Source organism: Nocardia sp. TBRC8007 (assembly GCF_056629435.1).
The window spans coordinates 1-51,828 of sequence record NZ_JBWSOR010000032.1; the positions used below are offsets into that span (position 1 = coordinate 1).

General features: G+C 63.3%; 47 protein-coding genes and 3 pseudogenes. 27 read left to right on the top strand and 23 right to left on the bottom strand.

All coding sequences use genetic code 11. The annotated features are described in order from the left end of the window. The 4 genes from ACX4ZE_RS18695 to ACX4ZE_RS18710 all read right to left on the bottom strand — a co-directional run. Positions 1-523: IPT/TIG domain-containing protein (locus ACX4ZE_RS18695; protein ID WP_480274748.1), on the bottom strand; the 523-nt coding region annotated here is incomplete at its 3' end. A gap of 848 nt (positions 524-1,371) precedes the next feature. Continuing rightward, positions 1,372-2,640, bottom strand: coding sequence for an IPT/TIG domain-containing protein (locus ACX4ZE_RS18700; protein WP_480274749.1), 1,269 nt, complete (start codon positions 2,638-2,640; stop codon positions 1,372-1,374). Positions 2,641-2,971: 331 nt separating this feature from the next. Beyond that, entirely contained in the window at positions 2,972-11,449 is an 8,478-nt protein-coding gene (locus ACX4ZE_RS18705) for an amino acid adenylation domain-containing protein (protein WP_480274750.1), read from the bottom strand. Positions 11,450-12,589: 1,140 nt separating this feature from the next. Beyond that, positions 12,590-12,955, bottom strand: coding sequence for a YybH family protein (locus ACX4ZE_RS18710; protein ID WP_480274751.1), 366 nt, complete (start codon positions 12,953-12,955; stop codon positions 12,590-12,592). 97 nt (positions 12,956-13,052) lie between these two features. Here ACX4ZE_RS18710 and ACX4ZE_RS18715 point away from each other — a divergent pair, with 97 nt between their 5' ends. Next, entirely contained in the window at positions 13,053-13,970 is a 918-nt protein-coding gene (locus tag ACX4ZE_RS18715) for a LysR family transcriptional regulator (protein WP_480274752.1), read from the top strand. A 30-nt stretch (positions 13,971-14,000) separates the two neighbouring features. On the opposite strand, the gene ACX4ZE_RS18720 is transcribed toward ACX4ZE_RS18715, so the two are convergent. Further along, positions 14,001-14,645, bottom strand: a complete 645-nt coding sequence (locus ACX4ZE_RS18720; protein WP_480274753.1) for a GNAT family N-acetyltransferase — start codon at positions 14,643-14,645, stop codon at positions 14,001-14,003. A 167-nt stretch (positions 14,646-14,812) separates the two neighbouring features. Between ACX4ZE_RS18720 and ACX4ZE_RS18725 the strand changes: the two genes are divergently transcribed. Then, complete coding sequence (locus ACX4ZE_RS18725; RefSeq protein WP_480274754.1) at positions 14,813-15,457, top strand: pentapeptide repeat-containing protein; 645 nt, start codon at positions 14,813-14,815, stop codon at positions 15,455-15,457. Positions 15,458-15,511: 54 nt separating this feature from the next. Here ACX4ZE_RS18725 and ACX4ZE_RS18730 read toward each other — a convergent pair whose 3' ends face one another. The 9 genes from ACX4ZE_RS18730 to ACX4ZE_RS18770 are packed head-to-tail and all read right to left on the bottom strand — an operon-like array spanning position 15,512 to position 24,665. Then, positions 15,512-16,708, bottom strand: a complete 1,197-nt coding sequence (locus ACX4ZE_RS18730; protein WP_480274755.1) for a vWA domain-containing protein — start codon at positions 16,706-16,708, stop codon at positions 15,512-15,514. Then, a complete protein-coding gene (locus ACX4ZE_RS18735; protein ID WP_480274756.1) occupies positions 16,708-17,355 on the bottom strand; it encodes an SRPBCC family protein in 648 nt (215 codons plus the stop codon). Before ACX4ZE_RS18735 ends, ACX4ZE_RS18730 begins: the two co-directional genes overlap by 1 nt. A gap of 13 nt (positions 17,356-17,368) precedes the next feature. Then, positions 17,369-18,256: an AAA family ATPase gene (locus ACX4ZE_RS18740; protein ID WP_480274757.1), complete on the bottom strand. Its 888-nt coding sequence runs from the start codon at positions 18,254-18,256 to the stop codon at positions 17,369-17,371. After that, complete coding sequence (locus ACX4ZE_RS18745; protein ID WP_480274758.1) at positions 18,253-18,846, bottom strand: nucleotidyltransferase family protein; 594 nt, start codon at positions 18,844-18,846, stop codon at positions 18,253-18,255. The genes ACX4ZE_RS18740 and ACX4ZE_RS18745 overlap by 4 nt, the downstream gene beginning before the upstream one ends. Further along, positions 18,843-19,592 (bottom strand): XdhC family protein, encoded by a 750-nt coding sequence (locus ACX4ZE_RS18750; protein WP_480274759.1) that lies wholly within the window; start codon positions 19,590-19,592, stop codon positions 18,843-18,845. The genes ACX4ZE_RS18745 and ACX4ZE_RS18750 overlap by 4 nt, the downstream gene beginning before the upstream one ends. A 25-nt stretch (positions 19,593-19,617) precedes the next feature. Next, entirely contained in the window at positions 19,618-22,008 is a 2,391-nt protein-coding gene (locus tag ACX4ZE_RS18755; protein ID WP_480274760.1) for an aerobic carbon-monoxide dehydrogenase large subunit, read from the bottom strand. Next, positions 22,005-22,520, bottom strand: coding sequence for a (2Fe-2S)-binding protein (locus ACX4ZE_RS18760; protein ID WP_480274761.1), 516 nt, complete (start codon positions 22,518-22,520; stop codon positions 22,005-22,007). Before ACX4ZE_RS18760 ends, ACX4ZE_RS18755 begins: the two co-directional genes overlap by 4 nt. 24 nt (positions 22,521-22,544) lie before the next feature. Then, the gene (locus ACX4ZE_RS18765; RefSeq protein WP_480274762.1) at positions 22,545-23,447 is read right to left on the bottom strand and encodes an FAD binding domain-containing protein; all 903 of its coding nucleotides are present in this window, start codon (positions 23,445-23,447) and stop codon (positions 22,545-22,547) included. Positions 23,448-23,504: 57 nt separating this feature from the next. Next, positions 23,505-24,665 carry an XdhC family protein gene (locus ACX4ZE_RS18770; RefSeq protein WP_480274763.1) on the bottom strand — a complete coding sequence of 387 codons (1,161 nt, stop codon included), beginning with the start codon at positions 24,663-24,665 and terminating at the stop codon, positions 23,505-23,507. A 64-nt stretch (positions 24,666-24,729) separates the two neighbouring features. Between ACX4ZE_RS18770 and ACX4ZE_RS18775 the strand changes: the two genes are divergently transcribed. Next, the gene (locus ACX4ZE_RS18775; protein WP_480274764.1) at positions 24,730-25,686 is read left to right on the top strand and encodes a LysR family transcriptional regulator; all 957 of its coding nucleotides are present in this window, start codon (positions 24,730-24,732) and stop codon (positions 25,684-25,686) included. Positions 25,687-25,770: 84 nt separating this feature from the next. Here the strand turns inward: ACX4ZE_RS18775 and ACX4ZE_RS18780 are convergent, their stop codons facing one another. Beyond that, positions 25,771-26,031 carry a metal-sensitive transcriptional regulator gene (locus tag ACX4ZE_RS18780; RefSeq protein ID WP_480274765.1) on the bottom strand — a complete coding sequence of 87 codons (261 nt, stop codon included), beginning with the start codon at positions 26,029-26,031 and terminating at the stop codon, positions 25,771-25,773. A 278-nt stretch (positions 26,032-26,309) separates the two neighbouring features. On the opposite strand from ACX4ZE_RS18780, the gene ACX4ZE_RS18785 reads away from it, so the two are divergent. Both ACX4ZE_RS18785 and ACX4ZE_RS18790 read left to right on the top strand, forming a co-directional pair. Beyond that, complete coding sequence (locus tag ACX4ZE_RS18785; RefSeq protein ID WP_480274790.1) at positions 26,310-26,636, top strand: carboxymuconolactone decarboxylase family protein; 327 nt, start codon at positions 26,310-26,312, stop codon at positions 26,634-26,636. A 249-nt stretch (positions 26,637-26,885) separates the two neighbouring features. Beyond that, entirely contained in the window at positions 26,886-27,524 is a 639-nt protein-coding gene (locus ACX4ZE_RS18790) for a class I SAM-dependent methyltransferase (protein ID WP_480274766.1), read from the top strand. A 148-nt stretch (positions 27,525-27,672) separates the two neighbouring features. Here the strand turns inward: ACX4ZE_RS18790 and ACX4ZE_RS18795 are convergent. Further along, a pseudogene (locus tag ACX4ZE_RS18795) lies at positions 27,673-27,775 on the bottom strand (IS6 family transposase); the annotation flags it as partial. A gap of 326 nt (positions 27,776-28,101) precedes the next feature. Here ACX4ZE_RS18795 and ACX4ZE_RS18800 point away from each other — a divergent pair. Further along, positions 28,102-29,376 (top strand): MFS transporter, encoded by a 1,275-nt coding sequence (locus tag ACX4ZE_RS18800; RefSeq protein WP_480274791.1) that lies wholly within the window; start codon positions 28,102-28,104, stop codon positions 29,374-29,376. 73 nt (positions 29,377-29,449) lie between these two features. Here ACX4ZE_RS18800 and ACX4ZE_RS18805 read toward each other — a convergent pair whose 3' ends face one another. Then, positions 29,450-30,253 (bottom strand): SDR family oxidoreductase, encoded by an 804-nt coding sequence (locus ACX4ZE_RS18805; RefSeq protein WP_480274767.1) that lies wholly within the window; start codon positions 30,251-30,253, stop codon positions 29,450-29,452. A 166-nt stretch (positions 30,254-30,419) separates the two neighbouring features. Next, positions 30,420-30,689 carry a hypothetical protein gene (locus ACX4ZE_RS18810; protein WP_480274768.1) on the bottom strand — a complete coding sequence of 90 codons (270 nt, stop codon included), beginning with the start codon at positions 30,687-30,689 and terminating at the stop codon, positions 30,420-30,422. A 94-nt stretch (positions 30,690-30,783) separates the two neighbouring features. On the opposite strand from ACX4ZE_RS18810, the gene ACX4ZE_RS18815 reads away from it, so the two are divergent. Together ACX4ZE_RS18815 and ACX4ZE_RS18820 are read left to right on the top strand one after the other, a co-directional pair. Further along, complete coding sequence (locus tag ACX4ZE_RS18815) at positions 30,784-30,951, top strand: hypothetical protein (protein ID WP_480274769.1); 168 nt, start codon at positions 30,784-30,786, stop codon at positions 30,949-30,951. 234 nt (positions 30,952-31,185) lie between these two features. Then, positions 31,186-32,551 (top strand): annotated as a pseudogene (locus ACX4ZE_RS18820) (ISL3 family transposase). 559 nt (positions 32,552-33,110) lie between these two features. Here the strand turns inward: ACX4ZE_RS18820 and ACX4ZE_RS18825 are convergent. Next, entirely contained in the window at positions 33,111-33,698 is a 588-nt protein-coding gene (locus ACX4ZE_RS18825; protein ID WP_480274770.1) for a hypothetical protein, read from the bottom strand. A gap of 120 nt (positions 33,699-33,818) precedes the next feature. Between ACX4ZE_RS18825 and ACX4ZE_RS18830 the strand changes: the two genes are divergently transcribed. Both ACX4ZE_RS18830 and ACX4ZE_RS18835 read left to right on the top strand, forming a co-directional pair. Further along, positions 33,819-34,553 carry a Crp/Fnr family transcriptional regulator gene (locus ACX4ZE_RS18830; protein ID WP_480274771.1) on the top strand — a complete coding sequence of 245 codons (735 nt, stop codon included), beginning with the start codon at positions 33,819-33,821 and terminating at the stop codon, positions 34,551-34,553. Between the two features lie 59 nt (positions 34,554-34,612). After that, the gene (locus ACX4ZE_RS18835; RefSeq protein WP_480274792.1) at positions 34,613-35,209 is read left to right on the top strand and encodes a peroxiredoxin-like family protein; all 597 of its coding nucleotides are present in this window, start codon (positions 34,613-34,615) and stop codon (positions 35,207-35,209) included. Between the two features lie 118 nt (positions 35,210-35,327). On the opposite strand, the gene ACX4ZE_RS18840 is transcribed toward ACX4ZE_RS18835, so the two are convergent. Together ACX4ZE_RS18840 and ACX4ZE_RS18845 are read right to left on the bottom strand one after the other, a co-directional pair. Then, positions 35,328-35,702 (bottom strand): DUF427 domain-containing protein, encoded by a 375-nt coding sequence (locus ACX4ZE_RS18840; RefSeq protein WP_480274772.1) that lies wholly within the window; start codon positions 35,700-35,702, stop codon positions 35,328-35,330. A gap of 157 nt (positions 35,703-35,859) precedes the next feature. Next, entirely contained in the window at positions 35,860-36,423 is a 564-nt protein-coding gene (locus tag ACX4ZE_RS18845) for a PadR family transcriptional regulator (RefSeq protein ID WP_480274773.1), read from the bottom strand. A gap of 122 nt (positions 36,424-36,545) precedes the next feature. Between ACX4ZE_RS18845 and ACX4ZE_RS18850 the strand changes: the two genes are divergently transcribed. The 8 genes and pseudogenes from ACX4ZE_RS18850 (at position 36,546) to ACX4ZE_RS18885 (ending at position 42,638) form a co-directional block, all read left to right on the top strand. Then, positions 36,546-36,962: a nuclear transport factor 2 family protein gene (locus ACX4ZE_RS18850; RefSeq protein ID WP_480274774.1), complete on the top strand. Its 417-nt coding sequence runs from the start codon at positions 36,546-36,548 to the stop codon at positions 36,960-36,962. A 49-nt stretch (positions 36,963-37,011) separates the two neighbouring features. Then, on the top strand, positions 37,012-38,499 hold the full coding sequence (locus ACX4ZE_RS18855) for a phytoene desaturase family protein (protein ID WP_480274775.1): 1,488 nt from the start codon (positions 37,012-37,014) through the stop codon (positions 38,497-38,499). Between the two features lie 12 nt (positions 38,500-38,511). Further along, entirely contained in the window at positions 38,512-39,648 is a 1,137-nt protein-coding gene (locus ACX4ZE_RS18860) for a 2Fe-2S iron-sulfur cluster-binding protein (protein WP_480274776.1), read from the top strand. Positions 39,649-39,942: 294 nt separating this feature from the next. Next, complete coding sequence (ligD, locus tag ACX4ZE_RS18865; protein ID WP_480274777.1) at positions 39,943-40,842, top strand: non-homologous end-joining DNA ligase; 900 nt, start codon at positions 39,943-39,945, stop codon at positions 40,840-40,842. Positions 40,843-41,201: 359 nt separating this feature from the next. Further along, positions 41,202-41,956 (top strand): transposase gene (locus tag ACX4ZE_RS18870; protein WP_480274793.1). Its coding sequence is split into 2 segments (ribosomal slippage): positions 41,202-41,412 and positions 41,412-41,956, totalling 756 coding nucleotides; the frame shifts between segments, so codons are not numbered across the junction. Between the two features lie 51 nt (positions 41,957-42,007). Continuing rightward, a pseudogene (locus ACX4ZE_RS18875) lies at positions 42,008-42,178 on the top strand (ISAzo13 family transposase); the annotation flags it as partial. Between the two features lie 2 nt (positions 42,179-42,180). Then, a complete protein-coding gene (locus ACX4ZE_RS18880; protein ID WP_480274794.1) occupies positions 42,181-42,438 on the top strand; it encodes a hypothetical protein in 258 nt (85 codons plus the stop codon). A gap of 11 nt (positions 42,439-42,449) precedes the next feature. Continuing rightward, positions 42,450-42,638 carry a hypothetical protein gene (locus tag ACX4ZE_RS18885; protein WP_480274778.1) on the top strand — a complete coding sequence of 63 codons (189 nt, stop codon included), beginning with the start codon at positions 42,450-42,452 and terminating at the stop codon, positions 42,636-42,638. 261 nt (positions 42,639-42,899) lie between these two features. Here the strand turns inward: ACX4ZE_RS18885 and ACX4ZE_RS18890 are convergent, their stop codons facing one another. Then, positions 42,900-44,501, bottom strand: coding sequence for an ISL3 family transposase (locus ACX4ZE_RS18890; protein WP_480274779.1), 1,602 nt, complete (start codon positions 44,499-44,501; stop codon positions 42,900-42,902). 104 nt (positions 44,502-44,605) lie between these two features. Between ACX4ZE_RS18890 and ACX4ZE_RS18895 the strand changes: the two genes are divergently transcribed. Next, on the top strand, positions 44,606-44,818 hold the full coding sequence (locus ACX4ZE_RS18895) for a hypothetical protein (RefSeq protein ID WP_480274780.1): 213 nt from the start codon (positions 44,606-44,608) through the stop codon (positions 44,816-44,818). Positions 44,819-44,850: 32 nt separating this feature from the next. Here ACX4ZE_RS18895 and ACX4ZE_RS18900 read toward each other — a convergent pair whose 3' ends face one another. After that, a complete protein-coding gene (locus tag ACX4ZE_RS18900) occupies positions 44,851-45,075 on the bottom strand; it encodes a hypothetical protein (protein ID WP_480274781.1) in 225 nt (74 codons plus the stop codon). Positions 45,076-45,656: 581 nt separating this feature from the next. Between ACX4ZE_RS18900 and ACX4ZE_RS18905 the strand changes: the two genes are divergently transcribed. From ACX4ZE_RS18905 to ACX4ZE_RS18940, 8 genes are all read left to right on the top strand, one after another. Next, positions 45,657-46,757: a SagB/ThcOx family dehydrogenase gene (locus ACX4ZE_RS18905; RefSeq protein ID WP_480274782.1), complete on the top strand. Its 1,101-nt coding sequence runs from the start codon at positions 45,657-45,659 to the stop codon at positions 46,755-46,757. Further along, a complete protein-coding gene (locus tag ACX4ZE_RS18910; RefSeq protein ID WP_480274783.1) occupies positions 46,738-47,949 on the top strand; it encodes an MFS transporter in 1,212 nt (403 codons plus the stop codon). The genes ACX4ZE_RS18905 and ACX4ZE_RS18910 overlap by 20 nt, the downstream gene beginning before the upstream one ends. Continuing rightward, positions 47,942-48,712 carry a class I SAM-dependent DNA methyltransferase gene (locus ACX4ZE_RS18915; RefSeq protein WP_480274784.1) on the top strand — a complete coding sequence of 257 codons (771 nt, stop codon included), beginning with the start codon at positions 47,942-47,944 and terminating at the stop codon, positions 48,710-48,712. The genes ACX4ZE_RS18910 and ACX4ZE_RS18915 overlap by 8 nt, the downstream gene beginning before the upstream one ends. Before the next feature lie 78 nt (positions 48,713-48,790). Beyond that, positions 48,791-49,396, top strand: coding sequence for a hypothetical protein (locus ACX4ZE_RS18920; RefSeq protein WP_480274785.1), 606 nt, complete (start codon positions 48,791-48,793; stop codon positions 49,394-49,396). 155 nt (positions 49,397-49,551) lie between these two features. Then, positions 49,552-49,833, top strand: coding sequence for a hypothetical protein (locus ACX4ZE_RS18925; RefSeq protein WP_480274786.1), 282 nt, complete (start codon positions 49,552-49,554; stop codon positions 49,831-49,833). Then, on the top strand, positions 49,830-50,681 hold the full coding sequence (locus ACX4ZE_RS18930) for an arylamine N-acetyltransferase (protein ID WP_480274787.1): 852 nt from the start codon (positions 49,830-49,832) through the stop codon (positions 50,679-50,681). The genes ACX4ZE_RS18925 and ACX4ZE_RS18930 overlap by 4 nt, the downstream gene beginning before the upstream one ends. 238 nt (positions 50,682-50,919) lie before the next feature. Beyond that, a complete protein-coding gene (locus tag ACX4ZE_RS18935) occupies positions 50,920-51,231 on the top strand; it encodes a transposase (protein ID WP_480274788.1) in 312 nt (103 codons plus the stop codon). Positions 51,232-51,233: 2 nt separating this feature from the next. Further along, positions 51,234-51,828, top strand: a 595-nt coding sequence (locus ACX4ZE_RS18940; protein ID WP_480274789.1) for an IS3 family transposase, incomplete at its 3' end; no start/stop codon positions are given.

The window sequence follows — 51,828 nt, forward strand, 5'->3', positions numbered from 1 at the left end:
TCCCTATGTCGGCGATGAACAGGGTGCTGCCGGAAACGGTGATATCCGTAGGGGCCCCCAGTCCGGTCACCAGAGTGGTCGGCGTGCCACCGGTTGTCGGCACCGTCGACACTCGGGGGCCCGTGAGCTCGCAGATGTAGAGGAGGTTGCCGACCCGGACGAGACCTTCGGGACTGTTCAGTCCGGTTGCCAGTAAGGTCGGGATGCCACCGGTCTGCGGCACCGAATACACATTGCTGAGGTTGTCGGTGAAGAACAGCAGGCCGCCGCCGTTGTAGGTGTAGGGCAGGGGATTACTCGTGCCGTTGAGCAGGGCGGCGACGGTGACCTCGACGGTGCCGGTGCCGGGTGGGGCGATGGCGTTGATCTGGGTGTCGGAGATGATGGTGAAGGTGGTCGCCGTCGCCCCGAACCGTACGGTCAGTGGGCCGACGCCGGCGAACCCGCTACCGAAGATCTGTACCGTGTTGCCGCCGGATTCGGGACCGGAACTGGGGTTGAGTGAGGTGAGCACAGGAGCCATCGTGGGCCTCCGAAAGAGGAAAGTTGTTGTTATACAATGGATGTCGAGGAAATCGTGTCACCGATGTATCCAGTAACCCATGGGCGGTGGAGGTTTCGCAACATATCCCTGGTGGCTGTTTCGCAACAATCCCCAACCCGTCCTCGTCTCATTCTTGGACCTTGGACTGGCCGGTCGCAGGAGACGATAGTGGTGGTCCGGCGGTGGGTAGTGCGGGACCACCGCCACTTTTCGCCGCGAGTCGCACGATGCTTATCGGCCCTTGAATGGTGTACACGAAGCGGCGACCCAGGGCGTGTGATGTGAGAGTCATCGAGGCGGCAGTCGACGATCAAGAGCCTCTCAGATGTTCTTCGAGTATTTGAGCGATGAGCGGAAGTACCTGCGGCTCGGTCGGTTCGCCATGGACGACCGCGATATCGTGGTTGATGATGCTCCCGGTCACATAGGGTTGCCAACCGGCCGGGCCGCAGCAGGCCGGGGTCGAGTGAGGTGAGCACAGGCGCCATTGGTGGCAGTTCCGCAACAGTCCCCGATCCGTTAGTGGCGTGGGAACATCACCACCCTCCACCGCGAGTCATACGATGCCTATCGGCCCTGATATTCGGATCGGAATCGATGTCTGGTTGGAGTGCACCCCAACCAGACATCAGGCGTGGGCGAACCGGTATGTCTGGCGGAATGCGACTCACGGCGATGGATGGCGGTGATTTCACGCGGGCGAATAGCGTTGCTGCCCAGGCCGGCCCGACTCCGATTTTCGCTACAGCAGCCAGTCCTTGGACTGTGTGGTGACGGTCCGAGGGGATGTCAACTGTGCCACACAGTCCAGTGGTCGGGGCCAGCGCTCAAATCGTGATCCCGAAAGCGGTGGTGGGGCTGGTGGCGATCACGGTGGGGGTCGCGGTGCCGGTGATCGGTGCCGACACCACCTGACTGGTGCTTGAGTCGGTGATGAACAGAGTGCTGCCGGATGCGGTGATGTCGTTAGGAGACGCCAGTCCGGTCACCAGGGTGGTCGGCGTGCCGCCGGTGACCGGCACTGTCACCACCCGAGAGGCCGATTGCTCGCAGACATAGAGGAGGTTGCCGACCCGGACGAGACCTAGGGGACTGTCCAGGCCGGACGCCAGCAGAGTCGGGGTGCCCCCGGCCTGCGGTACCGAATACACATTGCCGTTGACCGAGATGCCGTCGGTGAAGAACAGCAGGCCACCGTAGGTATAGGGCAGCGCGTTGCTGGTGCCGTCCACGGAAGTGACGGTGACCCCGACGGTACCGGTGCCGGGTGGGGCGATGGCGTTGATCTGGGTGTCGGAAACAATGGTGAACGTGGTCGCCGTCGCCCCGAACCGCACCGTCAATGGACCGGTGAACCCGCTACCGAAGATCTGCACCGTATTGCCCCCGGATTCGGGACCGGAAATCGGGTCGAGCGCGGTGAGTACCGGTGGAGCCAGCAAGGCCGCCGCGATCGGCGCGAACCCCGACTGGGTCGGCACCCCGTCGGTGATCCCGGAGACACCGGTGGGGCTGGTGGCGATCACGGTGGGGGTCGCGGTGCCCGTGATCGGCGCCGACACCACCTGACCAGTACCCGCGGTGGCGATGAACAGGGTGCTGCCGGAAACGGTGATGCCTCTGGGGAACGACAGTCCGGTCACCAGAGGGGTCGGCGTGCCACCGGTGGTCGGCACCGTCGACACCCGGCCGGCCAAGAGCTCGCTGATGTAGAGGAGGCTGCCGACCCGGACGAGCCCGAAGGGAACAACCAGCCCGGACGTCAGCAGGGTCGGTGTACCTCCGGTCTGCGGCACCGAATACGAATTGGTGCCGACATCGTTGAAGAACAGCAGACCTGCGCCGTCGTAGGTGTAGGGCAGGGGATTACTCGTGCCGTTGAGCAGGGCGGCGACGGTGACTTCGACGGTGCCGGTGCCGGGTGGGGCGATGGCGTTGATCTGGGTGTCGGAGATGATGGTGAAGGTGGTCGCCGTCGCCCCGAACCGTACGGTCAGTGGGCCGACGCCGGCGAACCCGCTACCGAAGATCTGTACCGTGTTGCCGCCGGATTCGGGACCGGAACTGGGGTTGAGTGAGGTGAGCACAGGAGCCATCGTGGGCCTCCGAAAGAGGAAAGTTGTTGTTATACAATGGATGTCGAGGTGATCGTGTCACCGATGTATCCAGTAACCCATGGGCGGTGGAGGTTTCGCAACATATCCCTGGTGGCTGTTTCGCAACAATCCCCAACCCGTCCTCGTCTCATTCTTGGACCTTGGACTGGCCGGTCGCAGGAGACGATAGTGGTGGTCCGGCGGTGGGTAGTGCGGGACCACCGCCACTTTTCGCCGCGAGTCGCACGATGCTTATCGGCCCTTGAATGGTGTACACGAAGCGGCGACGCAGGGCGTGTGATACGGGAGTCATCGAGGCGGCAGTCGACGATCAAGAGCCTCTCAGATGTTCTTCGAGTATTCGGGCGATGAGCGGAAGTACTTGCGGCTCGGTCAGTTCGCCATGGGCGACCGCGATATCGTGGTTGATGATGCGCCCGGTCACATAGGGCTGCCAGCCGGCCGTGCCGCAGCTGCCGGAGGCGTCGATGGTTGCGCTGAAATACACCATGTCGCCGTCGAATACCGGACGTCGGTAGTCCGATCTGCTCTGCGCCATCGTGTTGTACGACCGGGTCATCCGCTCGATAGTGCTCGCGCTGATCTGCGATGTATCGCCCAGCTGTGCCCGGACCAGCTCGGCGGCCTCCTGCGCGGATGCCTCGGTGGGCACCTTGCGGATATCGAGGATCGAGCTGAAGACATTGACTAAGCCGCCTGCGGTGAGCTGCTCGATGCCGTCCTCGTCGATGTCGGCGGAATCTGTGTCGAGCAGCGCCAGAACACCGACGGCGGCGCCTGCTTCGATCAGCTTCGCCGCGATCGCGTGTGCGATGAGACCGCCGAACGACCACCCGAGCAGATGGTACGGCCCGGCAGGCTGCACCGCGCGGATCTCACGGAGATATCGATCGGTGAGTTTCTCGATCGAGTGCGCCTGCGCTTCGTGGCCGCTCAGCCCCGGTGCTTGCAGTCCGTAGATCGGCCTACCCGGAGCCAGGGCCTCCGCGAGTCCCGCGTATTTCCAAGCTATTCCGGACGATGGGTGGATGCAGAACAGCGCGGGCTCAGAGCCGCCGAGCCGGATCGGCAACAGGACATCGAACTCGAATCCGCCGTGGGTCGTGTCTGTGGCCGCGGCCAATTCGGCCACGGTGCGGTGCCGGAATACCTGCTGCGGGGTGCAACCGATGCCATGCCGCGCTGCCCTTGTCACGAGCCGCAGTGCGGCGATGCTGTCGCCACCGAGAGCGAAGAAGCAATCATCGGCACCGATTTTGTCGCGACCGAGCAGCTCCGAGTAGATGGCGGCGAGAGTTTTCTCGACCGGTGTCGAGGGCGCTCGATACGCCGGGCGCTCTGCGGTGAATTCCGGTGCGGGCAGGGCTGTCCGGTCGAGTTTGCCGACCGCGTTGAGTGGGATCGCATTCAACACTACGAAGTCAGACGGGACCATATATGTGGGCAATACGGCAGTGACGATGGCGCGCAGGCGCGCGACGTCGAGCTCGACGCCCTCGGCGGGCAGTACATACGACACCAGCGCAGTCGCCCCCATCGGGCCGGTGCGACCGATCGTCACCGCGTAGGAGACTTGTTCGTCGCGGCTGAGCACGGCGTCTATCTCACCGAGTTCGATCCGCATACCGCGGATTTTGACCTGGAAGTCGCTGCGGTTCAGGTATTCCAGTTCGTAGGCGCCGTCACGCACGGTAACCCAACGCACCAGGTCGCCGGTGCGATACATTCGCTCCCCCGGCTCGCTGTAGGGGTTGGCGACAAATCGTCCCGCAGTCATCCCGAATCGGTCGCGATAGCCACGGGCGAGTCCGGGACCGGCCAGATACAGTTCGCCGGCGACGCCGATCGGCACCGGGCGCAGCCAAGTGTCGAGCACCATGCATACGGCCCCGCGGATCGGCCTGCCTATGGTGATCGGCTCGCCAATGGCGAAATCGGTGCGGCTGGTCGCCCAAGTACTGAACTCTGTCGGACCGTACAGGTTCGTTATTCGTCGCCCGGCCGCCCACCGCTGGATCAGGTCCGCTGTCGTGGCTTCGCCTCCTACGGCGAGCACTCGCAGGTAGTCGAGGCCGGCGGGGTCCATCGTGGCCAGCACCGACGGTGTGACCGCCGCATGAGTGACCCGCTCGGTACGCAGCAGCCTGTTCAAGACGGCTCCTCCATAGACATCCGGCGGTGCGATCACCGAGCTGCCGCCCGCACCATGCGCGGCCAGCAGCTCGAAGACCGAGGCGTCGAAGCTCGGCGTGGCCACATGCAGCATTACCGCCGTCGAATCCAGTGCTAACGACTCCTTTTGATTCGCAACCAGATTCGCCAGCCCGCGATGACTGAGCAACACCGCCTTCGGCGTTCCGGTGGAACCCGAGGTGTACATCAGGTAGGCCGCTTGGTCGATATGCAGAGGTCCACCCCGCTCCGCATCGGTGATCGGTGTATCGGCGACCGCCATGACCTCGTGGACCGTATCGGCGTCATCGAGCAACAGCCAGTCGACAGTGCCAGGCAGCTTCGCGCGGATAGCGGTCACCGTCACACCGATCCGCGCTTTCGAATCGGTGAGAATGTACTCGATCCGGCCGATCGGGAAGTGGATATCCAGCGGCATAAAAGCCGCGCCCGTCTTGGCCAGTGCCCACACCGCCGCCACCGATTCCAGTGAGCGTGCCAGGGCGAGTCCGACGCATATTTCCCGCCCAGCGCCACGGCGCAACAAGATCCGGGCAAGACGGTTGGACCATGCGTCGAGTTCGGCGTAGGACATCCTCGTCTCGCCCACGCTCACCGCGATCGCATCGGGGTCGATGCGCGCTCCGGCGTCGAGGATCTCGGGCAGCGTGCGCGGCAGCACGGACTCCGGTCCGCGAACCGGCAGCAGGGCGGCACGCTCCGCGGCGTCGCAATACTGCAGCTGGGACACCCGAACATGCGGGTCGCCTGCGAGTTGTGTCAGTAGCCAGTGGACGCGATCCAGCAGTGGACGCGCCGTTTCGGGCGCGAACTGGTCGGTCCGGAATTTCAGAGTGAGCCGCACCGTGTTGTGTCCGGCACTGCCCCGGAGCGGGACAGCCATCAGGTTCAGCGGATACGGCGTCGCGTCGATGCCCGCGATGTCGAGTACTCGCATACCCGCGACCTCCAACGCCTGTGCCAAAGCTTCCCGATCGACCGGGTACGACTCGAAAACGGTGAGTGTGTCGAATAATTCGGCGAGGCCTACCGTCTTGTGGATGGCGGTGAGCCCGATGTACTGGTGGTCTATCAGTCGCGCTTGCTCACTGTGCAGGCGGGACAACAGGTCGGCCACCCGTTCAGCGGGATCGAACCGCACGCGTACCGGTAGCGTATTGATGAACAGTCCGATCATGTCTTCGACATCGGCGAGCTCCGGAGGCCTGCCGGATACCGTCGTGCCGAAAACCACATCTGTTCGGCCGGTGAGCAGCGTCAGCACCATCGCCCAGCCCGCCTGCACCATTGTGTTGACGGTGATGCCGAGATCACGTGCGGCTGCTTCCATCTGCTCGGCAGTATTCCGCGACAGATCGATGGACACCATCCCGGTATTGCTCGAACCGGTTTCGGTTGCGGACGGGAGCACCAGAGTCGGGGCTTCGATACCGGCCAGGTACCGGGCCCATACAGCAGTCGAGGCAGTGTGGTCCTGCTTGCGCAACCAGGAAAGAAACTCACGGTAGGAGTGCGCGGGAGGGAGCGCGGCGGCGTCCCCGTAGCTGACATACAGCGTCAGCAACTCGCGCACGAGCAGTGGAGTAGACCAACCGTCCAGCACGAGGTGATGATTGGTCAGCACGAACCGATACCGTTCGGCGGCAGTGCGCACCAGCGTGCAACGCACTAGCGGCGGCTGGTCCAGCTCGAATCGGATGTTCGCCTCCGAAGCGGTCACTCGGTCGAGTTCTCGCTGCCGATGTTCGGCTTCGGTGATCCCGGTCAGGTCGATCTCCTGCCAAGAGAGGTCGACGTCGGTCAAGACGATTTGGCGAGGCCCGTCGCCGGTCTCCACGAAGGCGGTCCGCAGGTTGTCGTGTCGCGCCAGCACAGCCTGCACAGCGGTGCGCAACCGTGCTGCGTCGACTATGCCTGCCAGAGTGAACAGCGACTGCTCCGTATAGCCGTCAGCGCTGTCAGGGTCGTAGCGCGCGTGGAAGAACAGGCCGTACTGCAGTGGTGCGAGTGGCCAGACATCAAGGAGATTCGGATAGCTGTGTTCCCACGTATCGATCTGTGCCTGGGTCACCGAGACGAGCTCGAAGTCGCACGGTGTGTGCCCGCCTGCGTTCATGGTCCTGGCGTGGTCGGCCAAAGCGCGCAGCGCGGCTGCCCAGAGGGCGGCGAGCTCTTCGACCTCGGCCGCGTCGAGCAGCCGGGAGGCGTAGGTCCAGGTCGCTTCCAGGCTGGTGGCGGTGCGCACGACATCGATGTCGACTACTGCGGGCAACGGAGCGCTAGCGTCGCGTGTTGCCGCGAAGCGGCGCGGCAGCCAGGGTTCGGTGGTGTCGCCGCTCGGCGCCCGGCCCAGATAGTTGAAGCCGAGTTGTGGGGTCCGCGCGTCCGCGAGCTCATCGCCGGTGTCCGAGTTCAGGTAGCGCAGCATGCCGAAGCCGATACCTTTGTCCGGCACCGTTCGCAGCTGTTGTTTGGTGGTCTTGAGCGCGGCGCCCGCCGCTGGACCGCCGGCGAAGGCATTGTCGAGGTCGATACCTGTCAGATCGACGGCCACCGGATACACACTGGTGAACCAGCCTACCGTGCGTGCGATATCGGCGCCGGGCAGGACGACCTCCGAACGGCCGTGGCCCTCCAATGTGAACAGGCACGACCTGCGGTCGCGCCAGCGGCACACCGCCATGGCGAGCCCGGTCAACAACACATCGTCGGCACCACAATGAAAACGGTCCGGCACTGTGGTGAGTACTGTTTCCGCGATGTCCGGTGCGATATTGGTCCGCCTGTCCGCTCTGGTGGCGACGGTGTCGACGGTCGGATCGAGCGGACCCGCGCCGATCGGCGGATCGGGCATGGACAGAATGTTTTGCCAGACCGGCAGTTCGCTGCCGCGTCCGGCCGCGTGCTCCAGTTGCCCATACGCCCACCGCCGGAAAGAGGTGCCGACCGGAGCGAGGGCGCCACCCATAGCGCTGGTAGCCAAGTCCGGCAACAGGATCCGCCACGAGACGCCGTCGGTCACCAGGTGATGTAGTACGAGCCAGCACAAGGGAGCGGCCTCGGCGCGTTCGATCAGCACGACGCGCACGACGATCCCGGCCTCGGGGTCGAGTAGGTCTGCGGCACGGTGCAATTCGCGTTCGCAGATTCGGTCCGTGTCCGGACCCGCGGATACGAGGTCCACCAGAGTATCCGCTTCGACCGCTCCTGGCTCGGCGACAATCCATGCCCAGCCGTGCTCGGTGTTCCGTAACCGACTACGCAGTAGGTCGTGGTGATCGAGGAGGGTTTGCACAGCCGCGACCAACCGGGTGCGGTCGACGCCGAGCGGAAGCCCGATCAAGGCGGCCTGACCGAATCGGTGCCAGGTATCCGGCTGGTCCAGCATGGCATGCACGATCGGTGTGAGCGCCACAGTGCCGATTCCTCCGCCAGGCAATTCGGATACCGGAGTACGGACCTCGGTGACTATCGCGGCGAGCGCGGCAACGGTCTTCCGTTCGAACACATCTCGTGCGCGGAAGCCGATCCCGGTGGCCCTTGCCCGCGAGACCAGTTGGATGGACAGGATACTGTCACCGCCGAGGGCGAAGAAGCTCTCGTCGACGCCTACCGAGTCCAGTCCGAGTACCTCGGCGAACAACGCGGCCAGCACCTTCTCGCGGGAAGTCGAGGGCGGTCGGCTCATGCGCGTTTTGGTACTGAAGTCGGGTTCGGGCAGTGCCTTACGGTCTACCTTGCCCAGCGGCGTCAGCGGAATGCTATCCAACACGACAATCGCGGCAGGCACCATGTAGGCCGGAAGCGCTGCGCCGGCAGCTGCTTCGAGCGCTTCTGGACGTACTGTGGCGTCGGGTACGGGCAGCACATAAGACACCAACACGGTGGCACCGGAAGCTGTCCGGACACCGAGAGTGACCGCGAAATCGATGTCCGGATGGCGTTGCAGGACAGCATCGACCTCGCCGAGCTCGATACGGAACCCGCGCACCTTTACCTGGAAATCGCTGCGGCCGAGGAAGTCCAGTGCCCACCTGCCGGAGCTCGTGGTCCAGCGCACCAGATCGCCGGTACGGTACATCCGCTCGCCGTAGGCGTACGGATTCGCGACGAATCGGCTCGCGGTGAGGCCGGTGCGCCGATGGTAACCACGCGCCAGGCAGACACCGGCAAGGTAGAGCTCACCGATGGCGCCAGGAGCGACTGGTCTCAGCCAAGGGTCGAGTACAACCGCGCGGACACCGCGAATGGGGCGACCGATGGTGACCGGAGCGGCTGGTGACAGTGCGTCGCTCAATGTCGCTGTGACGGTGGTTTCGGTAGGCCCGTACGCGTTCAGGAGAGTACGGCCGGACCACAGGGTCGCCAGTTCGGCTGGACAGACATCGCCCCCGACGATGACTGTGCGCACGTCGGGCAGTACTGCCGGATCGAGAGAACCAACCACCACCGGCGTGGCATTGAGATGGGTGGCGTGGTGCGCGCGCAGGGCTTCGGCCATCTCCTCTCCCGCGTACGCCGATGGTGGCACAACAGCGAGCGTCGCACCGGCGGCGAACGTGGCCAAGATATCCCCGACCGCGACGTCGAAGCTCGGTGAAACGGCTTGCGCCATGACCGAATCGGGATCGAGGCCGAAGGAACAGACGGAACTCGCGACCATATTCGTCAATCCCCGATGCGTGACCAGCACACCTTTGGGCAATCCGGTTGACCCCGATGTGTAGATGATGTACGCCACATGATCCAGATGCACTGTGGCCCGCCGCGCGGTGTCGTCGATCGGTGCGGCGCTCTGCGCGGCGATGCTTCGCTCAGTCGTTTCCTCGCCGAGGAACAACCAGTGCACATGTTTCGGCAGAGCTTTTCGCTCGGCCGACACGGTGACGCCGAGTTCGGCCCCGCTGTCGCCGATCATGTACGCGATCCGGTCGGCTGGATATGCCGGGTCTATCGGTACGAAAGCGGCTCCCGACTTGGCCACGGCGAGCATCGCGAGCTCCCACTCGGCCGACCGCGGAATAGATATCGCCACACTACGTTCCGGCCCGGCGCCGGCAGCGATCAGCAGCCGCGCCAACTGATTGGTGTACCTGTCGGAGCGGCGGTAGGTCAGGCTGGTCGTGCCGCTGCGGACCGCGATCGCCTCAGGGGCGATCCGGGCACCGGCCGCGAAGATATCGGATAGCGTGCGCGGTGTGACGCTCACCGCTCCACGCGCAGGCGCCAGCTCGGTGCGTTCCGCGTCGGATACGACAGTTATCCGGGACAGCGTCGTATCCGGACCGGCAGCGAGGAACCGGTGTAGGAACCGCAGGAATCGACTGTGGTACGCGGCCAGCTCGGTGTTGCCGTACAGGTTCGCGTTGCCTTGGAAATCGATGTGGGTACTTCGCACGACATCCGGTTCGGAATACAGATTGACGTAGAGGTCTTTGATCGGCCCAGCGGTCAGTGCGCGCACCCGCCCTGTGGCCGCGCCGAACCGCACCCTGGTGTCCGCCAAGATCAGGTTCACTGACGGACCGAACGACGTGAACTCGTCCATTGTCCTGCCGAGGTCGCGCAGGATGTCCTCCTGGCGATAACGTTGGCGACGCAGCGCGCCGGTCAGCTCACCCCGCGCGGCGCTGATCAACGCGCCGACGGTGCCGGCCGGATCCAGAGTGAGCCGTAGTGGGACGACATTGGCGACCATGCCACCGGAGCGCCGCATAGCCGCCGTCGTGCGCGCGGAAACAGGTAAACTCAACACCACTTCCGGTGCCCCGGTCATCGCGGCGAGATAGGCACCGAACGCGGCGACCATAGTGGGCGCCACCCCGAATGTGGTCGCCTTCGCCACGACTGCCAGTAACTCCGCCGTGTCCTGCGCCAAGACACCCTCGACCCGGCTGGGATGTGCGTCGACTTCGGCGCAACGACCCGCGAGACTCACCGGGGCGGCCATCCCTTCGAGGTGTCGCAGCCAGTATTCTCGGTCGGCCATGAAACGAGCGGAACCGCGGTACGCCAGATCGGCCTCGACGATTTTCTCGAGGTCTTCGGCTTGACTGGTGGGTGGCCTTCTCCCCTCGACCGCTGCGGTATAGAGCTCGCCGACGCGCCGCGCCATGGTCAGTCCGCCCATGCCATCCAGTGCGATGTGATGAATCCGCCAGTACCAGAACCAGCGATCGTCGGCGATCCGCAACATAACCGCGCAGGCCAGCCGATCATGCAGCACATCGAGCGGTGTGCTGTACTCGGTGCGCATCCAGGTGTGTGCGGCGGCCTCAGGGTCGAGTTCATCGCGCAGGTCGATGATGTGCACCCTGCCGTCCAGAGTGGTGTCGACACACTGGAGGGGGTGGCCATCGGTTTCGATCAGGCGCAGATAGCCGGTGCCGAATTCACGCCCGGCCCGGCGCGCTGCCGATGCCAGCCGGTCGAGGTCGATCGGGCCGGTCAGGTCGATGTACTGCGCGATGGAGATGGGGATATCGCCCACGACGTGCTGGGCGAACCAGATTCCGCGCTGCGCTGCCGATAGTGGGAACGCTCCCTTCGGCAGGCCGATGCCGATATCGGTAGATAGAGCAGAGGACTGTTGCATGACGAGACCTTCATCCTGCCCGCGCCGTAGCTCTCCGGGCCTGTTACCACCGGTCGGCTAGGACAGTTGTGGTAGGGCGGAAGTTTCGTGCCGAGCCGGCATGGTGCGCGTTGCCGGTGAATTACCGATACCGCGTGTCGTGGCCATCTTCGGGTCGTGCGGCAGTATCGAGCAGAGCGCAGATCGGGCAGTCTACGGGCAGACCCGGTCATCGGTACGTCCGAACTCGCGAAGCAGGGGTGCGACAGCGAACGGCCTTTGCGCGCAGGGTGCTCGACCGTGTCGACAGCCCGTTCGCCGACGGCCGATTTTGTTTGCGGAATGATAGCGATAGCGACCTGATGCTTCGAGTACATATCAATCGGGCACAGCGGTCGCACCAGGTGATCTACCCGACACCCCGACTCGACGTCGATAAGCTGGGAGTCCGCCACTGCCGCGCCGGGGTCGACCGCCGCGACGGATTGTGCGAGCGGCGGCATGCGGAAGTTATCGACTAGCGACTCGGTCGGTCCATGCATGTCGTGGTCCCGAAGCCTTGGCCGAGAGGTGTCCTGTGGAACTCTCGATCTCGTCTTCCACCGGGAACTTCAACCATAACTCCCAGTCGCGCATCGACGCACGTAATGGACGGACAAAACTCGGCCGAGGGTAGGGCGGGCGACTACGGCCGGGATGCTTCCGGTGATACGGCGCCATGTCCTCGAGGAGGCCAGGCCGGGTGCCCGACACGCAAACATGCTCGCCTCGTGCGTTCCGGGCATGCGCCCAGCCGCGCGACGGCGTCGCCCCGCTCGATACGGCGGTCGAGCGGGGCGGATGTGGCGGCTAGCGCACAGCAATAGATATTTCGGTAGCTAATCTGTTGCTATCGTGGCAGGCAGTGTCATCGCCTGTTCATCGGGATGGAAATCCACTCACTACGCGGGTGTAGCTCGATACAGTTTTGTCGATCGAGTTGCTTGCTTCCGTCCCTACCCGAACGGATTTCGCGACTTTCGCCTACGCACCGGTGAATCCGACACTCCTTCCCGACAAAGCGGTCGCGGTAGGACCCAGGAAATCCGCTAGCGCTGACCGTTTGTGCTGCCCGACGCTACGCTCGGCAGTCTTCGGTTTCGCGAACTCGCTGACACGGAGTCAGCTAGTGGGCGGGACGAACTCGGGTTGGTCGAGCAGACGTAGCCAGCTTCCGTCCGGTTGGCGCCGGACGACCTGCGCTCTGGCACCGGCTCCGTCCTTCGGCGGGGTCGAGGTGAGGGCGATACCGTCGCTGATCAGCGTTGGCAGCGATTGTTCCGGCTCGAAGTGGGGACGGTCGGCGAGCACCTTCTCCCATAACGTACGGATCGCTGCCCGGCCCACCGTCTGTTCGCCTGGTGGGTAGGCCATCACCGCTTCTTCCTCGTACAGTGCGGCGACCCCGGCCGCATCACCTGCATTGGATCGTTCGACGAACAAGCGGGTGATGTCTTCGGGGCGCATAGCCTTCTCGTACTCCTGCATGGGTTCCTCCTGTCGTCGGTTTCAGCACGGCTCAGTCTTGCCGTCCATCATTGAGAAGTAAAACAGATAGTTCGTATAGTTACTAAAATCTGTAGTTATGGATCTGAGGCAGTTGGAATACTTCGTCGCCGTCGCCGAAGAGAGGAACTTCACCCGGGCAGCCGGTCGGGTGCACATCAGCCAATCCGGCGTCAGCGCTCAAATCCGCCAGTTGGAAAGGGAACTCGGTGCCGAGTTGTTCGATCGGTCGGCGCGTGCGGTCACTCTTACAGTCGCGGGGAACGCCGCGCTCGAACACGCCCGTGCCGCGCTCGCCGCCGTTGAGGCGGTCGGCCAGGCAGTAGGCGAAGTGATCGATCTGATCCGAGGCCGGATCACCCTCGGGATGGTTATCGGCTGTACCCTCACACCGCTGTTCGATGCCCTGACCGCCTTCCACCAGGCGCATCCTGGTGTGCAGATCTCGCTGGTAGAGGACAACTCCGAACGGCTCATCGAGAAGGTACGTGCCGGCATCATCGACCTGGCACTCATCGGGGCTGCTACTGCCACCCCTGAAGGGCTGGACGCGCTGACAATCATCAGTGAGCGACTCGTCGTGGCAGTCCCAGCCGGGCACCCTATGGCGAAACGGCGGCGAGTCACCTTGCGTGACGTGGTCGCTCACCCGATCGTGTGCATGCCGCCCGGCACCGGTCTGCGCACGGTATTCGACCAGGCCTGCGCCGCGCAGAACCTCCATCCCACGATCGCGTTCCAAGCCAGCGCCGCGGACGCCATCGCAGACCTCGCCTCCCGCGGGCTTGCCGTCGCCATCCTCAGCGACTCCATGGCTACGCACTACCGCGACCAGCTCACCGCCCGCACCATCGAGGATATCGAGACGCCCGCATTACTCGCCCTGATCTGGAAGAGCACGCACAGTCCTGGAATGCGAGAGTTTCTCACATACAGTCGGCGAGCATTCGCTGAGTTCGAACCTACTCAGCAGGAACACCTTTCGCCGACACCGTGATACCGCACGGCGGCGTCATTGTTGTTCTGTTCAGACCCCGAAGAGCGACAGGCACTCCGCCAGCCCGCTCACTTCCACCGGCACGCTCCGATGAGCTTCCCATCCGGCGCGAGTCAGCCGCAGCCGCCGTAGCACCGCCGGTTTTCCCCGTACCGCGTGCACCTCGAACCCGTCGTGCTCGTACCCGAGTTTGCGGGAGACCTTGTACGAGCTCGGGTTGTCCTCGAACGCGCTCGATACCGCCGAATCGGCCCCGAGCCGGGCGAAAGCCAACTCCAAAACCGCGGCCCGCATCTCCGTTCCGATACCTTGGCCGTGATAGGTCCGGCCGAGCCAGGATCCGGAGTTCACCTCGGAGCAGACTGCGAAGTCTTGCGCACCGACCGACTGGGTACCGACCACCTCCCCGTCTCGGAGCACGACGAGGTTGAGTGTCCATGCGTCGGCCTGCCAATCAGCCCAGCATCGCCAGTGCCATCGCAGCACCCGCTGCGCACGTTCGTCCGGCCCGGCATCCGTCCACTCCGCCGTGAACGGCTGCACCGCTGGATCATGCACTCCAGCGGCGGCCAGCCCGGCAAGCGCGCCCAGATCCTCCATGCCGGGCAACCGCAGTTCCAGTCGCGGTGTCCGGATCCGCAGTCCGGCCAGAGGCCAGTGCGATGTCAGGCTCATGCCTGTCATCATGGCCGATGGACGGTTTTCATGGCCACAAGGTTTCGACGTAAGGGCAATCGCAGACCTCGGTTGCGGTGGTTCAGGCGCGATCGGTCTCACCGCCCTGTGTAAGGTTTGATTGCGGAGGATTCTCGATATCCGACTACGATCGTGTGAGGACTGTAATGCCACGGGAGCTTGCCGATCTTCCGTTTGCGTCCTATCTGGAGCCCGCCGAGACTATCGGCGCGGAAGGCGAGTACGACTGCGCCCAGTTCGACGAGATCGCATTCACCGACCCCGATGCTCGTAACGCTCGCTTCACGGAGTGTGTGTTCCGGTCGGTGCGTATCGATAAAGGGATGATGCAGAGTGCCCGGTTCGCTGCCGTCTGGATGCACGGAGTCCGGCTGACCAGCACCGACCTGTCCGATACGGTGTGGTTGGACACCGAGGTGCTGGAGGGCGCCTTCTCAGGTGTCGAGGCCGTCGGCGCGGAGCTGCGTCGAGTCGTCTTTTACGGGTGCAAGCTGGACTCGGTCAATCTTCGTGGCGCCGAGCTGGTGAATGTTTCGTTTGTCGACTGTGTGGTGCGGTATATGGATGTCGGTGACGCGCACTTGAGTGAGGTGAGCTTCCCCGGATCGGAGATCGCGAGGCTGTCGCTGCGGCATGCGCGGTTGACGAAGGTGGATTTTCGGGGGGCGCGCAGCATCACCATCGCTGACGGGGTAGAAGCATTGAGGGGCTCGATCGTCACCTCAGGACAGGTGATGGAGCTGGCGCCCGCGTTCGCGGCCGCGTTCGGCCTCACCGTCAAGGATGTGTGAAGAAGCGAGATGCTCCCGATCCAGGTGGCTGTATGAGGACCCCGGCCTTGGCTTTTACTCCGTGAACTCCTGGACCACTTGGACGAAAGCGTGCACGCTCGCCAGCGTGTGTGCGGGCACCATGATGTCGCAGAACGGCAGTGCGGCCGCCATCGCACCGGTGACAGGTCGAAATCCGGGCTCGCCCGCACGGGGATTGAGCCAGATGATGTACCACGCCCGACGGCGGATCCGGGCCATCGCCCGGGCCAGGACATCGGGAGTGTCGCTGTCCCAACCGTCCGATGCGATGACCACAACGGCGCCGCGCACTGCGTTGCCGGAGGGGGTAGCCAGTAGCGTGCCGAGACATCGGCCGATGTGGGTGCCGCCGTAACGGTCGACCACCTTGTCGTTGGCCCTGGCCAGAGCTATATCCGGGTTTTGGTGCGCCAGCAACGAGGTCAACCTGGTCAGCGAGGTGGAGAAGGCGAATACTTCAGGATGTTCGGGCCGACGGTGTCGCATCGCCGCCCGCATCAGGTGCAAGTAGATCGTCGTGTAGGGCTGCATCGATCGGCTGACGTCGCAGATCATGACGAGACGGCGCGGGCGGCGCCTGGGACGAGTGCGGACCAGCACCGCAGATTCCCAGCCGGTATGGCGGGAGCGGCTCATCGTCGCCCGGAAGTCGATTCGCTTGCCGTGCGGATGGTTCTCGTGGCGTCTGCTGTTGCGCAACGGCCAGTGCGTCGACGCTTGTTCCAGCCAGTTGCCGACCGCCCGCAGATCCTCCGGATCGAAGCGGGCGAATGGTTCTTGTGTGCGGGTCGCCAACCGGCTCGGCAGTACATCCGGCAGGGTCGCTTCCCGACCGACCTGTCGAGCTGCACCGGCCACAGAGTGCGGTAGCGCCCAGGGGACTTCACCTCCTCGCCCCGGCTCCCCCGGAACGTTCGTGCCCGCAGTCATCGTGCGTTCGGTCGGCAGTCCGTGTGTTCGGCTCGGCGGGTCCACGCCAGCTACCGCATCGGCGAACACCGCCGCGAAGACCGCGTCGAAGGCGGCGAGATCCTCCATTCGATCGACAAGTGTGAGCCGCATGGTCCAATAGAGTTCGGTGCGCGATCGTGGTGCCGAACAGCGTAAGGCCCGCACGAACAGCGCTGGCCCGCTCGACGCCACCGCGACGCCACCGCGACGCAGCCGGGCAACCGCTGTGACAGCGAATGCGGCCAGATCGACGCCACGCAACAGTGCCGCTTGCGCCATCACTTCCCACGCATCTGCCTGCGGACCACGACCGCAGCGAGCACAGCTGCCAGGACGAACGCGATCGCAGGCGCATACTTCTTGATCATCCCGAGCCCAGCGAGATCGACCAGATCCAGTGGCTCGGACTCGGAGTGTGCGACCGGCTGTGACCCTACCGCGCGGATAACAGGCCCGGACACCGGCTCTATAGCGGCCGAATCGCCTGCCGCGAGTTCCGCTTCCAGACGAGTGACGAATTGTCCGATCAATTTCTCGGATACCTGCTGCAGCATCCCCTTGCCGAATTGGGCGAGCTTACCGACGATCTTGAGGTCTGTGTCCACAGTTACGCGGGTCTTGTCGCCGTCTTCGTGTAGTTGTGTGGTGATGGTCGCCGCGGCGTTTCCAGATCCGCGAGAATCTCGGCCGCTGCCGTTGATAACGGCGCGATGGTCGTGTTCGTCGCGCTCGACGAAGCTGGCTTTCCCGGTGAATTCGCTGGTCACCGGTCCGACCTTTATCTTCAATCTGCCGAGGAAGTCGTCGCCGGCCCAGCCGACCAGCTGCGCGCCGGGAATGAGCGGGACCACCTGCTCGAGGTCGGTCAGTACCTCCCATGCCTGCTCGATGGGTGCGTTGACAGTGAATTCGTTGGCGATCTTCATCGGAGTATCCCTCTCATCCGGTGGCCAGATCTTGGGTGTATTCGGCGAACCCCACGCCCACAGCGGATCGGTCGTCGGGTGTCTTCGCCAGTGCGCTCAGCGTGGTGACCGCCTCCGGCGCGGTGAGATCGGCGACACCGAGCGCCACCAGCGCGGCGATCCAGTCGATGGTTTCGGCGACGCCGGGCGGTTTGTCGAGATCCAGATCGCGGGCGCGGGCGACGAAACGGGTGGCATGTTCGATCAACGCGTCGGTCGCCCCAGACACGGTGCGCCGCACGATCGCCACCGCGCGAGCCTGCTCCGGGTAGTCGATCCAGTGGTAAAGGCAGCGCCGCCGCAGCGCGTCGTGCAGATCGCGGCTGCGATTGGAGGTCAGCACCGCGATCGGCGGATGTTCGGCGACAAAGGTCCCGAGTTCGGGAACGGTCACTGCGGCCTCACCCAGGAATTCCAACAGCAGTGCTTCGAATTCATCATCAGCACGGTCGATTTCGTCGATCAACAGCACCGGAGGCGTCGGACCGCGATGGCGCACACAGCGCAGAATCGGACGGTCTACCAAGAAAGCCTCGGTGAACAGGTCGGCTTCGGTGAGGTCGGCTCCGCGTGCCTCGGCGAGTCGGATGCTGAGCAGCTGGCGCTGATAATTCCAGTCGTACAACGCTTCGCTCACGGTGAGGCCCTCGTAGCATTGCAGGCGGATCAGTGGTGCGTCGAGCACAGTGGCCAGTGTCTTCGCCGCTGTCGTCTTGCCTACTCCGGGTTCACCTTCCAGCAGCAGCGGCCGCCCCAGGACGCTTGCCAGATAGAAGGCGGTGGCGGAGCCGGTATCGAGTAGGTAATCCTCGGCGTCGAAGCGCCGCACGACGTCCTCGATATTGTCGAACGGCGATCTCATGGCGACGTCGCGGCGCGCAGGCGCGCGTAGTCGTCCCAGGTGTCCACATCCAGAGGCGCCGGTGTATCGACGTCGAGCCGCAACACCGCGAATCGGCCGGAGTCGATGATCTTCCACACTGCTTTGTCGCCTTGTAGCCCGGCCAGTTCATCGAATACATCACGGCTCAACCAGAACGGATGTCCGACACCGTCGCGGTAACGGCAGGTCGTGATCGCAGCGGACGTTCCTTCGGTGAGCAGCCGGTCCACGGTCACCGCCGACAGGTCGGGTTGGTCGCCGAGCATCAGCACGATTCCCGCGGCTCGGGGATCAACCGCACGTAGAGCCGAACGCACCGAAGACGAACAACCTGAATCGAAGTCGTCGGCCATGACTACCCGCAGTCCGGTGAGATCGACCTTCCGGCGAACTACCGCCGCCGCGTCGCCGAGAGTGACGATGAGCTGATCGAAAGCGCAGGAGCGCACCACGTCGAGCGTAGCACCGAGAATCGTGGTATTTCGATACGGCAGAATCTGTTTCGGAACTCCCAGCCGCCGTGAGCTCCCTGCGGCGAACACGACTCCGGTACGGAAAGCACTTGTCATGAGCTCTCCTTCGTCACGACAACCAAGCTTTCCTGTCGGATCGCCTGAATCACTTGCGCGACAATCGATACAGCGATTTCCGCAGAGGTCTTGGCCCCTATCGACAACCCCGCCGGGGTGTGCACGCATGCCCGCTCCGCGCTGGTCAACTCGAGGGTGTCGAGAATCGACGCGCCTCGAATCCTACTGGCCACCAAGCCGATGTATCCCACACCGGCGTCGAGTGCGGCGCGAATGGTTTCGGCTTCCGGGCCACCGTGGCTGGCGATCACCATCGCCGTCGTATCGGACGGCGAATCCAGCGGCACGGCACCGACAGCACTGCGTCGCACGCCGAAGCCGACCAATTCGCACGCCTCGGCCAGGGCATCCGCGATAGGAGTCGCGCCACAGATATACACCAGTGGCGGTGGGATCTGCGGCTCGAGGAAGATCTCCAGTGCTCCGCTGGACAGACAGGGGTTTACTACCACCGCCGCGCCTGGCGCTTCCGGAAACTGCAGATCTCCGTCGGGTAGCACGCGCAGCAGCACACTCTCGTTCGACTGTAGGGCGCCCAATGCCGCCTTACGGACCGAGTTCTGGGCGCATTGGCCACCGACGAACCCTTCGATCGTCCCATCCTGCAACAGGATCGCCTCGTCCCCGGCATGCGCTGAGGTCGGCTGTTGCGCACGCACAACGGTCGCGTGTACGAAAGAAGTCCGGGTGCGCACCAGTTGCCGCGCCCGCTCGGTCATCTTCATCGGTGCTCCCCTGGCTCGTACCTGCTCAGATGGGCGGTGTGGCCCGACCTAGCATCGCTTCCCATACTCGTGACGGTGTCAGCGGCATATCGACGTGCCGGACCCCGAACGGCGCCAAGGCATCCACCACCGCGTTCACCACCGCAGCGGGCGACCCGACCGTAGCCGATTCGCCGATACCTTTTGCACCGATCGGATGGTGCGGTGATGGAGTGACCGTATGCCCGGTCTCGAGATGTGGAACCTCGAGTGCGGTGGGGATGAGGTAGTCCATCAGGGAGCCGCTGAGACAGTTGCCGTCCTCGTCGAAGGCGATGATCTGCATCAACGCCATGCCGATGCCGTCGGTGATGCCGCCGTGCACCTGTCCTTCGATGATCATCGGATTGATCCGAGTGCCACAGTCGTCGACCGCGAGGAAGCGCCGGACCTTCACCACAGCCGTCCCCGGGTCGATATCGACGACGCAGAAGTACGCGCCATACGGATAGGTGAGGTTCTCCGGGTTGTAGCAGATCTGTGCGTCGAGTCCGCCTTCGATGCCCTCGGGCAGGTCGCCTGCGCCATGTGCGCGCATCGCGATCTGCTGAATGGTCACGGCCGCGGACGGATCGCCCTTGACGTGGAATATGCCTTTCTTCCATTCGAGATCGGCGACAGAGACCTCGAGCATGCCGGAAGCGATGATCCGCGCCTTGTCGCGCACCTTCCGCGCCACTAGCGCGGCAGCGGCGCCGGAGACCGGTGTCGACCGGCTGCCGTAGGTGCCAAGTCCGAACGGGGTCTGATCGGTATCTCCGTGCACCACATCGATATCGTCCGGTGGGATGCCGAGTTCCTCGGCGACGATCTGGGCGAATGTCGTCTCATGCCCCTGACCTTGGGTCTGCACTGAAAGGCGCACGACGGCTTTACCGGTCGGATGCACGCGCAGCTCGCACCCGTCGGCCATCCCGAGTCCGAGAATGTCCATGTCCTTGCGTGGGCCTGCGCCCACAGCCTCGGTGAAGAAGGACATGCCGATACCCATCAATTCGCCGCGGGCGCGTTTGTCCTGCTGTTCTTGTCGCAAGGCGCGGTAGCTGATCATGTCCATCGCCAGCCGCATGGTCTTCTCGTAGTCACCGGAATCGTAGACCCAGCCGGTTTTGCTGGTGTAGGGGAACTGTTCGGGACGAAGGAGGTTGCGCAATCTCAGCTCGGCCGGGTCGATCTCCAGTCGGTAGGCCAGGCAATCGACCAACCGCTCGACGAAATAGACGGCCTCGGTGATTCGGAACGAACAGGCATAGGCGACCCCTCCGGGGGCCTTGTTCGTGTAGACCGCGGTCATCGCGCAGTAGGCGGCTTCGATGTCATAGCTACCGGTGAAGACACCGAAGAAACCGGCCGGATACTTCAGCGGGGCAGCCGTGCCGTTGAAGGCGCCGTGATCGGCGAGTACTTTCGACCGGATGGCCAGGATCTTGCCGTCAGCGGTGGCGGCGATCTCGCCACGCATGATGTAGTCGCGGGCGAACCCGGTGCTGGTGAGATTTTCGGTGCGATCCTCCACCCATTTCACCGGCTTACCCAGCAAAAGTGATCCGACAATGGCGCAGACATAACCTGGATAGATGGGCACCTTGTTGCCGAACCCGCCGCCGATATCGGGGGAAATCACCCGGATCTTGTGCTCGGGCAGTCCTGCCACCAAAGCGTAAAGCGTGCGGTGGGCATGTGGCGCCTGGCTTGTCGACCACAGCGTGAGCTTTCCGGTCACCGGATCGAGATCCGCGACCGCCCCGCAGGTCTCCATCGGAGCGGGATGTACGCGCGGATAGACAATCTGTTGTTCCACGACGACGTCGGCTCGGGCAAACACCGCCTCGGTCGCGGCGGCATCGCCGGCCTCCCAGTCGAAGCAGTGGTTGTCGCGCTTGCCCTCCAGGTCATCGCGGATCACCGGCGCCTCCGGCGCCAGCGCGGTCCTGGCGTCGATCACCGGATCGAGCATCTCGTACTCGACATCGATGAGCTCGAGCGCATCACGCGCACTGTAGCGATCTTCGGCGACGACGAAGGCAACTTCCTGACCTTGGAATCGCACTTTGTCCGTTGCCAGTACTGCCTGCACATCGTTGGAGAGCGTCGGCATCCAGGCCAGCCCTTTCGTGGCCAGGTCCGCGCCTGTGACAACCGCCGCGACCTTCGGATGCGCCTGCGCTGCGGAGGTATCGGTGCGTACGATCCGCGCATGCGCGAACGGAGAGCGCAAGATCGCCATATGCAACATGCCTGGCAACGACACATCGTCGATGTACGTGCCATGTCCACGAATGAACCGGGGGTCCTCCTTGCGGAGCATCCGGCCGTGACCACATGGCTTGTGATCGTTATCGACACGATCTTCGGGCTGGGATTCGACGGCGGTCATGATGTGCTCCCCACTGGTGCCGGGGTAGCGGGTTCGGGCCGCACTGCTTCGCCGCGCTGCCGCGCTGCCGCCCACTGGATCGACCGCACGATCGTGGTATATCCGGTGCATCGGCAGATCTGTCCGGAGATCGCTTCCCGGATGGTCTGCTCATCCGGATTCGGGTCGCGGTCGAGCAGCGCGCGGGCGGTGATCATCATTCCGGGCGTGCAGAATCCACACTGCAGCCCGTGGCATTGCATGAAGCCCTCCTGAACGGGATCGAGGTGGCCATCCACCTCCAGCCCTTCGACGGTGCGCACCGCGTGCCCGTCGGCCATGGCGGCCAGCACCGTGCACGATTTCACCGGTGTACCGTCGAGCTCCACCACGCAGGCGCCACAGTTGCTGGTGTCGCAGCCCCAGTGGGTTCCGGTGAGTCGCAAATGTTCTCGCAAAAAGTGCACGAGCAGGGTACGAGGCTCGACCTCTGCGGCCACCGGCGCGCCGTTGACGGTCATGGTCACCTTCATGGCTTTTCTCCCTTCAGCGCCGGATTATTCGATGTTCGTGATATTCGCGGGATCCGCATCGTTCGAGATCCGCTCGACCGAGGTACGCAGTGCGCGAATCGTCAGTTCGGACGCGAGATGGCGCTTGTAGTCCACGCTGCCGCGCGCATCGGAGTCGGGTGCGCATGCCGCGCTCGCCCGGCGTCCCGCCTCCGCGAAGGCCGCTTCGGTGGGCGGCGCATCGATGAGCACGTCCACTGCGGAAATGAGCGCAGTGGGCTCGGGATTCACTGCGGTCAGACCGATCCGTGCGGCCGCTATCGTCCCATCGCGCAGTGTCACCGTCGCGCCCGCCGCCGCGATCGCCCAGTCGCCGACCCGGCGCTCCACCTTCACGTAGGCACTCGATGTGCGATGCCGTACCGGAATCCGGATCTCGAGTAGCAGCTCGTTGTGCGACAAAGCGGTTTCGTATGGCCCGAGCAGGAACTGGTCCATCGCGATCTCCCGGTCGCCGGACGGTCCACGCACCAGGCAGGTGGCGCCGAGCGCCAGGCACACCGTGGTGAGATCTTCGGCGGGATCGGCCTGGCACAGCGAACCACCGATCGTGCCACGGTTGCGTACGATCGGATCGGCGATCACGCGCTCGGCATCCCGGAAGATCGGGCACACCGCGGCCAGCTCGTCGGATTCGAGCACATGCCGATGCCGGACCATCGCGCCGATACGCACCAGAGTCGGATCGGTGACGATATACCCCAGCTCGGTGGCCAGGTCGTTGATGTCGATGAGATACTCCGGATCGGCCAGACGCAACTTCATCATCGGCAGCAGACTGTGTCCGCCCGCGATGAGGCGCGCTTCCTCCCCCAACCGGTCCAGTAATTCGATGGCGTGATCTACACCTGTGGCGCGTTCGTATTCGAAAGGCGCGGGAACTTGCATGTGATCCACCTCATATCAGTGGTCGGAAGCTCAGCTTCGAGCTGACCCATATCGGTGTCAAGACCGAGTTAAGGAATCACTTAATCTGCTGTTCGCGACCTGTTCATGGTGAATCCGGCCACCGGTTTGTGTCAGTGGACGGCCATGTCCGCCCCAGCGGCGCGCGATGATCTCGGCCGCGATCGACACCGCTGTCTCCTCTGGTGTCCGCCCACCAAGATCCAGTCCGATCGGACTGGCAAGTCGAGCGAGTTGTTTCTCGGTGAGGCCGGCCTGCCTCAGGTGGGACAGGCGCTGGTCGTGCGTCCGACGTGACCCCATGGCGCCGACATAGCCGATTTCCGGTGCGCGCAGGGCCATCTCCAGCAGCGGAACATCGAATTTCGGATCGTGGGTCAGCACGCAGAGGACCGTTCTGATATCGACCGAGCCTGCCGCGATCTGTGCGGCCAGGTAGCGATGTGGCCAGTCGACGACGACCTCGTCGGCGGTCGGGAATCGAGCGGGAGTAGCGAAAAGTGGCCGTGCGTCGCACACGGTCACCCGATAGCCCAGGAAAGATCCCTGCTGGGCGAGGGCGGCGGCGAAATCGATCGCCCCGAACACCAGCATGCGCGGCTGTCGGGCATAGCTGGCGACGAAGACCGCCATCCCCACACCACGACGCTGTCCGTCCGGACCATAGGACAGCACCTCGCTGCGGCCCGCCGCGAGCAGCCCGCGAGTATCGTCGATCACCGCGTCGTCGGCGCGCGCCGATCCCAGAGTGCCGTGCGCCGCACTCGGCCGAATCAACAGCTTTCGCCCCACTTGATCGGCCTCGGGATGTTCGATGACGGTCGCGATCGCGACCGGCCGGTCGGCGGCGATGTCCGCGGCGACCTCACCGAGCTCCGGGAAACTCTCCCGCGAGATCCTTTCGACGAAGACATCGATGACGCCGCCGCAGGTAAGACCGACCGCGAAAGCGTCGTCGTCGGAGAAGCCGTACCGTTGTAGCACCGGAAGACCGGTCCGAACGACATCGACAGCGAGCTCGTAGACCGACCCCTCGACACAGCCGCCGGAAACCGAACCACCGACCGTCCCATCCGGGGCCACAACCATGGCCGCGCCCGGCGGTCGCGGCGCCGAACGGAAAGCCCGCACCACCGTCGCGACCCCTGCGGTTCCTCCAGCATTCCACGTTGTCATCAGATCCGTGAGCACATCCCGCATGATGCGTCCTCCCGGCACAGCGCAATGGCAGGCGCCGCGTCTACTTCCAAAGTAGACTCCGAATGTGACGCCCGCCCAGCTTCGGGCCTATTCGACTGTCGTGCGGCTCGGTTCGGTCCGCGCGGCGGCCAGAGAACTCGGGATATCCGACGCCGGTGTCTCGACGCACATCGCCCAGCTGCGCAAAGAGCTCGATGACCCCCTGTTCACTCGCGCAGCGGCGGGTTTGGCTTTCACACCGGGCGGCCTGCGCCTGGCAGGCCGGGCGATCGAGATTCTCGGGCTGCAGCGGCAGACTGCCCTCGAGGTGAGCGCGGCAGCGCACGGCAGGCGGTTGCTGCACATCGCGGCCTCGAGTGCGTTCGCCGAACATGCCGCACCCGGCCTCATCGATCTGTTCGCGGCGCGGGCGCGGGATCTGTCGGTCGAGCTGAGTGTGCACCCCACCAGCCAGTTCCTCAGTCTGCTGGAAAGCCGTGCGGTGGACATCGCGCTGGGGCCTGGGCTGGACAACACCGACACGATCATCATCACCCGGCCATTCCTGAAGTATCAGATCATTTCGGTCGCGCGCCCGGACAGCCCGCTGGCGAGCGTCGCGGCGCATCCGGCCTTGCTCCGCGAACAGCAGTGGATGCTTGGTCCCAGCGCGGGAAGTGTCGACGGGCACATCGCGGCAATGCTGCGCGAGCTGGCCATTCCTGAGGCGCAGCAGCGGATTTTCCAAAGCGACGCCGCCGCCCTCGAAGAGGTCCGCCGGGGCGGAGGCATCACCCTGACAATCGGTTTCGCCGTTGCCTCCGATCTCGCGGCCGGTCGCTTGATCCATCTCAAAGGACCAGGCCTTCGAATAGCCGCCGAGTGGTGTGCGAGCACCTTGCCACCCGAAACCCGCCAACCTGCGGTGGCAGAGCTGCTGCAGTTCATCACCACCCCGCGATGTATCCAGGCGATGATCCACGGATCCGGTGTGGGTGTCACCCGATTTCGTCCGAAAGTGCATGTGACCCTATGGAGTTGAGCATGCACATCGCCATGGCGCTTTACCTCGGCCCCCGCGCGCCCTTCACCTCCCCATCATCCACGACAAAGGTTGCCACCGATATCAGGCCAGAGCGAGGAACAGTTTCTCCATCTTCTTCGTATCGACACTGTCCAGGCCACCATTGCTGAGACAGTGTTGGAGACCGGTGGCCACAAGTGCGTAACCGCTGCGGCTGAGCGCCTTGTTGACCGCGGCGAGTTGAGTGAGCACGTCCTCACACTCCGAACCCTCCTCCATCATGCGGATGACAGTGGCGAGGTGCCCATGTGCCCGCTTCATCCGCATGGTCACTGCCTTTACATTCTCAGGTTCCAGCCGCATCCTCTTCTCCTCTACCTCACCGGCCGTAGTCGGTGGCCGCGTCGATCGTGCGTTCTACACAACGATTGTATATCCCCCCTGGGGGATGGTACTGTCGCCGGATTCCCCCTGGGGGGATGCGAGTCGGTCGACGCCACCGCACTCGATCACCTGTTCCCTACCGCTCGCAGCGGAGATGGAAGGAATACTCGATGTCATCACCCACCGAGCAGTCATCACCCACCGAGCACCTGCACACCACTGGCTACGGCAAACAGGTGCTCCGCGAACTCGTACCGATGCACCGCGAACTCCGTCGCGCCATCCCCGACGTTTATAAGGGCTTCGGCGAGCTCAGCAAGGCAGCCTTCACACCAGGCGCACTCGACCGTAAGACCAAGGAGCTGATCGCACTGGCCATCGGGGTGGTCGAGGGTTGCGACGGCTGCATCGCCTCGCACGGACAAGCCGCCGCTCGCGCCGGAGCCACCCGGCAGGAGGCCGCTGAAGCCATCGGCGTCACCTTCCTCATGCATGGCGGTCCTGCCACTATCTACGGAGCCCGCGCCTATGATTCCTTCTGCGAATTCGCCGCTGCCATCGAGAACGGCGAAACCTCGGTCTGACCGCCTACGGGAAGGGAATAGCTCATGTGTCGACCCGTCCGCTGCAAGTCCTGCGGAAAGACCACCTGGTCCGGCTGCGGCCAGCATATCGCGCAGGTCAAAGCGCTTGTCCCCGATGATGAATGGTGCCAAGGCCACGCCGGGAGCGGCAGTCGACTGCGCCGAATCCTCAAACGATAGGGACCAGGAACGAATGTTCGTTTCTTGCGGGCCGGATGCCGCGCGATTCTCATCCATGAATTCAGGGCTATGGCCGGGCCCCCGTCCCACCTGAGTACCGTCGCGAAGGCATACGACTCCATAGCGGTTCGTTATGCCGACTTCGTTCGAGACGGGCTGGCCGGACTTCCGTTGGACCGCGGTGTGCTCACCGCATTCGCCGAGTATGTGCACGCGGCCGGCTCCGGCCGCGTGGCCGAGTTGGGGTGTGGCCCCGGCTATGTAGCGGCATATCTGCGGGATCTGGGGTTGGAAGTCTTCGGTGTGGACCTTTCGCCGAAGATGATCGATCTGGCCAGGCAGGCTTATCCCGACCTGCGCTTCGAAGTGGGCTCGATGGAGGATCTGGACATCGCCGATGACGCACTGAACGGCATCGTATCCTGGTATTCGGTCATACACACCCCGGCGGAAGTCCTACCGTCGTATTTCGCCGAGTTCCGTCGAGTGCTGGCCCCCGGCGGTCATCTTCTGATCGCCTTCTTCGAGTCCGAGGGTGGTCCGACAGCGCCGTTCGATCACAAGGTGACGACAGCCTTCCGCTGGCCGATCGGCAAGCTTGCCGATCTCGCCTGTCGAGCCGGGTTCGTCGAAGTGGGCCGGATGCTGCGCGAACCCGGTGAACAAGAACGCTACCGTCGTGGCCATCTGCTGATGCGCAGAGTGTAAAACCAGCTGCCTCTCAATCACCGCTACCGGGCGCAGTCCTGAACACATTCGGATAGCCAATGGCACCGAGATGAAGGTGTTTCGCTCACCGACCGGAGTGCGCCTCCTTGCCGACGAATGACGAGAAGAGTACAACCGTTACCGGCCAGCGAATCGTCTCGTACGACACTCCGACCCCCACGTTCGAGCATCAGTGACTCGACCTCCCTGAAGGACAAGGTAAACCGGTGATACAGCCACGTACAGCGCCGAAACCAGCACTACGCACTGGTGAAACGGGTCTGTAGAACATCTGGACGCATGGAGCACACCGGGCTACGGATCGAGATCGAGAGAATAGCCGTAGAGAACCGCGTCGTATTTTCATTCGCCTCATACGAATGATCGTTTCAACTGACTGATCGTTCGTTCGATGGCACGTGTGCGGGTTCGGTATCGCCGGTGTTTCCGATAGTCGCTATCGGCGCGCTTCCCTTGCGCGTGGCCTTCACGCTACTAGTTGAGCTTTATTGAGAGAGGACACTTCGTGTCGCATGTCGACCTCGCCCCGGCAGCGCAACAGCCTGCCACGACTTCGATGCGGAAAGTCGCGTTCGCCGGGTTCGTGGGCTCGGTGATCGAATTCTACGACTTCAACATCTACGGGACCGCTGCGGCGCTGGTCTTTCCGACGGTATTCTTCCCCGACCTGAGCCCGGCGGCGGCGACACTGGCATCGTTCGCTACCTTCGCCGCCGCTTTCATCGCCCGCCCACTCGGCGCGATAGTGTTCGGACACTTCGGCGACCGCTTCGGCCGCCAGAAAGCCCTCGTCGCCACCCTGCTGACCATGGGAACAGCCACAGTCGCGGTCGGATGCGTCCCCTCAGCAGCCTCCATCGGAGTAGCCGCGCCGATCATCATCCTCGGACTACGACTGCTCCAAGGCCTCTCCGCGGGCGGAGAATGGCCGGGGGCCGCTTTGCTGTCGGCCGAACATGCCCCACCCGGAGAACGGGGGAAATGGGGTATGGCGGTGCAGCTGGGGCCCGCCCTGAGCATGGCTATGGCGAGTTTGGTGTTCTTGATCGTGAATCTTACTGTGGGGGAGCATAGCTCGGTGTTCTTGTCTTGGGGGTGGCGGGTGCCGTTCCTGGTCAGTGCGGTGTTGATCGGGGTGGCTGTGTGGGTGCGGTTGGGGGTCGAGGAGACTCCGGTCTTCCGGAAGCATCGACAGTCCCGCAGCGTGGTACGTGCCCCGTTGACGGCGGTCGTGCGGGAGCAGTGGCGTCGGATCCTCGCCGCTGCGGCCTCGGTGGTCGGGATTTTCGCGTTCGTGTTCATGGCCACCGTGTATTTGACTGGTTACGCCAGTACTCATGTCGGGTTGTCGCGGTCGTTGATCCTGACTGCCGGGGTGGTCGGGGGGTTGACGATGATGGTCACCGTCGCCCTCTCCGCCGGACTCTGCGACCGGCAGGGGCGGCGGCGGACGATGCTGGTCGCCTTCGGTGTCGGGGTGCCGTGGTCGTTGGTGGTGTTGCCGATGATCGACACCGGATCACCGGTCTGGTTCACCGCCGCGATCACCGGTACCTTCGCCATCGCCGGCGCCGCCTACGGCCCGGTCGCCGCGCTGCTGCCCGAAGCCTTCCCCACCCGCTACCGGTACACCGGCACCGGGATCGCGTTCAATATCGCCGGGATCCTCGGTGGCGGGATCCCACCCCTGCTCGCCGGACCCCTCCTGACCGCATACGGCAGCCAAGCGATCGGATGGATGCTCACCACCCTGACCATCCTGAGCCTGGCCGGAGTCGCCGCCATGCCCGACACCCACACCCGAACCCCGCTACACACCATAGACACATGACAAACCACCACCCGGCCACCGGAGACGACGACATGCTACCGATGCTGAAAGGACACCTCGGACACACAAGAACTCAGCGTGCGCGCAGGGCTTTCGCAATCATACGACGCATGAACGGCCGCATCAGATTCTCGGGTAGATTCGCCCAAGCCAGCAGGAATCGGGTCAGTAGATCGACGGTGATGTGGTGATGGCCCCGCTCCAGACCACGTACGGTGGCCTCGCCGACTCGCGCTGCCGATGTCGGCGCGATCGATCCGGTGATAGCCGCGGTCTCCACCGGCTTCCGCCGGTTCTCCAGCTCCAGTCCAGGCGTATCGGTGTCCGAGGGATAGAGCACCGCGACATCCACGCCCTTCGGCTCGACTTCATATCGCAGACACAGCGCCAGTTGCCGGATACTCGACTTGGTCGGTCCATAGCTGCTGTAGCCGACGACGCCGAGCAACCCTGCGGTGGAGCTGACGAGAAGGATCTTCCCACGCGATCGCTCGACCATGCCGGGCAATACCTGGCGTACCGCGTACACGGCGCCGAGATGATTCGTGGACATCTGTACTTCGTGATCACCGACGTCCATCTCGAGAAAACGGCCGGGCAGGGCGAGTCCAGCGCAACAGGCGATGACCTCGCACGGTCCGTTCCGCTGCTCCAGTTCCGCGATGGCGGAGGCAAGTTGGGCAGGAATCGTCACATCTGCGAGGGCCCAGTCCGCACCGAGTCGTTCCGCGGTGTCGTGCAGTGGGACTTTCCGCCGTGCGATGAGGGAGACCTGTGCCCCGCGTCGTATAAAGGCCTCTGCCACCGCAGCGCCGATCCCCTCTGAGCCGCCGGTCACGATGACATGCTTGTCTACCCAGTTGTCGACTGTTGCCATTGCGAATCCTCCGGCTGAGCTCACAGCGATGTAACCGACGACTCGATCCTGTTACAGCTGAGGTAACTTCGACATACCCTGACGGGAAGCCGTTCAGCGAGAACCCGATCGAGGCGACCGAATCGTCCGACGCGTCGCTGAGGCTAACACGACCCGGTCTGTCTGGTTACCAGATGAGCAAGAAAATGTGATGCCGAGCTTTCAGCCGTCCCACCTCGCTCTGGGCAAGTTCGAACTGTGACCGGGAATGCCTGCGGAGGTAGAAGTCCGGCTGCGCGGGCAGTGAAACTTCCTGTCCGATCGACTGCTCGGCGCGAGCGACAGTAGCCGCGGCCGATTCCTCAGGCAAGCCGCGCTGTTCAGACTGTGGGTTCTCCTGCTGGACCGTTGCGCCGGCAAGTCCGGAGGTTGCTATGTAACGATCCAGCAGCTTCATGGTGAGCGGATGGATACGAATGTTCGGTTCGGTATGCCGAAGGGGAATTCAAGCCATAGAGGACTTTCGCCCGCGAGGACTCGAGGAGAACGACATGGACGAGCTGGTATGCATCGATTGCTGGCGCTGTGACAATCTCAGCTTCGCGCAGCGATTGGATCCCGCATTCATTACTCCCGGCCCGGTGCATCGGTGCCCGATGCACCGGGCCCTCCGGGAGGAGCTGCTCGGCAGCCCCGCAGGGGCTCCGGAAGCCGCCTAGTGCCGAGTTCCTCGAAGGTGTTGGATAAGGCATCGGCGTAGGGGCCTTGGCTTCGGGGCTGGCTTGTCTCAGGTCCATGGTCGTGCACGGGCGTTGAAGACGGTGGTGGCTTGGCAGGTGGCCTGGCCGTCACGGATGCGACCGACGCCACCTGAACCGGCTCTACCGACTTGATGGGGGTCTGGTGTCGCCGATTCGGATCGTGTCGGTGACTGATTGGGGGCTCGCGCCCTTGTGAACTGGGTGTTCCTTACGCATCCGGTACAAGCAAAGGCGCGAGCATACCCCAGAGTAGTGGTTCGGCGTTGTTCGGACTCGACGGTGTCGTTGTGGAGTACGTGCATGTCGATGGCGACCGAGTTCGGACTGTGTATCTGTCCACGGACCCGGATCTGGTCGGGTTGTGTCCCGGCTGTGGGGTGCGGTCGGGCCGGTCGAAGGGGTGGGTATTGACCAGACCCCGCGATATCAGGATCGGTCAGGATGCGCCGCTGCTGGTGTGGTGGAAGCGTAAGTGGTTGTGCCGCAACAGTATGTGTGGACGGAAGTGTTTCACCGAGTCGGTGCCGCAGGTCCCGCCGAGGGCGCGGGTCACAGTACGGTACAAGACGGAGATAGCGTTGGCAGTGCTGGACGACGATCGTTCGGTCAAGGCCGCGGCCGCGGCGTACGGCTGCACCTGGAACACCTGCCACGACGCGGTGATCGCTGTCGCGGACCCGGTCCTGGCTGCCGAAACCGCACCGGTGAGGGTGCTGGGGATCGATGCGACCCGTCGAGGGAAGACCACGTGGGAGGGGCCTGCCCCGAAACCGGGACACGCCGCTGGGTGGATCGCTGGGACACCGGCCTGGTCGACATCGCCGGTAGGGGCGGGCTGTTGGGCCAGGTCAACGGCCGCACCGCGCAGACCGTCATCGACTGGTTGGGCGAGCGGGGCGAGTTGTGGCGCAACGGGATCGAGTACGTGCCGAGCGACATGTCTGTGACCTACGCCAAGGCCGCCCGAGAAGCACTACCCCAGGCACGGCTGATCGTGGACTTCTTCCATGTCGTGAAGAAAGCCAACGACATGGTCGACACCGTGCGTCAACGCACCACTGCGGTCTGTCGCGGCCGCCGAGGCCGCACGTCCGACCCTGAGTGGATCAACCGCCGTCGGCTGTTGAGGGGTGCCGAGCGACTCACCGACGAGCAACGCTCGAATCTGTTCGAGCGATTGACCAGCGCGGACCCCAACGGCGACATAGCCGCGGCGTGGATCGCGAAGGAACTGCTGCGAGATGTGCTGGCTTGCACCAGCCGTGGCGGACTATCCCACGAGATCCGTGATGCCCTGTACCTGTTCTGCGCCGACTGCATCGTCCCCGAGATACGCGCGCTCGCCGAAACAATCTCCCACTGGCAGGAACCACTGATCCTGGCTATCCGCACCGGGCTGTCCAATGCCCGCAGCGAAGGCCTGAACCGGATCGTCAAACACGTCGGCCGCATCGCGTTCGGGTTCAGCACACCACAGAACCAACACCGCCGCGTACGGTGGGCCTGTACCCGCCAATCACGGCAGGTCACCGCCCAGCGCCAGACCCGCCCCCACTAACTCGGTAGAGCCAGAATTACCATGTCCCGGCCGGTGGCTGCGTGTAGAGACCGACGATGCGGGTTATCTTGGGACGAAGTACGGGTCCTTGCTGATCGTCCACGAACGTGGCCGACGACACCTGATCCCCTCTGCCGCTCTCCGGGGCAAGCTGTGCCGCAGCGAGCTTGCGAATCTTCCTCTAATTCACAGCGTCGAAGCAGTCATCCTGTCTACAAAAGGCCTCGGGGTCCGGGGTCGGCACTTGGGCAGCTCTGCCGATGCCTGCGGAATCCGCATATCCGCTCGCCGCAGCTGGTTCAGCGTCTGGATTTCCCCCAGTACCACCGGCGTCTTCGGGATCACGATTTGAGCGCCGGTTCCGGTCACTGGACTATGTGGCACGGTCGAGAACTTTCGGAACATCGTCGAATAGCCCCGCAGGGCCGCAGCTGTTTTCCGACGTATCGGTTCGTCCGTGCCCAGTGCCGGTTCTGGTATGTATCCGAACCTGGCACCTACTACTGTCGAGGGTGGCAGCGGCCGTGGGTCGCCGTCACCCCCGTGGACCAGGGCTGGTTCAGCGATTGCCGGGACGCGTGGCCGGTGTCATGGCGAGAACCAGCATGCCGAGCGCACTGCCGTAGAGCAGATGTTCGACGAGGAAGGTGGGGTATCCGACCATGCTCGCCATGGTGCGGATGGGGTCTCCTCCGTCGAACAGCGCGGCCGCGATCGGCAGTCCGACCCAGGCGCTGAAAGCGAAAACTATTATTCCCCAAACTGTTCCGAATGCGACAACGACCACTCCGCGCAGTTTTGCGAGCAGGGCCAGGACGCAGAAGATCGCTCCGTATACCGCACCGACCATCATATGTATGGCCGCGCCGAGTACCGCGGGACCGACTGAGAAGTAGAAGGTGCTGCCGTCGGCGGCGCGCTGCATGGAAGTCATCATCGTGTCGGGGACGATGAAAGTAGCCGCGATATGGTACAGCGGGGTGAAGAACCCAGTGTGTTGATAGGTCGCCGCGGCGATCATGGCATAGGCTGCCATCACTATCGATGCCGCGACTCCGGCAAGCGCTCCCCGAGCGGCGATGACACCGAAAGCGCCGCCCGGGATGGTGCTCGGGGAGAACGAACTGTTGGAAGCGGAGGTAGCCATGGCCGAATCCCTTTCGGTGGAACGGTATTTCTCACCCGGTAGTTCACCTCGATGCTGCGGATCTATGGGCATAATTGTCAGCGCGCTGACATGATGGGCCACTGATCAGGGAGGCTGAAGATGGACCGGTCGCGGGGGCCTTTCACACATCTGATGCGAGCCCTGGGTGGCGAGTCTTTCAGTGAGGATCGACTACGCCAGGCGGCCTGGATCGCCCGCTGCGTCGGTCGTGGTGCCGCCGCACCGTTGCGGGCCGATGATCTGGTCGCGTTGGCTGATCTGCTGGAGGTGCGGTCGTTGCCGACAGGGACACTGATGTTCGCGGCCGGACACCCGCCCAGCGGAGTGTGGATCGTGCGGGCGGGACAGGTAGAGCTGACGGTCGGTTCGGGGCGTCGCCGTACAGTAGTGGATGTACTGCGGCCAGGTGATGTCGACGGTGATATTGTGCTGCTGCTGGATATGCCGTTGATGTATACCGCGCGAGCGTTGACCGACGCGACCTGTCTGTTTCTGTCGCAGACCGCGTTCGAGAAGCTGTTGGCCGGGCATCCGGCGATCGCGCGCCGCTGGCTGTCGAGTGTCGCGCAGCGCACGGCCGCCACTCAGACCCGATTGATCAGCATCCTGGGACGCTCGTTGCCGGCGCAGATCGCTCAATTGCTGCTGGACGAGGCGAGCGATGGCACCGTGCTGTTGGCCCAACGCACGGTGGCGGCGATGCTGGGTGTGCAGCGACCGTCGCTGAACAAGATCCTCAAAGACTTCGAGCGGGACGGGCTCATCACAACCAGGTATGCCGCTATCGACATCGCGGACCCAGACCGGCTGCGCGCACTCGGGCAGGAGGCCTGAGTGTCAGCACGATGACACAATCATGGTCGGCGCCTGCGCTGTCTGGTGGGCTGACAGACATGGCGCATCTGGATATCGATACCCGCCTCACAACTCATCAGCTGACGACGATCGATGCGGACACTGTCGCGATACCTGCCCCTGGTCGACTGATTCATCTGCAGTTCCGTCGTTACGCGGGCTGCCCGATCTGTCATCTGCATCTGCGGTCGATCATGCGGAGATACGACGAGATCGACGCCGCTGGTGTGACCGAGGTCGTGGTGTTCCACTCCACCGCCGAAGCCTTGCGCCGCTACCAAGCCGACCTACCGTTCGCCGTGGTCGCTGACCCACAGCGGGGGCTGTATGCCGATTTCGGTGTCGAGGCCGCCGTGACCGCTGTCGCACATCCGCGGGCCTGGCTCGCGGCAGCACGTGGCGCGGTTGGGCAGCGGACGCTCAGTGGCGCCCTCGGTCGAGGTGAGAACCATTTCGGAAAACCCGCCGATTTCCTTATCGCCGCCGATGGTCGCATCCTGGCCCGCAAGTACGGCACGCACGCCGACGACCAATGGTCGGTCGATGAGATCCTGGCACTGGCCGGGCGATTCCGCAGTCGACTGGATCAGGCAAAGCGGCCCAGCCATGTCGCCACGCCATACAGGATCGAATAGGTGCCGATCGCGATCACCACCGTGGCCGACAGCCGCCACACCGTCAGCCTGCCCGCCACTCATCCGACGTGTCCGAGTGCGCTGCCCGCGGGTCAGTGTGGGCTGCGGGCAGCCCCGCTCACCGCGTCGCACCCCACCCGGTCAGCCGCCCGAACCAGCTCGGTCGCGCATGCGCGGTTTCTTCGCTTGCCCTGCTGTGTTCTTCGGGTTCTCCTTCGACTCGGACGCCGTGCCAGAAAGCGACATGATTCTTGATCCGGCGAGCCAACGGGCTGGGTTTCGGGTAATACCAGGCGGCATCCGGGCTCGTCTGGTCGCCGACAGTGACGTGATAGTAGCGGGCGATCCCCTTCCACGGGCACACCGTCTTGGTGCGACTGTCGGCGAAGTACTGACTGTGTAGTGATTCCAGAGGAAAGTAGTGGTTGCCTTCCACCCGTATTGTTACCGGGGCTTCGGCGATCACCGTACCGTTCCAGATCGCGCGCATCATCCTCTTCGCACCTCCTCTGCGAGTGTTCACCTTCATATAACCGGCCGACGGAGCACCCGGCCCGGCGGAATGTCGGCATGCTGACACGATCGAGACGGACATTGTCAGCAGAGCAACAGTCTTGATGACTGCTCATGCGCAGGCCGCCGGGGCGAGCTCAGGTACGCGCGGTGGTTCGCCGGTCGAGGACCGATAAGACGAACTCGGCCCACCGGATGTTCTCTTGCTCGAAGGAGATTCCGCGCAGCAACGTCAGATAAGGGCCGACGCGTTCGGCTTCCCCCAGATACGCCTGCTCGCTGCGCCCATCCAGCAGCCGTACGCGCAGCCGTTCGTAGCGGGCTAGTTTCGCCTTCGACCACTCCAATCTCTCGGCTACCACCGAGCGAACGGCCGGAGCGTCCTCGACGTCCATACCCTGCACTTTGACCATCATCTCGTCACGGATGGCAGTGGGCTTGGCGGGCTCTTCGATGAATCGGCGCAGGGCCGCGCGTCCCACAGGAGTGATGGCGTGCAGGCGTTTGTTGGGTCGGCGCTCCTGCTGCACGACGCGGGTCTCGATCACGCCCTCCGCCGCCATGCGATCGAGTTCTCGGTACAGCTGCTGGGGCGTGGCCATCCAGTAGTTCGCGGTCGAAGCATCGAAGCCCTTGGCCAGATCGTATCCGGAGGCCTCGCCCTCCAGCAGTGCCGCGAGTACCGCGTGCCGTAGCGCCATCGGCACAGAATACCACTGGTAGTGATTATTCAATTTTTTGTCTAAAAAAACTCTAGACACTTCCGCTTCTACAGCTATATTGTTCAGATGATTTAATCGATTAATTGAGTATGGAGGTAGGGATGCATCCCTTCCGGGCGGCAGTCGAAGCACGCGACGAAGCCGCTATCGAAGCCTTGTTGGCCGACGACGTGGTGTTCACTAGTCCGGTGGCCTTCAAGCCCTATCCGGGCAAGGCCGTTACCGCGGCCATCTTGCGCGCGGTGATCCGAGTTTTCGAGGGCTTCCACTACGTACGCGAGATCGGCGACACGAACGGGAGCGATCACGCCTTCATTTTCGAAGCTACTGTGGATGGCAAACAGGTCACTGGCTGCGACTTCCTGCACTTCGACGCCGAGGGAAAGATCGACGACTTCATGGTCATGGTACGCCCGCTGTCGGCGGCTACTGCGTTGGCCGCACGGATGGGTGAACAGTTCGAGCGTATCCAACAAGAAACTACCGCACAGCTCGAACGACAGGCGGCCGACTCATGAGTAGCAGGCAGCACAGCGTAGCCGCGCGGACGCGGAGAGGAGACAGCGCATGAACGATTACGACGCCATTGTCATCGGCGCGGGCAATGCCGGCCTGACTGCCGCCGCGACCCTGCAGCGTGCGGGCGCGCGCACTCTGCTAGTGGAAAGGCACAACATTCCCGGCGGCTGCGGAACTTCGTTCCGTCGGGGCCGTTTCGAGTTCGAGGTCGCGTTGCATCAGCTATCCGGCGTCGGCGTGGAAGGACAGCCGATCTCCTTGCGCGAGGGGCTTTTCCAGCAGCTCGGCATCGCTGACAAGCTCGAGTTCGTCCAGGAGCGCGAACTCTACCGCGCGGTGGTCCCCGGACAGCTGGACCTGACCTTGCCCGCTGACTGGGATGGCGCGATCGAGGCCATCGAGGCCGAGTTCCCCGGTAACCGCGATCGGGTTGCGAAATTCTTCGAACTGCTCAAGCAAGTGACGTTCTGGCAGATCGCCGCCATGCGGGGGATGCCGGTCGAGCGAATCGATCCGATGCTGTTCGAATACGGTCTGCGGCCGGTGAAAGATGTTCTCGACGAATACTTCGACGATGAGCGCATCAAGGCCGCGCTCGGCATGTACTGGACCTACCACGGCCAGCCACCTTCGAAACTGCCGTTCCAGGATCTGGCGTTGACGCTGTTCGCCTACTTCGAGTTCAAGCCCTGGCATGTACGCGGCGGTTCGCAGGCTATGTCCGCCGCCATTCTCGACAGCTTCCGCGCTGCGGGTGGCGAGGTGCGGTTCAATACCGGTGTCGACGGTATCCTCACCGAGGACGGCCGGGTACTGGGTGTTCGGCTGGACGACGGCTCCGAAGTGACCGCGCCCGACGTGGTGTCCAACGCTTCCCTGCCCACCACCTACGGCATGCTCGAAGGTATCGATGTGCCTGCTGAGGTGCGTAAAGACTTGGCCACCAGACATATCGGCGTCTCCGGGTTCGTACTGCACATGGGATTGGACGCCTCCCCCGCTGAGCTGGGGTTCACCACCAGCACCACCTTCGTCAACAGGGACACCGACGACGACCGCACCTATAACGCCTGGAAGTCGCTCGAACCCACACGTGGAATCTGCGTGAGCTCCTACGACATCACACCGATCGGCTTTGCGCCCACCGGAGCCACCCATGTCAGCCTGGCGACGCTGCAATACGCCGACATCTGGAAGAACGTGGCTCCCTCGGATTACGCGCGCACCAAGTTCGCCTACGCCGAAACACTGCTCGACCTGTGCGAGTCCGTCACTCCAGGTATTCGCGATGCCATCGAAGAGGTCGATGTCGCGACCCCCTTGACCATGATGCGCTACCTCGGCCACCCGGGTGGCGCCATCTACGGCTACGACCAGGACGCTACCGAGGGTTGGCTGTTCCGTAACAGCGAACGCCGAACCCACGTCCCCGGGCTGCATCTGGCTGGTTCCTGGGTCGGCATGGGCGGATTCCAGCCCACTCTCGAAGCTGGCGCCCGCGTCGCCCGCCGCTTGCTACGCACCAAAGCCGCCTGAACGGAGCACATCGTGATACACCCCCTCGCAGAAAGATTCGATGGCTCGGCCGAGATCCTCGTCGAAATCGACGCCCGCACCCCGGACACTCGCGACTATCTCGCCGAAACCCGCGCCATCGTCGACAGTTACCATCCCAAGCGATTGCAGTTGGTCGTCACCGAGATCATCGACGAGACCACGACTACAAAGACTTTCCGGCTGCAGGGCCTCGACCGAGCCCCACTGCCGCCGTTTCTGGCCGGCCAGTACGTCAATGTCTTCATCGACGGCACCAGCCGCCCCTATGCCATCTCCTCTAGTCCCGCGCAGCTGAGCCACTACGACCTCACGGTGCGCCGCGTTCTCGGTGGCCGCATCAGCAACCTGCTCATCGATACCGGACAGGTCGGCAGGCAACTCACCACCACCGGTCCGATGGGCACCTTCCATCACAACCCATTGTTCCACGGTTCCGATGTGGTGTTCTTGGCCGGCGGCTCCGGTGCCGCACCCGCGATGAGTATGATCCGCGAGATTGTAGACCTCGACCTCGACCGAGGATTTCATCTGATCTACGGCTCCCGCGCCGCCACCGATGTGATCTTCCGCGAAGAACTCGACAGGCTCGCCGCAGCGCACCCGAATATCACCGTCGACCATGTCATCGCAGAACCCACCCCGGATTGGACCGGAGCTACCGGTTTCCTCACCACCGCCACCATCACAGCGTGTGTCGGGGCTCTCGACGGTCGCATGGTCTATGTGTGCGGCCCGCAAGCGCTCTACCCTTACGCGCTCGATCAGTTGACCGCGCTCGGCCATCCCTCTCGCCGCATCCGCTTCGAGGCCAATGGCGCGCCCAGCGACCCCACCACGCAGCCGCACTGGCCCACCGGGTTGGATCCCACCGCCGAGGTCACTGTCACCGTCGGCAGTGCGTCCTTCCTTACTCCTCGCAACCGCCCGCTTCTGGATGCGTTGGAAGACAACGATATTCGCCCTGAGGTGGCCTGTCGTTCCGGCGCATGCAGCATGTGCCGGGTGCGGGTTGTCAAGGGTGAGGTGCACACCGCCGAAGAAGCCGAGCTCCGCCTCTCCGACGCACAGTTCGGCTACACCCATTCCTGCGTCGCCTACCCGATCAGCGACGTAGAACTCGAGCTGTAGCCTCGGGCAGCCCGAGGGCGCATCATTGCCACGATAGTGTCGGGCGATCTCGAAATTCTCACTGTTCGAGGTCGCCGGCACAGCCGATTCCCCAACTCTGATCACCCATGAGCATGTCCAGCCGACCGGAGTGTCGCAGTCGAGAGACGTCGCGCGAGTCCACCGTATGCGCTCACAGCTTCGGTGACTGAACTCTGGTCGGCGGTTTTCACCTGTCATGGGCGGGTATGCCCTGGATATGCGTCCGAAGGAGTATCGGGGTAAGCGGCGGCCCAGTCGCAGAAAGACACCCTGATGGCTCGTATCGACATCGCGGTCACGCACGCGGACCGTGTGCTGTTCCCCGATGACGGAATCACCAAGGGCGACCTCATCGACTACTACGGTGCGGTGGCCACGGTGATGTTGCCGCATCTGAAGGGCCGCCCACTGATGTTGCAGCGATACCCGTGCGGTATCGGGGAGCCTGGCTTCTTTCAGAAGAACTTCACCGGGGCTCTGCCGGACTGGATGGGGCGGGTAGAAGTCGTCAAAGCAGGCGGCACAGTAGTGCACTTGCTCGCCGAACGCCGCGAAGCTCTCGAATGGCTGGCCGAGCAGGATTGCATCACACTGCATGCTTGGCTGTCACGACAAGGCAGATTGAACGCACCCGACCGAATCATCTTCGATCTGGACCCTTCCGATCAAGGCTTCACCACGGTGCGAGCTACAGCCCACGTCCTCCGCGACGTGTTGAACGATCTCGGCCTGGTCCCTTATGTCCAGACAACCGGATCGCGGGGACTGCACGTGGTAGTGCCGCTCAGAGGTGACGCCGATTTCGATATGACCAGGAGTTTTGCCCGTGACGTTGCCGAGCTGGTCGCCGCTGATGCCCCCGCGCACCGTACCCTCGAAATGCGCAAGGAGAAACGCGGTGGTCGGCTCTACCTCGACATCATGCGCAATGCCTACGCACAAACTGCGGTCGCGCCCTACGCTGTGCGGGCTCGTCGCGGTGCGCCGGTGGCCACGCCTTTGGAATGGGATGAACTGAACAGTCCGGATCTGCGATCGGACCGATTCACCATTCGCGACATACCCACGAGACTTGCCGGACAGCGCGACCCGTGGTGCGGCCTGAACCGGCACCGGCGCTCGCTGACTGGCCCGAGGCGACGACTCTCGCGACTGCGCGGCCACCCTGCCTGAACTGGATACTGGCAAGATCCACCGTCCGGCTCGGCAGAGCGCATCCCGCGACACGCGGCACCACACCTGGCTGTGGTCCATCAGAAACGGCTCGGTTCACCGCACCGATTCGAATGGGAAATCCAGCTGGGCGGACAGCAGACGGGCAACCCAGATCGGTCCACTGTCATCAGATGATCTCCCGCTTCTCTCCAGCACAGCACAGTTGGGGAAGGACCGATGTCTCTCAGAGGGCGTCTGAGATCTCGGTCACCGGTCGGCGTGTGACAGCAGGTGTGTAGAGGGACTCCCGGTACGACTGGGGTCACCACACCTGTAGCCGCTATCCGAGAGTCCCTGTGTCAGTGTCGCTTGCCTGCTTGTGCTTGTCGTGCCCGGCCCACGGCGAGTCGCCGAAGTGCCCGTTCTATCCGTCCTCGTCGTTGACCGACGACGAGTGGGCGATCCTGGAGCCGCTGCTGCCACCATTCGGGAATTCCGGCGGCAAGGGGGGTCGGCGGGAGAAGTGGCCGCGGCGGCTGGTCTGTGATGCGATCTTCTACCTCTCGCGAGGCGGGATCGCGTGGCGCAGTTGCCGCACGATTTCCCTCCCGCGAAAACCGTCTACGACATCTACCGGCGGTGGACGAAAGCCGTTGCTTGGCAACGCATCCACGACACACTGCGTGATCGTGCCCGGATCCGCGCCGGGCGTGATGCGCAGCCGACGGCGGCGGTGATCGACTCGCAAACCGTCCGCGGCGCCGACACCGTCGCTGCGGCCTCGATCCAGGACCGTGACGCCGCACACCGGCTGCTGGCCGCTGTGGCGGTCCGTTTCGCCACCATCACGCATGTGTTCGCCGACGGCGGCTACGCCGGACGACTGGTCACCTGGGCGAAAACTGTTCTCACCCAGACAATCCAGATCGTGAAACGCAGCGACACCGCGACCGGTTTCGAAGTCCTGCCCCGCCGCTGGGTGGTCGAACGGACGTTCGGGTGGCTGGTCAAACACCGCCGCTGCGTCCGTGACTACGAAACCCGCCCCGACCACCACGAAGCCATGGTCTATATCGCCGCCATCCACACCCTCACACGACGCTTGGCCCGCACCAGCGGGCCAAGCGAATGAGACCTCAGACGCTCTCTCAGAGGGTGTCTTATGTGGGGAGTTTTGTAGCAGGTGATTCTGAAAGAGCGGCAGCATCGACTCGCGTTGGTGACCGAGGCCGGCTGCTCGGTCACGGTAGTGTGCGAACCGTGGCCCGCATTGCGGGGCGGCGAGACCACGGTCCGCAAGGGCGTGTTCGAGTTGGAGTCAGGCGAGGCGCCGTTGCCCGCCGGACGGGCGCGAGCTTGGCCGAGGAGTTGGATCCGGGGAAGGGATTTCAGTTTCCTTCGTGCAGCGCGCTGATTATTCTTCACGATGAGGATGTAGTGTCCGCCGCCAGTGATGATCGTTTCGACGGTCTGCCAGCAGCGGTGAGCGGCATTGGCGGTGAGCACCCTTCTGTTATCGAATATGCTGGTGCGCAGCCACATCCAGGCCACGATCGCACTGTCGAGGCCGTCGCCGGGGACATGGCTGAGCAGTCTTCGGATCGTGGCTTCTGATAATGCGGACCGTGCTCCGAGTCCGGTCAGGTTCGCTAGCCACTCAGAACCTGGACGTCGACCTGACAACGCTGAAGCTCGGAATGTCATTCACTTTGGAGCAGGCGGGTGCCGCGGCAGCCGAGGTGATCGTCCGCGCTGCCGGTCGCACCAGTCGACGCCCCGCGGACAACGGCGACGGAAGCCCCGGTATAGCTTGAGTTTTAGTACTCCAGCATCACTTCGTGATGTTGTTGGTTCGCATGTGGTTTCGTGGTGGTTGATGAGGATTTGATGGCGTGGTCGATGGGTTTGGAGGAGTTGTTCGGGCGGGTGGCGGGACGGTTTCTGCGGGCGGAGCCGCGGCGGCGGGCGTCGATGAGACCGGTTTTGTGAAGAAGGGGGTGAAACGGCTGGGGTGTGTCAATGTCGGTCGAATGTTGGATCTGGCACGAATTTCGTGATTTCGGTTGGTGACGGTCTTACTCGGTCAACAAGATTCGCTTTCGGAGGAGGTCGGTGTTCGCGCGGCCGAACATCTGCCGTTTCAGCATTTTGATGCGGTTGACCTGGCCTTCGACCGGGCCGGAGCTGTAGGGCAGGGCGAGCCCGGCCGTGACCGCGTCGTGGTCACGGCGCAGGCCACGCACGAACGATCGCAGGGCGGGCTGGTCGTCGGTGTCGACGTCGGCCATCCAGCGTTGCAGGTCGTGGCCGCGGCGTTCACCCATGATCGCGGCGAAGCGTCGAACATAGGTGGTCAAGGCGGTGAGTTGCGGGCTGGCGGCGAGGATGGCATCTAGGGCCCGTTGGTCGGCGGTGTCGAGGTTGGCCGGGTTGGTCATGATCCAGGCTGTTGCTCTGCGAACGGTCGGTGGCTTGCGCGGCGGTTCGGTGGCTCGGGTGAGTATCCGGAAGGGGCGCAGGTAGTTGCGGAGCGTCTTCTCGCTGCCGCGATAGCCTCGGGCGGTGATCTCCTGGAACAGCGCGGCGGTGTTGGTGCAGCCTTCGTTCCACCGTTGCCGCACGTGGGTCTTGTAGTCGTCGAGAACGCCGGGGCGATAGCCGGTCCGGTTGTTGACCAGCAGTTCCTCGGCCGATGCCGCGCGGGCGAAGCGACGGACCGTCCCGCGCGCCAGGCCCAACTGCTGTCCGATACCGCGCAGGCTGATCCCCGCGGCGATCAGCCGGTGGATCTCGGTGTATCGCTGTCGGGTGCGGATCGCAGTCCGATCGCTGCGGTGCTGCGGTTCGGCCGGCATCAGCGGCGCCATCGAGTCGGAATCGGTGAATACGGGTGGCTCGTGTGCTTCGGGGTCGTCGAGGGCGATGGTCAGGCCGGCGCGGTGTCGGGCGACAGTGCGTTCGACCGCGTCGCCGAGGTTGTGCCACAGATGCCAGCGGTCAGCGACCTGGATAGCCTCCGGTGCCCCGCTGCCGGAGCCTTCGGCGTAGGCGCCGGCGCGGTCACGGCAGATGATCTCGACGCCGGGATGAGCACGAAGCCACCCGGCAAGAGTCTCGGCATCGCGATCGGGCAGCACGTCGACCGGCCGACGGGTTTCGATATCGATGAGGATCGTGCCGTAGTGATGGCCGCGCCGCAGCGCGAAATCGTCGACTCCCAGCACCCGTGGTGTCGCCAGCTCAGGGTCAGGCAGAGCGCGGATCTGGCGCAGCAGCGTCATCCGCGATACCGACGCCGCCAACCGTCCAGTCAGCCGGGCACCGGCCCGACCGCCCAGGGCCAGACCGACCGAGTACAGCACACGCTGTAACAGCGTGGTGCGCCGGGCATGGCGGGCGGCCAGTTCCGGGATCTGTTCGGCGAAAGTCCGCCTCGCGCAGCCGGTGTTCTCACAGAACAACCGCCGCACACGCAAACGGATCAGTACTTCGCGACCCGCCACCGCGGTATCGGACAACCGACGCTGGTAGCGACTGTGCACCCGCAACGACGGCATTCCACAGTCCCGGCAGGCCGCTGCCCGGTCCGGAGTGCGAGCCTCGATGAACAACACCGGCCCGGACACAGACACCCGTTCAATCAGCAACTGGGCAAGATGAGGAAACAGGACCGCCATCGGCCCGATATCAGAGCACCGGCGACATCTTCAACGATCAAGCCCAAGAGCGCATCTCGGACGGGTCAATCACGCAATCCGTGCCAGATCCAGTATTCAGCCGGATGCGACACAAATCTCTGCCGCAGCAACGCCGTACCGTCAAGGCCCAGCCCGTAATCGAGGACGACTACCCCGCGACATTAGAGAAGCGATTCCTAACCGTCATCGACGGATGGATGTACCGTCATCCGATTCTCGGTCCCTTCGCCGCGTTCGGCTCGCTGGCCGCGGTGGTGCTCATCGTCGCCTTCGCTACTGTCATGGCTAATGCTTGACAGCCTGGTCGGCAACTCTGCGCGGTGACCACTCAGCCGATGTTTCGCGCGTTCGTACCGTATTTCGGCGGTCGCGGTGTGCGGGACCGCGCAACTCGGGGTCGCAGCGCGTCAGTCAGTGCCTTGTGGTTGCGGTGCCAGCCGGTAGTGGCATGCAACTCGTCCGGTATCCGACCCTTGTCCGATTTGGTAGCCCACGCATAGCTGGCCACGATCACCTTCGTCACAGTCTTGCGTTGACCCAATGTCAGTTCCATCGTCCAGGATCTATCCCGAACAGCGTCGACAGTCGAGAAAGGCGTACCGCACGCGCGCATAATCACCTGAAGCAACGATGATAGCTACGCGCGCATTGTGATGAGTCAACGCGCACGGTTGTCATGACACCTCCAGATGTGGATAACTTTGACCTATGCGAACTAAATGAACTCATAGGTGAGTAGGTTTGCTAGTCGATGAATCGAGCTGTTAGGTTCGGAAACGAGGGTAGAAGAAATTCTATTACTCCCTCATGTTGTGTCACGAAACTGAGATGGAGATGTGCCATGTCCTTTTCCGAAATGATCGCCGGTGTGATCGAAGAGGCTCCCGAAGGTTCGGAGTTGCTGTGTTTCGATCAGGCTTTCCCGGTCATGGGGTAATTGAGGGGTATGGCTCGCCGGTCATGGTCATCGGCCGGTCAGTCGTGATTTACACATGATAGGTGTGGTCGACGGGCATCCGCCCCTCGACCACACCTATCATGTGGGATGGGACTCAATTCGTGTACTGTCACCGGTTCAAAAATTAACGCCGTCGCACTCGATGGCGCGGAAGAACCCATTTTGCGGAGCTGCAGGTGTTGAAACTTCGATATCCCGTCACGTTTACGCTCAAGGGCGACCGAATGATTCTTGGTGCGCCCTATTCGAAGCGTCGGGTGACCGTGCCCGAGCGGCTTCTGCCGCTGCTGATCGAGGAGATCGAGGTCTGTGGTTCGGAACAAGTCGATCAGCCGATCCTGCAGCGGCTGTCCGAGTACGGGTTCACCATCAACTCCGACGAGGGTGAGACTGAGGCTGTTCCGGCGGTGTGGCAGCTCTGGGGAACAGCAGCGTGGGCATTTCACTCTGCAACCCTCGACGCGCCGTTCATTGGGAAAACCACAGGTGATACCGACGAGCGCTTCGACCAGTACTTGTCCGAACTCGGCGAGCGAGATCAGCCGACCGCGCTGGCAGCCACCGAGATACGCGGTGACGAGGTCTACCTACCCAGAGTCGCCCCTCGCGCTCGGGCCGAGTACTTCGAGGTGGTGGAGGACCGCAGAACCCATCGGCGGTTCGACGACGACCCGGTCGGGTTACGAGCTTTTTCTATCCTGATGCAGAAGACATTCGGTCCGGTGTGGTTCTCTTATGCCAACAATATGGGCACCGTTCAACTTCGTAGTGCCGCCAGTGGCGGTGCCCGTCACGACACCGTCCCTTACGTCTATATCGACAAGGTCACCGGTATTCCGCAGGGTGTCTACGAGTACGATGAATTGCTTCATGCGCTTCGCCCGATGCCGTGCCGGATCGATAATGAGCAGCTCGTCGATATCATCTACGGTCAAAACATCATCGACAAAGCCGCCTTTGTCATATTCCTGACCTCGCGGGTCGACCGGTTGCATTGGAAATACCCGCACCCGCGGGCAATGCGGGTCATGTATCAGAATTCGGGCTGCATTGCCCAGCTGTTCTCGATGAACGCCACCGCACTCGGCCTCGGAGGTTCTATGACAGGCGCATTCCAGGACACTTTGTTGTCCGATTTGCTGTCGCTGGACAGCGATCGCGAAATTCCAGTATTCATCATGGCGGGCGGTATACCGAAACTGCGCGATGATGGGCTTCCGCTGCGCCATGCTCACCATGCCGGGGAAGTTTCGGTGGATGCAGGCGAACGTCGATAAATCTACCACTGCGCCGATCTATGTCGGGCAGTTCCTTATCGCATCGACGGGATACGCATCGACCATTGCGCTGACCTACGTGATCATTTCGGCATCGGATCACAACTACACCTCGGTCGGGGCTGTTTCTGCACTGTACGCGGTCGCCGGGCTGGTCGGGACTCTCAATGGCCCGCTTCTGATCCGCAAAATCGGCACGCGAGCAACGATCATGCTGTCGGCTTTCGGTTGCGCTGTGATGCAGATCGGTGCGTGGTTGTGCTTCGAGCGGGGCCTGCTGTTCGCCGGATCGGCCGCAGCGGTTTGCAGCGGGCTCATGATCGCGCCAGTCACTGCGGCCATGACCGCTCTATTGCGAGAGACCGTTCCTGCTTCGGTTCTCAGGAGCAGTGTGGGCCGGCTGCGGACCATGCGCAACGTAGCCATTGTGGTTGGTCTGGTAGCAGGCAGCCCGGCGATAGCGGCATTCGGTGCGCCGATGCTGTTACTGGCCGACGGCATATTCAAAATCTGTGCTGGTGCAGTGTTTCTGTGGTCTCCCGGTCGTCAAAGACACGAGAAACCCCCGCCGGTCAGACGCAGTGCGGGGTTCAGGCTGCTTGCAGGCAACCCGGCCTTTCTGGTTGCGGCATGCCTGGAAGTGCTTTTCCAGCTCTGTTGGGGCGCAGTGACTCAAGTCGGTGCTCCGGCACTGTACGCGTCCTCAGGGCGAGGTGGCCAGTGGCTGGTGCTCGCAGCGGCGCCGCTGGTGGGTGCGGTGCTGGCCGGTATCCATACCTCCCGGGTCTCGACCGCGCCTCGGCTTATCTCACCATTACTGATCGTCGGCGTAGCAGCTGCCTGGCCGATCGCCATCGCTGCCGAAATCAACATCGTGCTCAGCTTCGGTCTGGGCATGATCGGCGGCGCGGTCATGGAATACCTAGCAGCGACCTGGATCTCGGCGATGGGGCTCGTCCTGGGACCTCAGGAATTCGCGGCGCTGTTCGCCGCGCAGATAGCGCTGGGTCTGGCGGTCGCACCGATCAGCAGATTCACTGGCGGGCTGCTATTGGAGGCGGTCGGAGCACACACATCGATGGTCGTGATCGGATGCCTGATTACCTCGATCCCAGCGCTCACTCTCGCCTGCCGTCCACTTATCCGTAACGACGCAGAAATCCAGAACCAGTGGGAGGCCGCTCGTGCTTGACCGACACCAACCAGACCAGGAACGGATCTGGGACTCCTGGGCCGAGGTCTATGACAGCTGGCATGCTCGAGAAAATCCCGAATCGCCGGCGCGATTCCTCAGCGCTCTGGCGACTCGGACGAACGCTGCTCGCATCTTGGAACTTGGTATCGGGACCGGCCGCGTCGCTTCGCTGCTCGCCCAACAGTGCGACGCTGCGGTGTTCGGGGTCGACATATCCGCAAAGATGGTCGAGCAGATCGACGAAAAACATCCGACGCTGGATATCACCGCCGTCCAGGGCGACATGGCTGATCTGCCGCCGTGGAATGAGTTCGACATCGTTTACTCGGTGTACAGCAGCATGCTGAACCTGACCGATCAGGCGAGCGTGCGTCGCTGCGTCACCTCGGTCAGTGCGTCGCTACGCCCTGGTGGATACTTCGTCGTCGAGAACATGTACCCCCAGCCTGGAGCGATACCGCCGACTCCGCGCCTGGCGGTCCGTTCGGTCACCGACGAGGCGGTGATGCTTTCAGCGTCGAAGTCGGACTTCCACGCCCAGCGCATCACGATGCAGGAAATCCTGATCACCGCTGGAGGCGGCATTCAGATGTTTCCCATCGAGATGCGCTACCTCACCCCACCGGAGCTGGACCTGATCGCCGAGCTGAACGGATTGCAGCTGCTGGAACGGACCGGCGACTTCGACGCAACGCCGTTCACGCGCAACAGCACTCGCTTCGTGGCTGTCTATCAGAAGTCGAACTGCGCAGCTCTCTAGAAAGAGGAGAAGACCATGGCCATAGCTGAAGCCGCAACCAAGGACGAGACCGGTACACCGCCCTACTGGGTGAGCAGGATGTTCGCCGACATTTATGACATCAACGACGATCCCGCAGGCCCGCAGGCGCTCGAAGCATGCGCGGTGAGCAAAATGTTCGAAGCCAGCTCGAGCCTGGGCACACCGCTGGTCGCGTTGCCGAACATGCTGGAGGCGGCGCGGCGCGCCGACTACCTGACGAACATGCTGAGTACCTTCAAAAATGTCGGGATGGTCCATCATAACGAGCAGTACGTCGCGCAGATGTCCGAAGACTACGTCGCACCGTTGGCTGCGCTGTTCGCTGACGGCGTGCGCCGCGAGCTTAGTGTGGAGCTGATGTCCAACGGCGTCGGCCGCTACATTCACTACCGAGGCACCGGTGCGCACCATTTCATCCACGTCGACAAGCCGTCGTTCGGCGACGCCACCGCGCTGGTAGTTCTGGACTACGCCCCGTCGGCCGAGCCAAGCTCGGGCGTCCCGTCGGAAACTCGGTTCGTCACCGGTTCGGGAGTGGAATCGTTTCGCTCCGAGCCAGGAAATGCCGTAGTCTTCGACGGCCGCTACCTGCCGCACGGCCGCACACAGCTGCGCGAAGGGGAAACGGTGACGATCGCACTGCTAGGGATGATGCGTAAATGAGCATTGCCTCAGCAGTTTCGGCATCTGCGCACTGGCACTGCTACAAGTGGTTCGGTCCGGGGAAAGAGCTTCTCGACAGAGGAAAACGAGACCCGATAATCAGCGAGCGCGAGTTTCTATCCTCCAGGCTCCCGGCCAGCCTGACTCGGGACGAGTTGAAACGTGGAAGCCACGCGATCGCAAGTACGTACCAGACTCCTGAGGAAGCTTTCGGCTGGGCGGCCTCGCAGTACCAGTCGATCGAAGACTCCCTGATCGAGCCTCCGCTGCTGTTTCCCGAGTTCTCCTACCGCGCCCCCTACACCGTTCCGTCCCTGCACCGCGGACAAGACGTTGTCTGGGGCTTCTGGACCAAGAACGCGACGTTCCTGTCGCTGGTGATCCTGGCCTGCGGCGGACAACGCGGTGTGTGCCCGACAACCGCGAGAGTCGCATGACGACACGACGCGACCGGTGGCGCCGCGCCTGGCCGTCGATGCCGCAGACCGATCTCGAGCAGTACCTCCACCGCATCGGTTATCAGCACACGCCGACAGAACTAGAGGCACTGGTGACCGCGCACCTGTACGCGTTCCCCTTCGTCTCAGTTCCGCACCACCCCATCGAGTCGATGGACCACGCGATCCGGGCCGCGTGTCACGAGTTCGGCGTCGGCGACTGCTTCTTCAACTCCATCGTGTTACGCGCCGCCCTCGACCGCCTCGGTTTCACCGTGCATGCGGCACTGGCCCGGCCGACACCACCCGGATACGAAGACTGCGCGCTGCCACCAACACACGCAATCCTCATCGCACACACCAAGGGCACCAACTTCCTCATCGACGTCGGATTCGGTGTGGACGGCCCGAGAACGATAGTGCCACTCGACGGCTCCACGATCGAAAACCCAACATCCGCACAAGCCTGGTGGACACGCGACACCAGTGACAGACAGTTCACACTGCACTACCGCAACGGCACGATATCGCGGCCCCTCTACGAGTTCACCGCCGAACCCGTGCAACCAGCCGACTACCACGCTATGAGTTTCTACGCATCGAACGCCACGGACTCACCGCTGTCCTCAGCCGTCGTGATTCATGCACTCACCCCAACAGGCGGTATCCGGGTCTCCAACACCACCATCGACCGCAAACACACAGACCAACTCACCAGACAGTCGGCCAGCACCATCGATCTAAACGACTTCCTGCGCAACGAAATCCGGATCGGCAACCCCGCCACCCGCACACAGATCATCACGCAGCTCGTCGCCCAACTGACTGAACAGCACACCGACATATGAAAATATCCCTGCACCCCAGGCGGGATCGCCAGAAAACTGTACGGTAAGCAGCTCTTTCTCATATTCAGTCGGGTGGTCCCGAGCACTTACAGGGTGTCTTACGTGGGTGTAATTCGTTGTCCGGCATAGTGTGACCCGTGGTCGATCTGACCTGACCCCTCTGTTCCGGGTGATCTGGCCCCCGCTCAGGAGGCCGCGGTTATGAGAGTTGAGGCAGACTGACCCGCAGGAGGTCACGATGCCGAAATCCTTTCCGCTGGCGATGCGCCGACAGGTGTGTGCTCGGCTGCGAGCCGGTGAGCTCGTCGCCGAGATAGCGGCCGAGACAGGGATCTCGCCTGCCACCTTGTTCCGGTGGAAGGCGCAGGTCCTCGTCGATGCGGGAGTCCGTGAGGGTATTCCGAGTGTGGAAGCCGACGAGCTGGCCTCGGCGAAGAAGCGGATCGCCGTGCTGGAAGCCGAATTGAAACTCACTCGTGACGCCTGCGAATTGTTCGATGCGCAGGCGGTGGTGTCCCCAAAAGGCGGATCGCGGTCGTCGAAGGGCTGATCGTGCTCGGGCATTCGGGGCGGTCGGCCTGCCGAATCGCTGGAGTGCACAGATCCACCTTTCTACGGCAGCGGCGGCAGCCGTTGTCCACAAGAATGATTCGCAGGATCGTGGTCGCCGATGAGATATCCAGGATTCATGCCCGGTCCCGCGGAACGTACGGCAAACGCCGGATCAAGGCCGCGTTGCTGGCCGAGTGCGACATGATCGTCAACCACAAGCTGGTTGCCTCGATCATGGCCGAGCGGGGGCTGTTCGGCTTGCCCAGACGCAAACGGCGTGGCCACCCGATGCTCGCGGTGAGCACTCCTGAAGACCTGGTGAACCGAGCCTTCGCCGCTGCTGGTCCCAACGAGCTGTGGTGCACCGATATCACTGAACATCCCGCTAGAGACGGAAAAGTCTATTGTTGCGCCATTCTGGACTGCTTCAGCAAGAAGATCGTCGGCCGAGCCTTCTCCACCATTGCCGACACGCTGTTGGTCAACAACGCGGTCAACATGGCAATGACAGAACGCGTCACCACCGAGGGGCTGATCGTGCATGCCGATCACGGACCACAGTTCACCTCGTGGTCGTTCGGTGAGAATCTCCGCT

Bases quoted from the DNA above. Each gene is read 5' to 3' on its own strand.
- ACX4ZE_RS18700 (WP_480274749.1), bottom strand. From the start codon at position 2,640: ATGGCTCCTGTGCTCACCTCACTCAACCCCAGTTCCGGTCCCGAATCC.
- ACX4ZE_RS18705 (WP_480274750.1), bottom strand. From the start codon at position 11,449: ATGCAACAGTCCTCTGCTCTATCTACCGATATCGGCATCGGCCTGCCG.
- ACX4ZE_RS18710 (WP_480274751.1), bottom strand. From the start codon at position 12,955: ATGCAGGAGTACGAGAAGGCTATGCGCCCCGAAGACATCACCCGCTTG.
- ACX4ZE_RS18715 (WP_480274752.1), top strand. From the start codon at position 13,053: ATGGATCTGAGGCAGTTGGAATACTTCGTCGCCGTCGCCGAAGAGAGG.
- ACX4ZE_RS18720 (WP_480274753.1), bottom strand. From the start codon at position 14,645: ATGAGCCTGACATCGCACTGGCCTCTGGCCGGACTGCGGATCCGGACA.
- ACX4ZE_RS18725 (WP_480274754.1), top strand. From the start codon at position 14,813: ATGCCACGGGAGCTTGCCGATCTTCCGTTTGCGTCCTATCTGGAGCCC.
- ACX4ZE_RS18730 (WP_480274755.1), bottom strand. From the start codon at position 16,708: ATGGCGCAAGCGGCACTGTTGCGTGGCGTCGATCTGGCCGCATTCGCT.
- ACX4ZE_RS18735 (WP_480274756.1), bottom strand. From the start codon at position 17,355: ATGAAGATCGCCAACGAATTCACTGTCAACGCACCCATCGAGCAGGCA.
- ACX4ZE_RS18740 (WP_480274757.1), bottom strand. From the start codon at position 18,256: ATGAGATCGCCGTTCGACAATATCGAGGACGTCGTGCGGCGCTTCGAC.
- ACX4ZE_RS18745 (WP_480274758.1), bottom strand. From the start codon at position 18,846: ATGACAAGTGCTTTCCGTACCGGAGTCGTGTTCGCCGCAGGGAGCTCA.
- ACX4ZE_RS18750 (WP_480274759.1), bottom strand. From the start codon at position 19,592: ATGAAGATGACCGAGCGGGCGCGGCAACTGGTGCGCACCCGGACTTCT.
- ACX4ZE_RS18755 (WP_480274760.1), bottom strand. From the start codon at position 22,008: ATGACCGCCGTCGAATCCCAGCCCGAAGATCGTGTCGATAACGATCAC.
- ACX4ZE_RS18760 (WP_480274761.1), bottom strand. From the start codon at position 22,520: ATGAAGGTGACCATGACCGTCAACGGCGCGCCGGTGGCCGCAGAGGTC.
- ACX4ZE_RS18765 (WP_480274762.1), bottom strand. From the start codon at position 23,447: ATGCAAGTTCCCGCGCCTTTCGAATACGAACGCGCCACAGGTGTAGAT.
- ACX4ZE_RS18770 (WP_480274763.1), bottom strand. From the start codon at position 24,665: ATGCGGGATGTGCTCACGGATCTGATGACAACGTGGAATGCTGGAGGA.
- ACX4ZE_RS18780 (WP_480274765.1), bottom strand. From the start codon at position 26,031: ATGCGGCTGGAACCTGAGAATGTAAAGGCAGTGACCATGCGGATGAAG.
- ACX4ZE_RS18785 (WP_480274790.1), top strand. From the start codon at position 26,310: ATGCACCGCGAACTCCGTCGCGCCATCCCCGACGTTTATAAGGGCTTC.
- ACX4ZE_RS18790 (WP_480274766.1), top strand. From the start codon at position 26,886: ATGGCCGGGCCCCCGTCCCACCTGAGTACCGTCGCGAAGGCATACGAC.
- ACX4ZE_RS18800 (WP_480274791.1), top strand. From the start codon at position 28,102: ATGCGGAAAGTCGCGTTCGCCGGGTTCGTGGGCTCGGTGATCGAATTC.
- ACX4ZE_RS18805 (WP_480274767.1), bottom strand. From the start codon at position 30,253: ATGGCAACAGTCGACAACTGGGTAGACAAGCATGTCATCGTGACCGGC.
- ACX4ZE_RS18810 (WP_480274768.1), bottom strand. From the start codon at position 30,689: ATGAAGCTGCTGGATCGTTACATAGCAACCTCCGGACTTGCCGGCGCA.
- ACX4ZE_RS18815 (WP_480274769.1), top strand. From the start codon at position 30,784: ATGGACGAGCTGGTATGCATCGATTGCTGGCGCTGTGACAATCTCAGC.
- ACX4ZE_RS18825 (WP_480274770.1), bottom strand. From the start codon at position 33,698: ATGGCTACCTCCGCTTCCAACAGTTCGTTCTCCCCGAGCACCATCCCG.
- ACX4ZE_RS18830 (WP_480274771.1), top strand. From the start codon at position 33,819: ATGGACCGGTCGCGGGGGCCTTTCACACATCTGATGCGAGCCCTGGGT.
- ACX4ZE_RS18835 (WP_480274792.1), top strand. From the start codon at position 34,613: ATGGCGCATCTGGATATCGATACCCGCCTCACAACTCATCAGCTGACG.
- ACX4ZE_RS18840 (WP_480274772.1), bottom strand. From the start codon at position 35,702: ATGATGCGCGCGATCTGGAACGGTACGGTGATCGCCGAAGCCCCGGTA.
- ACX4ZE_RS18845 (WP_480274773.1), bottom strand. From the start codon at position 36,423: ATGGCGCTACGGCACGCGGTACTCGCGGCACTGCTGGAGGGCGAGGCC.
- ACX4ZE_RS18850 (WP_480274774.1), top strand. From the start codon at position 36,546: ATGCATCCCTTCCGGGCGGCAGTCGAAGCACGCGACGAAGCCGCTATC.
- ACX4ZE_RS18855 (WP_480274775.1), top strand. From the start codon at position 37,012: ATGAACGATTACGACGCCATTGTCATCGGCGCGGGCAATGCCGGCCTG.
- ligD (WP_480274777.1), top strand. From the start codon at position 39,943: ATGGCTCGTATCGACATCGCGGTCACGCACGCGGACCGTGTGCTGTTC.
- ACX4ZE_RS18890 (WP_480274779.1), bottom strand. From the start codon at position 44,501: ATGGCGGTCCTGTTTCCTCATCTTGCCCAGTTGCTGATTGAACGGGTG.
- ACX4ZE_RS18895 (WP_480274780.1), top strand. From the start codon at position 44,606: ATGCGACACAAATCTCTGCCGCAGCAACGCCGTACCGTCAAGGCCCAG.
- ACX4ZE_RS18900 (WP_480274781.1), bottom strand. From the start codon at position 45,075: ATGGAACTGACATTGGGTCAACGCAAGACTGTGACGAAGGTGATCGTG.
- ACX4ZE_RS18910 (WP_480274783.1), top strand. From the start codon at position 46,738: ATGCAGGCGAACGTCGATAAATCTACCACTGCGCCGATCTATGTCGGG.
- ACX4ZE_RS18920 (WP_480274785.1), top strand. From the start codon at position 48,791: ATGTTCGCCGACATTTATGACATCAACGACGATCCCGCAGGCCCGCAG.
- ACX4ZE_RS18930 (WP_480274787.1), top strand. From the start codon at position 49,830: ATGACGACACGACGCGACCGGTGGCGCCGCGCCTGGCCGTCGATGCCG.
- ACX4ZE_RS18935 (WP_480274788.1), top strand. From the start codon at position 50,920: ATGCCGAAATCCTTTCCGCTGGCGATGCGCCGACAGGTGTGTGCTCGG.